Origin of the sequence: Pseudomonas sp. IPO3749, from assembly GCF_013386605.1 — a bacterium.
GTDB classification, from domain to species: Bacteria; Pseudomonadota; Gammaproteobacteria; order Pseudomonadales; family Pseudomonadaceae; genus Aquipseudomonas; species Aquipseudomonas azotoformans_A.
The window spans coordinates 1-57,671 of record NZ_JACARN010000040.1; the positions used below are offsets into that span (position 1 = coordinate 1).

The following is a 57,671-nucleotide window of genomic DNA, read 5'->3' on the forward strand; positions in this document are numbered from 1 at the left end:
CCCTAATGCAGCCACCGCATTTTTTTTCAGATAAAACGCGTCGTCTGGTTTTGGGGCGGCTTCGCCACCCAGCGCGGGCAAGCCCGCTCACTACAAATCAGGCACCCGGCACAAAGTGCTTCTGCGCCGTGCCGCGTGCGATCAGGCGGGAAATGTAGTCGAGCTTCTGCGCATCCTGGTCGATAAACCGGAAGGTCAGCTGCAGCCAATCGCTGTCGGGCTTGGGCTCAAAAGCAACGATGGCGTGCAGGTAGCCGTTGAGACGGGCCACTTCGGCGTTGTCGCCCTGCTCCAGGTCGAGCACGGCGCTTTCCAGCACCTGAGGCAGGACTTCGCCACGGCGTACCACCAGCAGCGCTTCCTTGATGCTCAACGCCTTGATCACGCATTGCTGGTTGCCGCTGGACAGGCGCAGCTGGCCCTGGCCACGACCGCCGGCCGGCGCCGCTGAAGGGGCCTGCACCGGTGGGCTGTTGAGCAAGCCCTTGCTCGGCGCTGGCGCAGCTGCAGCAACCGGCGCTGCACGCGCCGCTTCGGGCTTGCCGCCGGTCAGCGCGCTCAGGGAATCGTTACCAAACGCCGAGTTCATTTTGGTCGGTGCACTGGCAACCAACGCGTCGAGCCGACCGATCTTGTGCAGGGCTTGCTTGACCTTGTTCAGTAACTGTTCATTGGTGAACGGCTTGCTGACGTAGCCAGAAACTCCGGCCTGGATGGCCTGGACCACGTTTTCCTTGTCGCCACGGCTGGTCACCATCACGAACGGCATGGTCTTGAGATGAGGTTGTTCGCGGCACCAGGTCAGTAGTTCAAGGCCGGACATCTCCGGCATTTCCCAGTCGCACAGCACCAAGTCGTAGGTCTCGCGCATCAGGATGGCCTGGGCCTTTTTGCCGTTCACCGCGTCTTCAAGCTTGATCCCAGGGAAGTAGTTGCGCAGGCACTTCTTCACCAGGTCGCGGATAAACGAGGCGTCATCCACCACCAATACACTGACTTTACTCATCGACCCTTCATCCTAATTAAAACTTCGGCACGCAAGACGCCTGACTGATGGCATTTTGCCAAAACTCGGTAGTCACGTTGGGAATTTATCTCGCTCAACGTGCAAAAAATTCAGTGGCCACAAACAAAAACGCCCGACCAAAGGCCGGGCGTTAATTTCTCGGGCAACCTTACTTATCGTCAGTTTGGCCCGGAACATTAGGGATAAGATCAGCCGAACCTTCAACTTCGGCCTTCATGCGCTTAAGGCCCATGTGCCGTACGTCGGTGCCGCGTACCAGGTAAATCACCAGTTCCGAGATGTTGCGCGCGTGGTCGCCGATTCGCTCCAGGGAGCGTAGCACCCAGATAATGCTCAAGACCCGCGAGATAGAGCGTGGGTCTTCCATCATGTAGGTCGCGAGTTCACGCAGCGCGGTCTTGTATTCGCGGTCGATGATCTTGTCGTACTGGGCCACCGACAGTGCCAGCTCAGCATCGAAGCGAGCAAAGGCGTCGAGGGCATCGCGCACCATGTTGCGCACCTGGTCGCCGATGTGGCGCACTTCCACGTAACCGCGCGGCGCTTCGCCTTCTTCGCACAGCTGGATGGCACGGCGGGCGATCTTGGTGGCTTCGTCGCCGATGCGCTCCAGGTCGATCACCGACTTGGAGATGCTGATGATCAAACGCAGGTCGGACGCCGCCGGCTGGCGACGGGCCAGAATGCGCAGGCATTCTTCGTCGATGTTGCGTTCCATCTGGTTGATCTGGTCATCGATCTCACGCACTTGCTGGGCCAGGCCCGAGTCGGCCTCGATCAGCGCGGTGACGGCGTCGTTGACTTGCTTCTCCACTAGCCCGCCCATCGCCAGGAGGTGGCTGCGCACTTCCTCAAGCTCGGCGTTGAACTGCGCGGATATGTGGTGGGTAAGGCCTTCTTTGCTAATCATGTTGGCGTCCTTGGAGCGTCCGGTAAGGTGCGGAGAACCGCAGCGTCAGTGCGAGGAAAATCCCGGCATCCTAGCCGTAGCGACCGGTGATGTAGTCTTCGGTCTGCTTCTTCGCCGGATTGGTGAACAGGGTATCGGTATCGCCGAATTCCACCAGTTTGCCCATGTACATGAACGCGGTGTAGTCGGAAACCCGCGCCGCCTGTTGCATGTTGTGGGTCACGATGACGATGGTGAACTTGGATTTGAGCTCGTAGATCAGCTCTTCGACTTTCAGCGTGGAGATCGGGTCGAGTGCCGAGCAAGGTTCGTCGAGCAGCAGTACTTCAGGCTCGACCGCGATGGTGCGGGCAATGACCAGACGCTGCTGCTGACCGCCAGACAGGCCGAGGGCCGATTCGTGTAGACGGTCCTTCACTTCGTCCCACAGCGCCGCGCCTTTCAGGGCCCACTCGACTGCTTCGTCGAGGATGCGCTTCTTGTTGATACCCTGGATGCGCAGGCCGTAGACCACGTTTTCGTAGATGGTCTTGGGGAACGGGTTGGGCTTCTGGAACACCATGCCCACGCGACGACGCAGCTCGGCCACGTCTTCGCCCTTACGGTAGATGTTGGTGCCGTAGAGGTTGATGGCACCGTCTACGCGGCAGCCGTCCACCAGGTCATTCATGCGGTTGAAGGTGCGCAGCAGCGTGGACTTGCCGCAGCCCGACGGACCGATAAAGGCGGTCACGCGCTGCTTGGGGATGTTCATGCTGACGTCGAACAGCGCCTGTTTTTCACCGTAGTACAGGCTCAGGCCCGGCACTTCGATGGCCACGGTTTCCTGGGCCAGGCTCAGGCTCTGCTTGTCGCGACCCAGGGCAGACATGTTGATGCCGTGGGTGTGGGTGTCTTGTTGCATGGGATGCTCCCTGTGCTACCAATTCGTTGTGTTGAACCGCAGGCATCGGGCCTGCGGCAAGCAATATTCAGATCAGCTATCCAACGCTTTGTATTTTTCGCGCAGGTGGTTACGGATCCACACCGCCGACAAGTTGAGCGTGGCGATCACCAGCACCAGCAGCAACGCGGTGGCGTACACCAGCGGTCGTGCGGCTTCGACGTTGGGGCTCTGGAAGCCGACGTCATAGATATGGAAGCCCAGGTGCATGATCTTCTGGTCCAGGTGCAGATACGGGTAGTTGCCATCCAGCGGCAGCGACGGCGCCAGTTTCACCACGCCCACCAACATCAGCGGCGCCACTTCGCCTGCGGCGCGGGCCACGGCGAGGATCATGCCGGTCATCATCGCCGGGCTGGCCATCGGCAGCACGATCTTCCACAGCGTTTCCGCCTTGGTCGCGCCCAGTGCCAGAGAGCCTTCGCGTACGGTGCGAGGAATCCGCGCCAGGCCTTCTTCGGTGGCCACGATCACCACCGGCACCGCCAGCAGCGCCAGGGTCAGCGAGGCCCACAGCAGGCCCGGCGTGCCGAAGGTCGGTGCCGGCAGGGCTTCGGCGAAGAACAGGCGGTCAACCGAGCCACCCAATACATACACGAAGAAGCCCAGGCCGAACACGCCGTAGACGATGGCCGGTACTCCGGCCAGGTTGTTCACGGCGATACGGATAACGCGGGTCAGGGTGTTTTGCTTGGCGTATTCACGCAGGTACACCGCCGCCAGCACGCCGAACGGGGTGACGATCATCGCCATGATCAGGGTCATCATCACGGTGCCGAAGATGGCCGGGAAAATGCCGCCTTCGGTGTTGGCTTCCCGTGGGTCATCGCTGAGGAATTCCCAGACCTTGCTGAAGTAGAAGCCGATCTTGGTGATCGTGCCCATGGCGTTTGGCTGGTAGGCGTGCACCACTTTGCCGATGCCGATTTCGATTTCCTTGCCGTTGCCGTCGCGGGCGGTCAGCGCGTCGCGGTTGAACTGGGCGTGCAGGTCGGCCAGGCGGGCTTCGATGTCCTGGTAGCGGGCATTCAGTTCTGCGCGGTCAGCATCCATGTCGGCCTGGGCGGCAGCGTCGAGCTTGCCTTCCAGTTCCAGTTTGCGGCCGTGCAGGCGGATACGTTCGAGACCGGCGTTGATCGCGCCGATGTCGGATTTTTCCAGAGTCTTGAGCTGGGCGGCCAGCTTGTTGACGCGCTCGACACGGGCTTGCAGCTCTGGCCATGCGGCCTCGCCTTCGGCGATGACCTTGCCGTCTTGCTTGACGTTGACGAGGGTGCCGTAGAAATTGCCCCACTCACGACGCTCGATGGTCATCAGGTTCGCCGGCGTGGTCTGGTCCTTGAGCCACTCGCCGACGATCCAGGTGAAGTCGTTGCCGTTCAGGTCACGGTTGCCAACCTTGATCAGCTCGCGGGTCATGAACTCCGGCCCTTGGTCCGGCACCGGCAGGCCAGCGCTTTTCAGGCGCTCACGCGGTACTTCTTCTTTCTGCACCACTTCGCCGATGACGATATGGTTGGCCTGGCCCGGCACGTTGTAGTTGGCCTGGATCAGGTCGGCCGGCCAGAAGTGGCCCAGGCCACGCACGGCGATCACAGCCAGCAAACCAATGGTCATGATGACCGCGATAGACACCGCGCCACCGCTGATCCAGACGCCGGGGGCGCCGCTCTTGAACCATCCATTCAGGGAGTTCTGTTTCACAGACTTCTACCTTTCTTAAAGCGACGAGTATTTCTTGCGCAGACGCTGACGGATCAGCTCCGCGAGGGTGTTCATGATGAAGGTGAACAGCAGCAGCACCAGCGCCGAGAGGAACAGCACGCGGTAATGACTGCCGCCCACTTCCGACTCAGGCATTTCCACCGCGACGTTGGCCGCCAAGGTGCGCAAGCCTTCGAACAGGTTCATCTCCATCACCGGGGTGTTACCGGTGGCCATCAACACGATCATGGTCTCGCCGACAGCGCGGCCCATGCCGATCATCAGCGCCGAGAAGATGCCCGGGCTGGCGGTCAGGATGACCACGCGTGTCATGGTCTGCCACGGTGTGGCACCCAAGGCCAGCGAGCCCAGGGTCAGGCCGCGCGGCACGCTGAACACGGCGTCTTCGGCGATGGAGTAGATGTTCGGGATCACCGCGAAACCCATGGCGAGGCCGACAACCAGGGCGTTGCGCTGGTCGTAGGTGATGCCCAGGTCGTGGGAGATCCACATGCGCATGTCGCCGCCGAAGAACCAGGTTTCCAGGTACGGGCTCATGTACAGCGAGAGCCAGCCCACGAACAGGATCACCGGGATCAGGATCGCGCTTTCCCAGCCATCGGGAACGCGCAGGCGGATCGATTCAGGCAAGCGGCTGAAGATGAAACCGGCGACCAGGATGCCAATCGGCAACAGCATCAACAGGCTGAAGATGCCCGGTAGATGCCCTTCCACATACGGCGCCAGGAACAGGCCGGCGAAGAAGCCGAGGATCACCGTCGGCATGGCTTCCATCAGTTCGATCACCGGCTTGACCTTGCGGCGCAGGCTCGGGGCCATGAAGTACGCGGTGTAGATCGCGGCGGCAACGGCCAGAGGCGCTGCCAGCAGCATGGCGTAGAACGCAGCCTTCAGGGTGCCGAAGGTCAGCGGGGCCAGGCTCATCTTGGGTTCGAAATCGGTGTTGGCGGCGGTCGATTGCCAGACGTATTTAGGCTCGTCGTAGTTCTCGTACCAAACCTTGCTCCACAGTGCGCTCCACGACACTTCCGGGTGCGGGTTGTCGAGCATCAACGGCTGCAGTTTGCCGCCGGCTTCCACGATCACGCGGTTGGCCCGTGGCGACATGCCATACACGCCTTGGCCATCGACTACAGGGTCGACCAACAGGGTGCGGTGCGCGGTGCTGTGGAACACACCGAACTTGCCGGAAGCGTCGAGGGCGGTGAAGCCTTTGCGACGTTCTTCGGCGGAGATCTCAACGATAGGCGTAGTGCCCATCTGGAAGGTGCGGATCTGCTTGAAGCGCTGCTCGCCATCCGGGTCGCGGGCCATGAACCACTGGGCCAGGCCGCCTTTGGAGTTGCCGATGATCAGCGAGATACCGCCCACCAGCTGCGTGCTGGCGGTGATTTCGGCGGTACCGTCTTCGAGCAATTTGTAGCGCCCGTTGAGGCTCTTGTCGCGCAGGCTGAATACGTCGGCCAGGGCGCGGCCGTTGATCACGTACAACCATTGCTGGCGCGGGTCGATGAAGATCGCCTTCACCGGCTCGGTCATCTGCGGCAGTTCGATGCGCTTCTGCTCGCTGGTGACTTCGCCGGTCATCATGTTTTCTTCGCGGCTCAGGGACAGCACGTTCAAGTGCGAACCGGCGGAACCTGCAACCACCAAGGTGGAATCGGTGGCGTTAAGGGCGACATGCTCCAGTGGGCGACCGGCGTCATCCAGCACGATCGGCGTTTCACCGTAGGGGTATTCGATCGCAGGGGTAATGGTTTTCTTGCCGTCCGGGTAGGACACTTTATAAGTGTGGCGGAACACCATGGACTGGCCATTGGACAGACCGAGGATCACCAACGGGCTACCGGGCTGGTCTTCACCGATAGAGGCAACGCGGGTGCCGGCAGGCAGTGGCAGGTCGACGCGCTTGAGTTCAGCGCCGGTTTCCACATTAAAGAACAGTGCCTGGCCCTTGTCGGAAACCCGCATGGCGACTTGGTTCTGTTCTTCGAGGGAGATCATCAGCGGCTTGCCCGCGTCCTGGATCCAGGCCGGGGTCAGGGCGTCTTCCTTGGTCAATGAGGCACCTTGGAACAGCGGCGCGACGACATAGGCCAGGAAGAAGAAAATCAGGGTGATGGCGCCGAGGACGGCGAGGCCGCCGACCAGCACATACCAACGGGTCAGGCGATCCTTGAGCGCGCGAATGCGGCGCTTGCGTTGCAGCTCAGGCGTATTGAAATCAATGCGTTTGGGGGGAGAAGTCGTCGTCATGGTGGAATTGGCCAGATCATTCATGCGCACACCCTAGCGATCCTGTATGACAGAAAGATGACAGTGCAGTGACGCAACAAATCCGCCGCGAAGCAAGGCTGGCAGCGGACTAGAAAATTCGGATGCGGGGCCGGTACTCCGGCCCCGCAGAGGCAATCAGTTGCCTTCTTTCAGACCCAGGTCAGCCAGGGCCTTGGCGGCGACTTTGGCTGGCAGTGGGATGTAGCCGTCTTTCACCACAACTTCCTGGCCCTGTTTGGACAGAACCAGCTTCACGAACTCAGCTTCCAGCGGGGCCAGAGGCTTGTTCGGGGCTTTGTTGACGTACACGTAGAGGAAGCGCGACAGCGGGTATTTGCCGTTCAGGGCGTTTTCTTCACTGTCTTCGATGAAGTCAGTGCTGCCTTTCTTGGCCAAGGCCACGGTTTTCACACTGGCGGTCTTGTAGCCGATGCCCGAGTAACCGATGCCGTTCAGCGAGGAGCTGATCGACTGCACGACCGAAGCCGAGCCAGGTTGTTCGTTCACGTTTGGCTTGTAGTCGCCTTTGCACAGGGCTTCTTCTTTGAAGTAGCCGTAGGTGCCGGATACCGAGTTACGACCGAACAGCTGAACCGGCTTGTTGGCCAGGTCGCCGGTCACACCCAGGTCACCCCAGGTTTTCACGTCGGCTTTGCCACCGCACAGGCGAGTCGAGGAGAAGATCGCGTCGACTTGTTCCATGGTCAGGTGCTGGATCGGGTTGTCCTTGTGCACGAACACGGCCAGGGCATCCACGGCAACCGGGATAGCGGTTGGCTTGTAGCCGTACTTCTGCTCGAAGGCCGCCAGCTCGGTGTCCTTCATCTTGCGGCTCATCGGGCCCAGGTTGGAGGTGCCTTCAGTCAGCGCAGGTGGCGCGGTAGCAGAACCGGCAGCTTGAATCTGGATGTTGACGTTCGGGTATTCCTTTTTGTAACCCTCGGCCCACAGGGTCATCAGGTTAGCCAGGGTATCGGAACCGACGCTGGACAAGTTGCCCGACACACCAGTGGTCTTCACGTACGCCGGGATTGCCGGATCAACACCAGCGGCCACCGCGTTGGCGGTCGCAACGCCAGCAGCGACAAAAGTCATTGCCGCCATCAAACGTTTCAGTTTCATGCCTTGCTCCTAGCAGATAGGGATAGTTGGATCGGGGCCAAGTATCGGGAGGCCGTGTGAACACTCTATGTCTGGAATGTGACAGTTAGATGAAAGGCCACTATTGGCAAGGAGAAGGGGCGCAGCGAGGAGTTACCATCGCTCCCACGCAGCGCGCGGGAGCGATCATGTCAAAGAATCAGCGCGAACGCTTCCACAGATACCCACCCACCACCATCCCCATCAAGCACAGGGCGGCAACGTAGTAGGCCGGGCCCATCGGGCTTTCCTTCATCAGCAGCGACACCGCCAGCGGCGTCAGCCCGCCGAACACGGCGTACGCCACGTTGTAGGAAAACGACAGGCCACTGAAACGCACAACAGGCGGGAAGGCTTTGACCATCACATACGGCACCACGCCGATGGTGCCCACGAACAGGCCAGTCAGGGCGTACAGCGGGAACAGCCAGTCCGGGTGAGCCATGAGGCTGTGATACAGCGTCCAGGACGTCGCCAGCAGCAGCGCGCAACCGGTGACCAGCACGCGGCCGGCGCCGAAGCGGTCAGCCAAGGCGCCCGAGGCGATGCAACCCAGGCTCAGGGTGACGATGGCCAGGCTGTTGGCCTGCAGCGCCACGGTCGGACTGAAGTGGTAGACGGTCTGCAGCACGGTCGGAGTCATCAGGATGACCACCACCACGCCAGCCGACAGCAGCCAGGTCAGCAGCATCGACAACACGATGGCGCCACGGTGATCACGCAGCACCGCGCGCAATGGCAGCTCGGCGGCCAGGGTCTTGCGCTGCTGCATTTCGGCAAAGATCGGTGTTTCATGCAGCCAGCGGCGCAGGTACACCGACAGCAGGCCGAACACGCCGCCAAGCAGGAACGGAATGCGCCAGGCGAAATCCGAGACCTGCTCCGGGCTATAAAGGGTGTTGATCGCGGTGGCCACCAGCGAACCCAGCAGAATGCCGGCAGTCAGGCCGCTGGTCAGGGTGCCGCAGGCGTAGCCGATATGGCGCGGCGGTACGTGTTCGGAGACGAACACCCAGGCGCCTGGCACTTCACCACCAATCGCAGCGCCCTGGATGATGCGCATCAGCAGCAACAGCACCGGTGCCCACAGACCGATCTGCGCGTAGGTTGGCAGCAAGCCCATGATCAGGGTCGGCACGGCCATCATGAAGATGCTCAGGGTGAACATTTTCTTGCGGCCCAGCAGGTCGCCGAAGTGCGCCATGATAATGCCGCCCAGGGGGCGCGCCAGGTAGCCGGCGGCGAAGATGCCGAAGGTCTGCATCATGCGCAGCCATTCAGGCATGTCCACGGGGAAGAAGAGTTTCCCGACCACGGTGGCGAAAAACACGAAAATGATGAAATCATAAAACTCCAGCGCCCCGCCCAAGGCAGACAGCGACAGGGTTTTGTAGTCGTTGCGGGTCAGCGGGCGCGAAGGTTGCGCACTGCTTGCGGGCACGGAGGACATGGTAAGGCTTCTCTTATAGTAGTCGGGACGGCAAGCCCGGGACTTGCGGCAGGCTTGGCAAGATAGCAAATCGCTAGAAAAAGCACAGCGTTGAGCGAACAACAGTTCAAAGGCGCTAAATATTCCCCATTAATTGCGCCCAGAAGCACAGTTGCCGGAAAAAGCCGCGATACAGCCGCTAAATGCCGACCAAATGAACGCCCAGAGGTCGTCGTGGCGCCAGGGTCTCGATATACTCGGCCCCTGCAAGCGCCAGAACCGCAGTCTTGAGGGGCTGCTGTGCCAAAACGCCGTTGGGTGCCATCCAGCCGATTTGGCAGAGTTTCCCTTTAGTACGCCTTACGAGAAATGCATCACGCGGTGTATGTTGGTGCTGAAACGTTTTTTTCGAAGACGGCTATCCACTTGAAATACCCATGAAGCGTTACGGGTCAGAGGCCCTCGGCATGATCGAACTCGAACAAGAAGATCCTATCCCGCAAGGCGATCTCGCCCTGCAAATCACCGCGCTCCCGCGTGAAACCAACGGTTTTGGCGACATCTTTGGCGGCTGGCTGGTCGCACAGATGGACCTGGCCGGCACCGCCATGGCCAGCAAGGTCGCAGGTGGGCGTGTGGCAACCGTGGCCATTGATCGCATGGCGTTCCTGGTGCCGGTTGCGGTGGGCGCGCAGCTGTCCTTTTATACCCAGGCCCTGGAAATCGGCCGCAGCTCGATCCAGATGATGGTCGAAGTGTGGAGCGACGATCCGCTGTCCAGCGAATGGCGCAAGGTGACCGAGGCGGTATTTGTATTCGTCGCCATCGACGGCAGCGGTCGCACGCGCTCGGTTCCTTCGCGCGCACGTTAAACCTCGCCGGGATTTGACGGTCAATTGCCCCATTGCCTGCCACCAAGAGTGCTTTGTTATGCCAACGCCCCACGTTGAAACCGTGAAAATCGACGAGCTGGACTGCTGGCGCATCCGCCACAACGGTGCCGAACTGATGGTGGCCCAGCAGGGCGCGCATATCTTCAGTTATCAACGTGATGGCGATCAGCCGCTGATCTGGCCGAATCCTGAAGCGGTGTTCAAGCAAGGCAAAGGCATTCGTACCGGCGTGCCGGTGTGCTGGCCGTGGTTTGGTGTGTTTGAGCGCAACCCGCAGAGCGTCAAGGCGATGCGCCAGAACGAGCAGCCAGCCGGTGCCCATGGTTTTGTGCGTACTGCGTTGTGGGAATTGGCCGGGGCCGAGCTTGAAGGTGACGCGCTACGCGTGGATCTGGTACTGCCGGTGCCGGCAGGCGGCTTTCCTGGCTGGCCCCATCAGGTTGACCTGACGCTGAGCCTGCTGCTGGATGAGCAACTGCACATTCGCCTGACCAGCCACAACCGTGGCAACGATACCGTGACCCTCAGCCAGGCACTGCACACGTATTTCGCTGTAAGCGATGTGCGCAACGTGCAGGTCGAAGGGCTGGACGGGTGTGCCTATATCGATACCGCAGACAATTGGGCCGAGAAGACACAGTCCGGCCTGCTGCACTTCACGGCCGAGACCGATCGAATTTACCTCGACACGCCGTCACAGCTGAACATCGTCGACAAAGACTGGCAGCGCCGTATTCAGCTCACTGCCGAGGGGTCGAAGTCGACGGTGATCTGGAACCCCTGGACCGAACGCGCCAAGGCGTTTGACGACATGGCCGATGATGGCTGGCCAGGCATGCTGTGCATCGAGACGGCGAATGTGCTGGATGATGTGGTGGCGCTGGCACCTGGTGAAAGCCACACCTTGGGTGTGAGCATCACCGGGGTCAGTCTGTAGGTAGACTCACTGCAAAGAGTCGGATTTAGAAGTCCGACTCTTTTACCACCCGCACCTTCCCCGCCTCCAGCGCATACGCTGCATCGGCCAGGTCGTTATTGACCTTCTCCACCTTCAACGTGCCCGTGACCCACAGCGGCGTGTAGATATCGTCCAGCTTCAAACCCTTGGGGTAGCGCACCAGCACCAGCTGATTGGGCGGTGGCGGCGGCACGTGGATGCACGCGCCTGGGTACGGTACGAGGAAGAACAAGGTGCTGCGACCCTTGGCGTCGGTTTCCAACGGCACCGGGTAGCCACCGATACGGATGTCCTTGCCATTCATGGCCGCCACGGTCTTGGTCGAATACATCACCGCCGGCAACCCCTTGCTCTGCTTCAAGCCACCTTTATCGGTAAAGGTGCCCTGGGCTTCGGGGGAGTTGTGGTCGATCTCGGGCATGGCTTCGAGGGCTTTCTGGTCGGAAAGCGGCATCAGGTCGAGCCAGTCGGTTTCCGGCAGTTCACCGGCGTGCGCCAGGCCAGGGCCCAGCAAGAGAAGAGTCAACAGAAGACGGCGCATGAAGAAGCTCGGCAAGTACAGGTGCCGAGCATTCTAGCCCCCTGCGCCTGCGCAGCGCAGAGGACTTTGTCGGCGGATTATTTCTTTTTGATCAGGCCGTAGATCACCAGCAGGATGATCGCGCCAACCAGGGCACCGATGAAGCCTGCACCTTGGCCTGCCTGGTAGATACCCAGCGCCTGACCACCGTAGGTCGCGGCCAGGGAGCCGGCGATACCCAGCAGGATGGTCATGATCCAACCCATGCTGTCGTCGCCTGGTTTCAGGAAACGCGCCAGCAGGCCGACGATCAAGCCGATAAAGATGGTTCCGATGATACCCATGGCATTTCCCTCTGATTGAAGTGAGCTATGCCAAAGCCTAGTCAGGCTTTGGCATCCTGCAATCAGAGAGACGACGGTGACCAATGGTTCCCGTCGGACTTGCCTTATTGCTCGGCGATCAGCGCTTCAACCTTGAGGATCTGCGCTTCCAATGTCGCGCTGTCCTTGCAGCGCAGGTTGGCGTGGCCGACCTTGCGCCCAGCCTTGAAGGCCTTGCCGTAGTGGTGCAGGTGGCAGTCGTCGATGGCGATGACTTTTTCCACCGCCGGCACCGTGCCGATGAAGTTGAGCATGGCACTCTCGCCGACCTTGGCGGTGGAGCCCAATGGCAAGCCCGCGACCGCCCGCAGGTGGTTTTCGAACTGGCTGCACTCGGCGCCTTCGGTGGTCCAGTGCCCGGAGTTGTGTACGCGCGGAGCAATTTCGTTGGCCTTGAGGCCACCGTCGACTTCAAAGAACTCGAATGCCATCACGCCGACGTAATCCAGCTGCTTGAGCACACGGCTGGAATAATCTTCCGCCAGGGCCTGCAACGGGTGGTCGGTGCTGGCCACGGACAGCTTGAGGATGCCGCTGTCATGGGTGTTGTGCACTAACGGGTAGAAGCGGGTTTCGCCATCACGGGCACGCACGGCGATCAGCGAGACTTCGCCGGTGAACGGCACAAAGCCTTCCAGCAGGCAGGCGACGCTGCCCAGCTCGGCGAAGGTACCGACCACATCAGCGGCAGTGCGCAGGACTTTCTGGCCCTTGCCGTCGTAACCCAGGGTGCGGGTTTTCAGCACGGCCGGCAGGCCGATGCTGGCGACAGCGGCGTCCAGGTCCGCCTGGGACTGGATGTCGGCGAAGGCCGGGGTGGGAATGCCCAGGTCCTTGAACATGCTTTTCTCGAACCAGCGGTCACGGGCGATGCGCAAGGCCTCGGCGCTCGGGTACACCGGCACGAACTGCGACAGGAAGGCCACGGTTTCAGCCGGGACGCTTTCGAATTCGAAGGTCACCAGGTCGACTTCGTCGGCCAGTTGGCGCAGGTGGTCCGGGTCGCTGTAGTCAGCGCGCAGGTGTTCACCCAACGCGGCCGCGCAGGCGTCCGGCGCCGGGTCCAGGAAAGCGAAGTTCATCCCCAGCGGGGTTCCCGCCAGGGCCAGCATGCGACCCAGTTGGCCGCCACCGATTACACCGATTTTCATCGTCAACAACCTCAGGCGATGCGTGGGTCTGGATTGTCCAGCACGCTGTCTGTCTGCTCAGCACGGAATTTTTTCAGCACCGCGTGGAACTGCGGGTGCTTGGCGCCCAGGATGCTGGCGGACAGCAGGGCGGCGTTGATTGCGCCGGCCTTGCCGATCGCCAGGGTCGCCACCGGAATGCCAGCCGGCATCTGCACGATGGACAACAGCGAATCCACGCCCGAGAGCATTGCCGACTGCACCGGCACGCCGAGCACCGGCAGGTGGGTCTTGGCCGCACACATGCCTGGCAGGTGCGCTGCACCGCCGGCACCGGCGATGATCACCTCGATGCCACGGGATTCTGCTTCATCGGCATACTGGAACAGCAAATCCGGGGTGCGGTGGGCAGAGACCACTTTCACTTCATACGGAATGCCGAGTTTTTCCAGCATATCGGCGGTGTGGCTAAGGGTGGACCAATCGGACTTGGAGCCCATGATCACGCCAACCAATGCACTCATCGTCGTGCCTCTTCTCTCTGGGCGCCCGCAGGCGCGTCAAAAAACAACAAGCCACGCGGGAAATCCGGCGTGGCTTGTTGTACGAATTAAGGCCGGTTGGACCGGCCGAAGGCCGCGCAGTATACCGTAATAATCGAGATAAACAGCCCCTTGGATGACCATCTGTCTAGCGGGGCAAACCGGCGGTTTTATTGACTCTGAGGTCAGCGATCCCCCGCCGGATTCTGCGCTGCTCCACCTTCCAGTTTTCGCCACAGCAACCGCACATTCGCCTTACGGACCAAGGCGCAGCGATACAGGCGGATTTCCAGCGGCACATGCCATTGCGGCCCGCCGCACACCACCAGCTCACCTCGGGCCAACTCCGCCCGCACGCTCAGTTGCGGCACCCAGGCGATACCCAGCCCTTCCAGCGCCATGCTCTTGAGGCTGTCGGCCATGGCGGTTTCGTACACGGTGGTAAAACGCAGCGCGCGTTGGCGCAGCAGCAAATGTACCGAGCGCCCCAGGAATGCACCCGCGCTGTAGGCCAGCAGCGGCACACTGCCCTCGCCTTCCAGGTCGAACAGCGGCTTGCCATCGGCATCGGCGGCGCACACCGGGAGCATTTCGGTGTTGCCCAAGTGCAGGGAGGGGAAGATTTCCGCGTCCATCTGCATCGCCGCGTCCGGGTCGTAGAATGCCAGCATCAAGTCGCAACCGCCCTCGCGCAGGGCATGCACCGCGTCGCCGACGTTGGTGGCGACCAGCCGCGTGGCGATGTTCAGGCCTTCGTTGCGCAACTGTGCGATCCAGCGCGGGAAGAAGCCCAGCGCCAGGGAATGCGCCGCAGCCACTTGCATGACCTCGCCCTGCCCGCCTTCCAGGTGATGCAAATGGCGCAGCACTTCACCGAGCTGTTCGACCACCGTGCGCGCAGTCACCAGGAACAACTGCCCCGCCGCCGTCAACTCCACCGGCGTGCGCGAGCGGTTGACCAGGGTCAGGCCCAACGCCGCTTCCAGGCTGCGGATCCGTCGGCTGAACGCCGGCTGGGTCACAAAACGTCGCTCCGCCGCCTGGGAAAAACTACGGGTGGCCGCCAGCGCGCTGAAGTCTTCCAGCCATTTGCTCTCAAGGTTCATCACTTCCTCCCACGGGTACGCACCATTTTGGCACACACGCCCGTCATCATAGCCGGGTCACACCTTCATTATGCCGTTTGTGCATAGGCCAGTGTTTAACAGCATTGGCCCAAAAACTTCCACAAGCCTAGCATTCGCAGCGTTCCGGCCAGTTCCGGGTCCCTATCGAGATGATTTCCGTCATGTCCTCTGCTGCATCATTCCGTACCGAAAAAGACCTGCTTGGCGTACTCGAAGTACCGGCTCAAGCGTATTACGGCATCCAGACCCTGCGAGCGGTGAACAACTTCCGTCTCTCGGGCGTTCCGATTTCGCATTACCCGAAATTGGTGGTCGGTCTGGCAATGGTCAAGCAAGCGGCGGCTGACGCCAACCGCGAGCTGGGTCAGCTCAGCGAAGCCAAGCACGCTGCCATCAGCGAAGCCTGTGCCCGTCTGATCCGCGGCGATTTCCACGAAGAGTTCGTGGTGGACATGATTCAAGGCGGCGCTGGCACTTCAACCAACATGAATGCCAACGAAGTCATCGCCAACATCGCGTTGGAGGCCATGGGCCACAACAAGGGCGAGTACCAGTACCTGCACCCGAACAACGACGTGAACATGGCGCAGTCGACCAACGACGCCTACCCGACCGCGATCCGCCTGGGTCTGCTGCTGGGCCATGACGCGCTGCTGGCCAGCCTCGACAGCCTGATCCAGGCCTTCGCCGCCAAAGGCGTCGAGTTCGGCCACGTGCTGAAAATGGGCCGCACCCAATTGCAAGACGCCGTGCCGATGACCCTCGGCCAGGAATTCCGCGCCTTCGCCACCACCCTGAGCGAAGACCTGGCCCGCCTGAAAACCCTGGCGCCAGAGCTGTTGACCGAAGTGAACCTGGGCGGCACCGCCATCGGCACCGGCATCAACGCCGATCCGCGCTACCAGGCCCTGGCCGTGCAACGCCTGGCCACTATCAGCGGTCAGCCGCTGGTGCCAGCAGCCGACCTGATCGAAGCCACCTCCGACATGGGCGCTTTCGTGCTGTTCTCCGGCATGCTCAAGCGTACCGCCGTGAAGCTGTCGAAGATCTGCAATGACCTGCGCCTGCTGTCCAGCGGCCCACGTACCGGGATCAACGAGATCAACCTGCCAGCGCGTCAGCCAGGCAGCTCGATCATGCCTGGCAAGGTCAACCCGGTAATCCCGGAAGCCGTGAACCAGGTGGCATTCCAGGTGATCGGCAACGACCTGGCCCTGACCATGGCAGCCGAAGGCGGCCAACTGCAGCTGAACGTGATGGAGCCGCTGATCGCCTTCAAGATCTTCGACTCGATCCGCTTGTTGCAACGCGCCATGGACATGCTGCGCGAGCACTGCATCGTAGGCATCACCGCCAACGAAGCGCGCTGCCGCGAACTGGTCGAGCACTCCATCGGCCTGGTCACCGCGTTGAACCCGTACATCGGCTATGAAAACGCCACCCGCATCGCGCGTATCGCCCTTGAAAGCGGCCGTGGCGTGCTGGAACTGGTGCGCGAAGAAGGCTTGCTCGACGACGCCATGCTCGACGACATCCTGCGCCCCGAAAACATGATCGCTCCACGCTTGGTCCCGCTGAAGGCCTAAGCGTTTGCTGCACCGCTCACCAGGTTGAGGGACTAGACACCTCTCACCTTTTGAGGGCCTGAAGGCTCGTTCTTCAGGCCCTTTTTTTTGCCTCAAGGTTGTGAAATGACGCCCATAAAAAATCCAATATCGCCCTGCATGCCCGCCTCCGTGCTGAAACCTTTAATCGCCTCGGGCAGACGGATCATGTTCGCCTAGGTATAGTGCCGCCCCTCTTCGCGTCAGAGATCGTCGGTAACGAGGTCCTGGACAGCGCGAAACCGCATGAATAACAACCCGCAAAAGGATTGGGGTCGAACTGCCGCGCACTGCCTGGTGCCATGCGGCGTGGTCGGACCGTCCTGCGTTTGCCATTAGAAAAATCAGCGAGGAACACTCCATGCTCGAAGTCATCAACGACTTCCTCTCAGGGAAAGTACTGATCGTGCTCATTGTCGGGCTCGGCGGTTATTTCACGATTCGCTCGCGTTTCGTTCAACTGCGTCACTTTTTCCACATGTTCTCGGTGTTCAAAGACAGCCTGAAGAGCAGCTCCGACCAACTCAGCTCGTTCCAGGCGCTGATGCTCAGCCTGGCCGGCCGCGTGGGTGCCGGTAACATCGCCGGCGTCGGTATTGCCGTGACCCTGGGTGGCCCCGGTGCCGTGTTCTGGATGTGGGTCACCGCGTTGGTGGGCATGTCGTCGAGCTTCATCGAATGTTCCCTCGGCCAGCTGTACAAACGCACTGACGCCGAAGGCACCTACCGCGGTGGCCCGGCCTACTACATCCAGCACGGCCTGCAGAAGCGCTGGCTGGGTATGGTCATGGCGTTCCTGCTGCTGGTGACCTTCGGCTTCGCCTTCAACGGCCTGCAAGCCCACGCCGTGACCCACTCGCTGAACAACGCGTTTGGCCTGGACACCACTTACACCGGCCTTGCACTGGCTGTATTGCTGGGCCTGGTGTTCATCGGCGGGATCAAGCGTATTGCCTCGATTGCCGACCTGCTGGTGCCGGTCAAGACCCTGGTCTACATCGCCGTGACCCTGTACGTGATCGTGCTGCAATTCGACCACGTGCCCGCCATGCTCGCGACCATCGTCAAGAGCGCGTTCGGCCTCGACCAAGCCTTCGGTGGCCTGGTGGGCAGTGCGATCATCATGGGCGTGAAGCGCGGCGTGTTCGCCAACGAAGCAGGTTTAGGCAGTGCGCCTAACGTGGCGGCGGTGGCTTCTGTAGAGCACCCGATTGCCCAGGGCGTGGTCCAGGCGTTCAGCGTGTTCCTCGACACCTTCGTGATCTGCACCTGCACCGCGCTGCTGATCCTGCTCTCCGGCTTCTACACCCCAGGCTTTGAAGGCGACGGCATTGCCCTGACCCAGAACTCCCTGGCGGCCGTGGTCGGCGACTGGGGCCGCATGTTCATCTCCGTGGCCCTGGCGTTGTTCGTGTTCACCTCGATCATGTACAACTACTACCTCGGCGAGAGCAACCTGCGCTTCCTGGTGGGCAACAACCGCAAGGTGCTGATGGGCTACCGCGCGCTGGTACTGGTGTTGATTTTCTGGGGTTCCATCGAGAACCTGAGCACCGTGTTCGCCTTCGCCGACATCACCATGACCATGCTCGCGTTCGTCAACCTGTTCGCCCTGGCGTTCCTGTTCAAGATCGCCATGCGCATCCTGAATGACTACGACAACCAGCGCGCGGCGGGCATTAAGACGCCGGTGTTCGACTCCAGCCAGTTCCCTGACCTGGACCTGGATCGCAACGCCTGGCCAGCCAATCCGGTAAAACCGGAAACGGCGCCATCGGCAGAGCTGAACGCTCAAACGCAACGCTGAAACGCTAAGCAGTGACACGCCGCCCGGCCTTGGGCATGCTCTGGGCCCGGCGGCGTTTTTCGTTCAGGAGAATCTCAATGTCAGCATCCAACAACGTCATGGTGCTCTACACCGGCGGCACCATCGGCATGCAGGCCAGCGCCAATGGCCTGGCCCCTGCGTCCGGCTTTGAAGCCCGCATGCGTGACCAGCTTGCCGGTCAGCCCTTGCCCACCTGGCGCTTCCAGGAAATGGCTCCGCTGATCGACAGCGCCAACATGACCCCTGCGTACTGGCAACGCCTGCACGCGGCGGTGATCGACGCCGTGGACCACGGCTGCGATGGCGTGCTGATCCTGCACGGCACCGACACCCTGGCCTACAGCGCGGCGGCCATGAGCTTCCAACTGTTGGGCCTGCCGGCGCCGGTGGTGTTCACCGGCTCCATGTTGCCGGCCGGCGTGCCGGACAGCGATGCGTGGGAAAACGTCAGTGGCGCGTTGCAGGCGTTGGGTGCAGGTCTGGCACCGGGCGTGCACCTGCACTTCCACGGCGCAATGATGGCACCCACCCGCTGCGCGAAGATCCGCAGCTTCGGCCGCAACCCGTTCGCCGCGCTTAACCGCCAGGGCGGCGCTGACCCTGTCGATGCCATTCCACTCGCCCTGGATTACCGCCAGCCCAAAGCCCTGGCCAACGTCGGCGTACTGCCATTGGTGCCGGGCATCGGCGCGGCCCAACTGGACGCGGTGATCGGCAGCGGCATCCAGGCCCTGATCCTCGAATGCTTCGGCAGCGGCACCGGGCCAAGCGACAACCCGCAATTCCTCGCCAGCCTGCAACAGGCGCACGAAAAAGGGATTGTGGTCGTAGCCATCACCCAATGCCATGAAGGCGGCGTGGAACTGGATGTCTACGAAGCTGGCAGCCGCCTGCGCGGCGTCGGCGTGTTGTCCGGTGGCGGCATGACCCGCGAAGCGGCGTTCGGCAAGCTCAACGCACTGCTCGGTGCCGGGCTCGACAACAAGGAAGTGCGCCGCCTGGTGGAGCTCGACCTGTGCGGCGAACTGCACTGAACACCCACCTTACATAAGCACCACCGCGCCTGAACTAAGGGTTCCTAGCATGGCAACACCCCAGGTTTCCCCTGAGGTCGTTGCCATTCTTTTGCCTGCCAGGACGCGCCATGACCCTTCCTCCGTCAACCTATTCCCATCAAAACCTCACCGATACGCTCATCACGCAAATGTCCACCGGGCCTGCGTTCCGCGAAGTCGCCGCCACGCTGCTGCGTGAACGGTTACAAGAGCTATACCCGGCCCTGGACATCGACCCGAACGTGACCATGGTGGGCACTCCGATCTGGGACATTGACGATGGCCACGTCGTGCCCGTCGGCCGCCATTACCAGGCACTCACCGACATCCTCGCCGTCCAGGCCGTGCTGGCGGTGCCGGTGCTGTATATCGAAGGTGAACACTTTCTGACCCAACTGCCGATCGTTGAGCCCGCCGTACACTTGCCGGTGCGCATCCTCGACATCGCCCGCCTGCTCAATGCGCTGGCACCGGTGATGTTGCGCGGTTATCAACAGGCTCAAATGGAGTACTGGAACGCTTCGGAGGCTGACAGCGGCCCGCGCTGGCACGCGCTGGCCAGGACGCTGCGCGATTTCTGGAACCTCGACCAGGCGCCCGGCTTGACCGACGACGATTGCCAGCTGGCACGCCAGCTATATCGCACGCCGGACTTCGCCCTGCGCAGCGTCAATGACCCCCAGGCCGTCAGGGCCTACGTGATTGATATCGACCAGGTCGACGACAAGGGCAAGACCACCCACCTGGATGAGCACCTGATCAGTGTCTTGACCGGTCAACAAAAGGGTCACGAGGTGGTTCTCACCCACACCCTGCTCGGCGGATTCAAGAAATACACCAGCCTGGAACAACTGGGTGAGGATCTGCCGCAGTTGCTGGGCACCGAACTGGGGCCCATAAAAGTGCAGTGGCGCCTGGTGGAGCCCAATGGCGATTTTTTCGACTACCTGGCCTGCGCCTTTATCAGCCTCCAGATCATGGCCATCGGCAGCATCAAATTTTCCAGTTTGCGCGAGCCGGGCGCCTCCCAGCGAAGCCTTATACAACCGCCGGCGCCGCAAGCAACACCCAGTGGCCCGGACTTGCAGCAGTACGTGCAAGCCCTGCCCGACTGGCTGACCGCCGCCTCGGCCTCAGACCAGGACGCCTTCTCGCGCCACCTCAAAGACCTCGCGACCCTGCACAGCTTGAATCGTGGCCGGACTTATCTAGAGGGCATAAGCCCGATCCAGCAATACGCTCTCGACCAGCTAAACGCCGAGATGCTCAGGGACCACCCCACGGCCTCCACAGGGTGGTTGGGCAACCTCGAGATTGTGGTGCGCAGCCCCGTGATCTGGGGCTTATTCCCGGTACCCGGGCAGTTCGACACGTCTATATTCAGTCTGACCGAGCTGGCCCTGCAGAACCTGATCGCCCTGCCTCTGGGCGTCAAGACGCTGCGCCAGCGCAAGCAGGAACAGTTGCCTGACTGGCTGACCCTTGACTACCTGGAAGACTTGATCAGCCGTGTGGACATCGGCAACACCTACCCGACCCTGGTCAAGGAAACACTGCTGGACGATCCCCTGGAGGCCGCGCGCCGCCAGTTGCTCTACACCCAGCACTTGCGCATCCAACTGCCGATGCTGGCACTGCAATGCAAAATCCGCGACGAGGGTGGAATCAATGAACAGGGCTATCGGTATATCACCGCGTTGATGCAGGCTGCCCCCGCCGACCGCCAGGTGGAGGGCCAGATGATTGTCATCCGCCCGCTGGCCTTTGTGCCGAGCCTGCGGCTGGATACGACCCCGGACGTGGTCGCCAATATGTTCGTGATCGGCCCTCAGGACATGGACGCCGGCCCGTGCTTGCTCTACCGGCCGTTGCTCGATAAACCGCTGTCGCAATTTCCGTCGCCGAACAATCTGTTCTACGCCCTGCAACAGTCTGCAAACCTGCGCGACTCGGTACTGGCCTGGCTGCCCGATGCCAACCGCGATGACTACGCCCAGTTCGTGTTCCCCGGTGATCTGCCTTCGCCCTGGGCGGTACTCAAATTCATGGTGGACAGACCCAATGCCCTGGCAATGAGCGGGCCGGTGAAGTTGAGCCAGAACACAGTAGACGGCGATCTGTTCGCCACGTTGTATAACGCCAATGCCAACGCCCTGGTGACACTGGCTGACCGGCAATCGGTGTCCAATGCCGAGGCACGCTGGGCCACCTTCAAACGCGTCGGCTGGGCAGCCTTCAACGCCGTCCTGCCGTTTCTCGGGCGCACCGTGGGCACGGCGGCCTGGATCTGGCAGATCATGGATCAACTGCAAAACGTGGTCGACGCCCAGTCCCACCCCGAACAGGAGTCGCCCTGGGCCGCCCTCGCGGACCTGCTGCTGAATATCGGCATGGCCATCACCTTGCATTGTGTCACCCACCGTTCGCCAGGCCAGGCACAAAGAGGCAAGGCTTTACCGCCACCGCGCCCCCAACCGCCCACCCAACTGAAACCGGAGATCGTCAGTAAACTCGCGACGATCAGCTCCGACACGCTGGGCTCTCACGAGCGCCCCTTGCATATCAGCGGCGCGGTCAACCGCACGCCAGTGCGCCTGGCCACCGTGCTGGACAGTTTCAAAGTGACCAAACCCAGCGAGCTCGGTGAGATCAACGGCAGGGCAGGACCCCATCAGCATCTGTATCGCGGCGGCGAGCACTGGTACGCCCCCATGGGCGAGCGCTGGTTTCAGGTGCTGGTGGATGAAAACGACACCGTGTTGATCGTCGACCCCACTCGCCCCGAGCGCACCGGCCCACCCTTGATCCACAGCCGCAAGGGCGAATGGTTTGTGGATACGCGCCTGCGTCTACGAGGGGGCGGTCCCAAGATCATGAACGGTAAAACACGCGCGCTTGCGAAAAAGAGGGCTGATGAGCTGCGCAAGGAACTTGATCAATTTGAGAGCGGCAAAGCCACCGCGCAAAAGGCGCTGCAACTCGCTCGCCGTGAATACGACGACGCCCCTCCTGAATCGATCGAAACCTTGCGACGAACCTACATCCAGACCCTGGAGGACCAGCGCAAAGACTACGAGTCGGCACTGCAAAAGCTCAAAGAATTGAACGTTCACAACCCCAGCACGGACTACGCGCCAAAAGCCCTCAGCTACATCAAGGCCCAGACCAAACTGACTCAAGAGGCAATGCGCGACATCCTCACCCGCTTCCCCCCCAACAGGCAAACCGTACTGGAACAACTGGAACGCCAGACCGAGTCGCCGCAAGAGCGTGATATCAAGGCGTTTCGTGAGACACACGAGTTGACCAACAACTTGCTCACTCAAACTCAATACATGAATGGCCGCTTCGAGGAACTCAAACGCCTGGGTAAAACCGGTTCACTGCACCTGGCTGACCAGCAGGCAAAGATGCCCGTCTACTCCATCGACACCCTCAAGGCGTTTCGCGTGACACTCAGCCGCAACCTGTGCCTGCTTGAAGATACCCTCAGCACGGCGCCGGGTGCCTGGACGCAGATTGACGAGATCGTCAACACTGCCGACATCGCGATCCGGTGCCTGTACGACACGCTGGAAGAGATCAGCCAACGGCGCCTGGATGAACGCATTGATAGCCTGAGCAGCCTGATCGAGCAGTTTCAGATACTGGATGAACGCTTGCAGGATTTTCCCGTGGAATTCCCCGAACAAGCCATCACCGAGCCGTTGCTTGAGTTACGCAAGGAACTCACCGAATTCCAGCGGCACGCCGCCAGCAACCTCGGTCATCTGAGCCAAGAAAGAACGAATCTCAGAAGCCGCCCCACCCCACCGTCATCCCCGCTGCGTCCCCAAAAGCAATTTATCTACACGCGTTTCAGCGGCCTGTTGATCGGCAAGCCGCGCCTATCCGATGTCGGCCTGGAGACCGGCCTGGTGGATATTCTCTCGCCGCTGACCAATCAAGTCCTCGCGACCTACCATGAGAAAACTGACGGCGTCTGGGTCCGGCGCGAAAAAACCCCGCCCCCCTCGACCGAGTCCATTGCGTTGGACGTACAAACCAGTATCAATCAGGGCCAGGCCTTGCTCGATGAGTTGCCGTTGTTTCTCGCAAAGGCCCGTTCCCATGCCCTGTTCTCCGAACGCGCGCCGTTCGGCATCGAGTACTTGTATCACCAGCATGCTCAGCAACTGGAACACGCCAGCAGCACGATCGAACACGCCCTGACACAACACAACATCACCGAAAGCGATGGGCTGTCCGTCTCCGCCAGTACTGTGACCAAAGACCTCGATACGGCCCTCAAAGACCTCTACCAACAGAGCAATCAGTTGGTACAGCGCAGGCTCAAGCTGCATCCGCCGACCGTGTCCGGCGTCCAATGGCTTGAGCGGCATAAGGTCATCAGCATTAAAAAAGAAACCGTGAAACGTCGCAGGATCTCAAGGGACCCGAACGACTTCCTGGATGAGTACAGCATCACTGACCGCACCAACGGGACCGTATTGTGGTACGCACACTTCCATTACAGCGCCGACTGGACATCGGACAATGCTTATCAATCTGCTCGCCTGATAACCCCGGCAGAACGGTCGGCGGGAAACACAGCCAATCTACCCGCAGAGTTGACCCGCGCGGAAACCGTCGCGTTCTACCGCAGTGAGATCAGCGTGATGCAGGCCGAAAAACTGTTTTTCAATACATCGAAAACCAAGTCCGGCGATTGATCGACGCCACGGGGCGGCATGCAATTTGCTGCCCCTCTGCCACACCCTGGCGCCGGTTCCCCCATGCTGCATTCACACCTGACCACCCTTAACGCCGTATCCCTGGTCCTGGCCACCTTCAAGGACCAGGGCCTGGCGAGCGATGTATTGCTGGACGGAAGCGGCATTGGCGTAGCCGATCTGCGCCATGCTGACACGCGTATCACCACCTGCCAGGAAATGCGCGTGTGCGCCAATGCCGTGGCCCTGCGTCAAGACATCGGCCTGGAACTGGGCCAGCGCATGCATGTGTCCAGCTACGGTCTGCTCGGTTATGCGCTGCTCACCAGTGCCACCTTAGGTGACGCTTTGCGCCTGGCGCTGCGCTATCCGGCGCTGTTGGGAACACTTTTCGAGCTGAGCCTGGTGGAAGCTGGCGATCAGGTCTGGCTGACCGCCGGCGACTATCGGGAAGACCCGGCGCTGGCGGCGTTCAATGTGGAGTTTTGCCTGGTGTCGCTGAAGGTGATCTGCGATGACTTGCTCGGCTGCGCATTACCCCTGCGTGAGGCACGCTTCGACTACTCGGCGCCGGTTTATCACGCCCGTTACGCCGAGCGCTTCGACTGTCCGTTGCGTTTCGACGCCCCGGCCAATGGCTTTGCCTTCGATCAGGAGTGGCTTGCACGCCCCCTGCCCCTGGCCGACGCCATCACCCATCGGGCCATGGCCGAACGCTGCCGCAAACAAAATTCCGAGTTCACCGGACGTCAGGCCTGGCTCAATCGCGTACGCCAATTGCTGGCCGACCAACTGCACGCCGCACCGGGCCTTGATGGCTTGGCGGCGCAGATGAACTGTTCGGCGCGTACATTGCGTCGACACTTACAGGCTTTGGGTTGCAGCTATCAGCAACTGCTCGACGAGTTGCGCTTTGAGCAAGCCAAGCTGTGGCTGGCGCAAAACCAGATGCCGATCCATCAGATCGCCGAACAACTGGGCTTCAGCGAAACCGCCAGTTTTCGCCACGCGTTCGTGCGCTGGAGTGGGGTGGCGCCCAGCCTTATGCGCCATTAACGGGCGATTTCCGGTCAAAGCCATTGGCCACATTTATCCCCTTCTGGCCGCTCCTGCCGTTCTCATGACTGCTGCGTGAAGCAACACTGCAAGGCACAACAACGAGCCTGCGGGGAGTACCCATGCTGACGATCTACTCCGACGATCACCACCTGCACCACGGACGCTGCGAACTGATGGACGGGCAGTTGATGCCCTGCTTCGAAATGCCGTCCCGCGCCGACCATGTGCTGCAACGGGTCAAGGACCGCGACCTCGGCCCGGTGCAGGCGCCGCAGGACTTCGGCCTGGCGCCGCTGCAACGCATCCATAGCCGCGACTACCTCGACTTCTTCAAAGGTGCATGGGATCGCTGGACGGAATACGGCCAGGACGGCGACCTGTTGCCCTACACCTGGCCCGCCCGCACCCTGCGCCGCGTCTTGCCCACCAGCCTTCACGGCCAACTCGGTTACTACAGCTTCGACGGCGGCGCGCCGATCACCGCCGGCACCTGGCAAGCGGCATACAGCGCGGCGCAAGTGGCACTGACCGCACAGCAGGCGATCCAACAAGGCGCCCGCAGTGCCTTCGCGTTATGCCGCCCGCCGGGACATCACGCCGCCAGCGACTTGATGGGCGGCTATTGCTACCTCAACAACGCAGCCATCGCAGCTCAGGCGTTTCTCGACCAGGGCCACAAAAAGGTCGCAATCATCGACGTGGACTACCACCACGGCAACGGTACCCAATCGATCTTCTATGAACGCAGCGACGTGCTGTTCACGTCGATCCACGGTCACCCGGAGGCGGAGTTCCCGTTCTTCCTCGGCTATGCCGACGAGTTGGGCGAAGGCGCCGGGGCAGGGTTCAACTTCAACTATCCTTTGCCCGCAGGATCCGGTTGGGAGCAGTGGAGTGCAGCCCTCGAAGAAGCCTGCCAAGAGACCGAACGCTACGGCGCCGACATCATTGTGGTGTCCCTGGGCGTGGACACCTTCAAGGACGATCCCATTTCACAGTTCAAGCTCGACAGCCCGGATTACCTGGCCATGGGCCAACGCCTCGCCCGCCTGGGCAAACCGACGCTGTTCGTGATGGAAGGCGGCTACGCCGTCGAAGAAATCGGCATCAACGCCGTCAATGTGCTCGAAGGTTTCGAACAACAAGGAGCGACCCGATGAAGCTGCTCACTACCCTCGCCCTCTGCGCCACCGTCTTGAGCGGTGCCGTCCAGGCTGAAGAAAAAACCCTCAAGGTCTACAACTGGTTCGACTACATCACGCCCAAGGCGCTGGAAGATTTCAAGGCGCAGAACCCGAAGATCAAGCTGGTGTACGACATCTTCGACACCAACGAAGCGCTGGAAGCCAAGCTGCTCACCGGCAACTCCGGCTACGACGTGGTGGTGCCGTCCAACGTGTTCCTCGCCAAGCAGATCGAAGCCGGCGTGTTCCAGCCCCTGGACCGCAGCCAGTTGCCCAACTGGAACCACCTCGATCCCAAGCTGATGAAGCTGATCGAGGCCAACGACCCCGGCAACAAATTCGCCGTGCCCTACATGTACGGCACTATCCTGATCGGCTTCAACCCGGACAAGGTCAAGGCGGTGCTGGGACCAAACGCGCCGGTGGACAGCTGGGACCTGATCTTCAAGGAAGAAAACATCAGCAAGCTCAAGCAATGCGGCGTGGCCTTGCTCGATTCGCCATCGGAAATCCTGCCGCTGGCCTTGCAGCACCTGGGCCTGGATCCCAACAGCAGCAACCCCAAGGACTACGTCAAGGCTGAAGCGCTGTTGATGAAGATCCGGCCCTATATCACCTACTTCCATTCATCCAAATACATGGCCGATATCGCCAACGGCGACATCTGCGTGGCCGTGGGGTATTCCGGCAGCTTTTCCCAGGCAGCCAACCGCGCCAAGGAAGCCAAGAACGGCGTGACCGTCGACATGCGCCTGCCCAAGGAAGGCGCGCCGATCTGGTTCGACATGCTCGCCATCCCCAAGGGCGCGCAAAACCCGCAAGACGCCTACACCTTTATCAACTACCTGCTGCAACCCCAGGTGATTGCGCCGATCAGCGATTTTGTCGGCTACCCGAACCCTAACAAGGATGCGACCGAGCAAGTCGACCCGTCGATTCGCAACAACCCGAACCTGTACCCGACCGAGGCGGCGATGGCCACGCTGTACACCTTGAAGCCGCTGGGGCGTGATGCAGAGCGGGCCAGGACGCGCGCTTGGACCAAGATCAAATCGGGCACCTGATCAGCATTGCCAGGCCTGGCGCAGCCGCGCCAGCGCCGCAGCAATACCGGCTTCGGGCACGGCGGCAAAGCCCAGTACCAGGCCGGCGCGCTGATCCATCGGCGTGGTGGATTGCGTCAACCAGTAGCCGCTCAAGCCGTTGATCTCGACGTCGGCCGCATGGGCCTGGGCCAGTAGTTGTTGCTCGCGGGCCAGGCTGTCCACACGAACAGTCACATGCAGCCCGGCTGCGACATTGGGCAGCTCGCCAACCCCCTCCAGCCCGCTTGGCCAGCCGGCCAACAACGTATTGCGCCGACTCAGGGCAGCACGGCGCATGCGTCGGATGTGGCGTTGGAAGTGCCCGGCAGCCATGAACTCAGCCATCACCGCCTGGGTGCTGACCTCGGAGTGGCGCATGTCCACCGCGCGACGCCGGGCGAAGGCGTCTACCAGGCCCGGTGGCAATACCAGGTAACCCAGGCGCAATGCCGGAAACGCCACCTTGCCGAAAGTGCCCACATACAGCACTCGACCACTGCGATCCAAGGCTGCCAGCGGCGACAGCGGCGCACCGGTGTAGCGGTACTCGCCGTCGTAATCGTCCTCGATGATCCAGCCCTCCGTGCGTTCGGCCCAGGCCAGCAATTCCAGGCGCCGCGCCAGGCTCATCACCACGCCCATCGGGTACTGGTGCGAAGGCGTGACGTACGCCACGCGACAATCCTGCAAGCGGTTGAGTACCTGGCAATCAATGCCTTCGCCGTCCACCGGCACACCGTGCAATTGCCCGCCAGCCAGGGCGAACGCATGCCCTGCGGCGCGATAGCCGGGGTTTTCCACCGCCACCCCATCGCCGGGCTCCACCAGCAGCTGTGCACAAAGGCTGATCGCTTGCTGTGCGCCACTGGTGATCACTATTTGTTCAGCGGTGCATTGCATGCCCCGTGAGCTACGCAGGTAAGCGGCAATTAATCCGCGTAGGCGGCTGTCACCCGCCGGGTCGCCGTAGCACAGTTGCTCCAGGTCCGGCTTACGCCAGAAAGCCCCGTTCAGCTTGGCCCAGACTTCAAAGGGAAACAGATCGAACGCGGGTACGCCAACCCGGAAGGCCCTCGGAGGCCCCGAGGGCGGCATTGACAAGTGGTTGGTTTTTATCCGTGCCAAACCTGCACTGTGGATAACTTCGTCGTCCAAATCTTCAGGTAAATTTGCTAGCTTTGTGGATAAGGCTGGGGATAAGCCTGTTGAAAACCCTGTGGATACTTTTGTGGATAGTTTTTTGGTACTGGGTAATTGAGCGACATAAGTGCCGTCCCCTACCCGGCTCTCGATAAACCCTTCCGCGTACAGCTGATCGTAGGCACGCACCACACTGTTACGCGAGATCGACAGGGCCGACGCCAGATCGCGGCTGGCGGGCAGGCGCGTCCCACTGACCAATCGCCCATCCAGCACACGCTGGCGTAACGCTTCATACAGCTGGCGCGTCAGCCCCTGACGGCGATCCAGCTCGATACCGGCGGGATTGAACGACAACGGCGGCGTGATGGGCGACATATTGGACCTATGAAATTGGCGCTAGATGGCTCTTACAACAGACCATTAGCCTGCCTAGGATGCAGGCATTCGCCAAGGAATATTTCCATGTACACACCCCGCGCCTTTGCCCTTGAAGATTTGCCCGAATTACAGCAACTGATCCAGCACACCCGCCTGGCGCAGCTGGTGACGGTGGGTGAGCAAGGCCTGCTGGCCAGCCACTTGCCGCTGCTGCTCAATCCCGATGAAGGCGCCCACGGCACGCTCTACGGGCACCTGGCCAAGGCCAATCCACAGTGGAAGGACCTGCAAAACGGCGGCGAAGCCCTGGTGATCTTTGCCGGTGCCGAGGCTTACATCAGCCCGGCGTTTTACCCGGCCAAGGCCGAACACGGCAAAGTCGTGCCCACCTGGAACTACATCGCCGTGCATGCCTACGGCAAGGCAGAGGTGTTCAGCGATGCCGAGCGCCTGCTGGGCGTGGTCACCGCACTGACCGACCGCCATGAAGGCGGGCGTGACCAGCCTTGGAAAGTCAGCGACGCGCCGGCCGACTACATTGACGGCATGCTCAAGGCGATTGTCGGGTTTGCCCTGCCGATCGAGCGCCTGATCGGCAAACGCAAACTCAGCCAGAACCGCAGCCCGGCCGACATCGCCGGTGTCCGCGAAGGATTGGCTGCCAGCCAGGACGTACGCGACCAGACCCTCGCCCGCTTTATTCCCCAAGGAGTCCCAGAATGAGCCCGATCGATATCCGCCAGGTCACCGCCGCCGACCACGCCGCCTGGTTGCCGCTGTGGCAGGCGTACCTGAAGTTCTACAACACCGAGCTGCCGGACGCGGTCAGCCAAAGCACCTGGCAGCGCCTGATCAACGCCCATGAGCCGACCCATTCGGCGCTGGCGTGGCAGGATGGCAAGGCGGTGGGCATGGTCAACTTCATCTACCACCGCTCCAACTGGAGCATCGAAAATTCCTGCTACCTGCAGGATCTGCTGGTAGACCCGAGCCAACGCGGCACTGGCGTGGGCCGCAAGCTGATCGAGTTCGTCTACGCCACTGCCAAGGCCGACGGTTGCTGCAAGGTCCACTGGCTGACCCACGAGACCAACGCCACTGCGATCCAGCTGTACGAACGCATCGCCGAACGCCCGGGCTTCATCCAATTTCGCAAAGGTCTTTAAGGAGCACAGCATGTCCACTTCCCTCGCCGACTGGAAAGGCGTCCCGGCGCCGACCGTGCAACTGCTTGAAGGGCGCTTTATCCGCCTGGAAAAACTCGACCCGACGCGCCATGCTGATGACCTGTTCCAGGCTCTCCAGGGCCCCGGCGCCGACCCCAAGCTGTGGGACTACTTGCCTTACGGCCCCTTCCCCGAGCGCCGCGCATTCAATGACTGGCTGAACAACCACGCAACCCACAGTGACCCGTACTTTTTCAGCGTGATCGACCGCGCGACCGGCCAGGCCCAAGGCATCCTCAGCCTGATGTCTATCGTTCCCGCCCAGGGCCGTATCGAAATCGGCCACGTCACCTTCGGCGCACCGATGCAACGCTCACCGAAAAGCACCGAGGCAGTGTACTTGCTGGCCAAACATGCGTTCGACCAGGGTTATCGTCGCCTGGAGTGGAAGTGCAACAACGGCAACGCTCGCTCCAAGTACGCGGCCGAGCGCCTGGGGTTCAGTTTCGAGGGTGTGTTCCGCCAGCACATGGTGGTGAAGGGCAAGAACCGGGACACGGCGTGGTATTCGATCATCGACTCGGAATGGCCACCAATTGGGGCGGGATTTGAAGCCTGGTTGTTGCCAGACAACCTGAACGGTGATCGCCAGTTGAAGACGCTGCTGGAGTGTCGCACCGCGCCTATCTAACTACCACCGGCCCTACACAGGCTTTGCCTTAGGTTCTCCATGCAACGGCGCCTCGCACCGTCCTGACCATGGAGAAACGCATGAATGCCAAAACCTCTGCAGCGCCCTCGCTGCCAAGCCCAAAGCCGCTGTTGGAAAAAGCCCTGCTCACCCGCCTGACCGAGGATGGGCCGACCAGCAATGAAGTGGCCTCCCTCCTGCTGCGCAGCGAACTGAGCATCCTCTACCCCGACCTGAACCCAGACCTCGACCGAACCGTAGTGGGCACCCCCATCTGGACATTCGTCGACAACGAACTGACCTGTGTCGATATCCATTACACGCCCCTGACCCACGTCCTGGTGCGGCTGGCCCTGGAAAACACCAAGGCCAACTATTTACAGGGCGAGCACTTCCTCACTCAACAGCCCTCAGCGTCCGAGCCGATTCAATTGCCGGTGGACATCGAGCAGATCGCCACACTGCTCAATGAGTTGGCGTCGGTGTTTTTTGTCGCCTTCAAAGAGCAGCAATTGGCGTTCTGGAACGCCACAGGGGCTGGCCTGCCACGCTGGCAAGAACTGGCTGACGGGCTCGCCGCCGCGCTGAATATCCAGGAGGTCGAGGGCTGGAATGCCGATCACTGCGACATCGCGCGGGGGATCTCGATGTACCCCGACAAGCAGCAACGATTTAGACACCGGCCCGACCTGACGAACATCCAGGTGTGTTTGCTCGACATTGACAGCCCCAACGATAAAAACCTGAAACATCTCATGCTGGCGGGCACAGCCATCGTGCAAGGCACCTTCAAACACACCGACATCCTGATGATGTACACCCTCGAATACGGTTATGAAACCTTCCCCTCTTTTCAAGACTTGGCGACCGCTGCGCAGTCCAGGCTCAGCGCTGCAATGAGCGCCCTGCCCTTGACCATGCGCCTGGTCGAACCTGAGGGTCATTTTTTCGATCACATGGCCTGGGCCCTCATCGCCACCCAGCTCACCGCGATCGACACCGATAGTTTCAACAACCTGGTGAGCACTGCGCCTCAACCGCAGCCACCCTCCAATACCACAGAGCCTTTGGAGCTCGACCCGGATGCAAAACGCCTGAACATGCTAGACGGTGCAATCCCCCACTGGCTGCTCAATGCCTCACCGCACGATTTGAGCGACTACAGCCAGCACATGCTGGACCTGAGCACGCTGTACAACGACGTGCCCGCCGACCTGTTCCAGCTGCAACCCATCAAAGCCTTCGCTCAGGAGAAAATGCGCAACGCCATCCTTGCCGATAACCACCCTGGCGTCGACACACTGCCACTCGATGAGATACAGATCATCCGCACGGAAAGTCTCGCGGTGGGGCCTTTCACCCTGGCTAATCCACTGGAAAGCTACCCGCAGACCCTGGGCGAGTATGCCCTCAGCAACACGCCGCCGTACCTCGCAACCGTGAGCTTCAAAAGCGGGCGAACTGTGCCTGACTGGCTCACGGACAACTACTTGACGAAAATTTCAGAACAGGTCGACATCGGCCAGGTGTATCCAAAACTCATTCAAGACAAACTGATTGACGATCCACTCGAAGCCCCACGGCAACAACGGTTTTACATCCAGCAATTGCGATCGCTGCTGCCACTGCTGGCGCTGGAATGCAAACTCACCCACACCGGCAATGTCGACGAGCAGGGCTGTCGCTTCATCAATGAGCTGGTCACCCCAACGCCCAACACGCCAGACCCTATCGTTATCTGCCCCTTGTCGATACGCCCCAGCCTTCGCATCAGCCAGACTTTCGATGAGGTCCTCAACATCTACATTATCGGCCCCCGCTCGCTACAACACGGCCCGTGCCTGTTGTATCGCCCGTTGCTCGAAAACCCATTGATACAGTTCCCTTCCCTGCAAAACCTCAAGTATGAGTTGCACCAGCCCGGCGAGATCAGAGACTCCATTCTGGCGTGGCTGCCGAACCGGAGTTTGAGCTTCAACTACGCCCATTACGTGTTCCCAACCGGTCTGACCTCAGCCTTCCTGATTTCACAACTGGCGAATACACCGTTGAAGCTATTTGAATGGGGTGGCACCCCTGTGTTTTCCAAAACTGAGCTGACCGGGGATATTTTTGCCGCGTTGTTTGCGGCCAACGCGAAGGCCATGGCGCAGCTGGCGGATCGTGAGTCGCTGTCCAACGCAGAGCGGCGCTGGGCATTGCTGGAAGACAGCGCGTGGGCCATCTTCAATGCCGCTTCAAGCTTCCTGAATGGCTACGTCGCCACGGCGGTGTGGGTCTGGCAAATCTTCAATCAACTCCAGCAAGTGCTCGATACGCCGGCGCAAAGCAATGATTTGATCAAATGGCAGCGCTTGGGCGACGTGCTGATGGCATTGGCCATCGTGATCACCCACAAGGCCGGGCCACTGCGCAGGGGCAAAGCCCAATCTGCAGGCCTTCGTGGTTCCAGCCCCCCTTTGCCTGCGCCGCCGCAGCTACGTGCCCTTGCTTCAGACAGCCGCGCGCTGCCCCACCGCCAGTTCTCGATATTGGCGGTCGAAGGCACCGTGCCGCGCCGCACGCCGACGCAGTGGGGTAGCTACCTGGACGCGTTCAAGGTCGAGGCCCCCGACCTGCGCGACTATGCCCAGCCCCAACAACGCCCGCCGCTCTACGACGTGGGGCAAAACACCTATGCCCAAGTGGATCAGCGCTGGTTCCAGGTGGTGGGTGATGAAGATGCCAATATTCACATTCTCGACCCGCACAACCCTGCGCTTACCGGTCCCTGCCTGGCCAAGACGTCGATGGGAACCTGGCGCATCAACACCGACCTGCGCCTGCTGCGCAGCAACGAGAGCTTGAAAAGCAAGTTGAAGGCCTCGCGGATGCTCAGGGCGCAAAAACTCCTGCCACTGGAGCAACAACGGGAAGCGCTGGAGCAACATGAAAAAGTCCTGAAAGGCGAGATGCATACGCTGCTCAAGTCCCCTACCACGCAGACCCTGTTGGACCAGAGTTTGTCCAAGGCCCAGGAGCTGATCGACAATCGCGAGGCGTCGTTGAAGCTGCTCGATCAGTGGAGGAGTGCAGGCGGCACCCTCGGGTATGAAGACAAGCTGCTCCGGCTGTACAAAAGCTTCAACACCTACCTGATGACCTGGACCGCATTCAAACATGTCGCCTATAACACCGCCGTTGAGCGCATCCTCAAAAACCGCGAATCCGAAGACGTGACCACTCGCCAGCAACTCCCGGCAGACATCCACCTGGCGGTGGAAATGGGCCGGCAAATAGACACCAAACTCAACGCTCTGGCGGGCGCCAAACACGCACTGTCCGGCATGGGCTCGGCCGGTGCCATGGACGCCCGGCAAATCGGAATTTCGGAGCGATTTCACACCCGCTGGGAACTGAAAACCAACGAAATCGCCAGCGCCGCCGAACTGTGTATAAGTGAGCAAGCCGCTCAAGACATGGCCCAGGCGCGCAATGCCGTCTACGCGGTAGTGGAGCGCGCTACAGCGGCCAGTAGAAACATGACGCAACTGTTAAAGGACGACCCCCAAGAGGCTCAGTTGGAAACCCTGAGTGACATGGTCGAGGCATTCCAGAGTGTGCGCAATCGAATAGAGGAACTACCCGACGAGTTTCCAGAACGCGTCAACCTCCATGCCCTTGCGGACCTGAAAAGCGTCGTCAACGAATTTCTTCTATTGGCCCAGAGCAATATCGGCACCCGGCTTCAGCAGGCCGCCCCTTCAGCGCGCGCACCTGCCAAGCCCTCGACGTCCAGGCCGCACATAAAAGCCAGGGTCATCAAAAAGCGTCCGCGGGATCAGCCCAAAGAACCGCAGGATGTGCCCAAACAGGCGCCTTTGACGCTGATCCCGCCGTTGAAGAAACAGGCACCAAAACCCACGAACGACTATATCGACATCACCAGCCAAGGGCTCCAACTGACCGGGGAGCTGGACGGTTTTATCAGCGAGACGAAAAGGAGCGCTCTGAAGCCGTTTCGGATACCGGCAGACATGCAGGACATCTTCGATCAGCAAGCATTGAAGATGGAGCAGACGCTCCAGACATTCGAACCGCTGCACGCGCTGGCCAAGCAGGCAGGCAACGCCCTCCCGGTCGCCAGCCTGAGTGGAGACCTGCGTGACGGCGCAGCCCGATTGCGCCGAGAGGGCATCCACATCAGAGCCACGCTGCTCAAGCTGCGCAAACCCCAACAAGGCTACTTTCTATGGCTGCTGGAGAACGATCAGGTCCGGGTCACGCGCAGTCAAGCGGGCAGAATCAAGACCACACAGTTCAACGACTACTTCCAGGAGTACTTCATTCTTGATTCAGCCAACAGCGACCAGCCGTTATGGCTGGCGCACTTTCACTACCCCACCCTCAAGACACCGGCCAATATGTTCGCGGCGGCCCATCTTAAAGTCGACGAAACCTACCTGAGGCAACTGTCAGCCGATAAACAGTCAACGCTCAATACCCGAACCGCGCTGGATAATCTTCTACGCAAGCTCAGCGATCCAGTCGCGCTTGCTGCTTTTTTGCGGTTTGAAGAGCGGCGCCGATGAGAGTCAGTCAATTTCGGCGCACCTTAACCACCCCCATCTGCAAGCCGAAAGGACGCAACACCGCGTTTAAGGCTGACGTATAAACGCAATAAAATGCATATCCGTATTTTAAGCTGAGCTTTATTTCTTCCTCCAACAACGACCACTCCCGCAAATCACGGGCCAATGACCTGACAGTTATCCCCCCGCCAGCTCGATAAATTCCCGGCCTCATCCATAAGAGGTCGGGAAGTCATGCCCATAGCACCCCGCAGAATCGCGCTCTATATCAGCCTTGCCGTTGCCACCAGCCTTCCACTCGCCCAAGCCAGAGGCGACATCGAGTACATGCCGTATTGGTATCAACCCTACGACGCGCTTGATGATGAGTGGTCCTATTTACCCGAGACTGAAGGCGTTCCCATCGATGGCCATTTCACTCGGCAAGCCACCTCCTACAACGGCTTGCAGGTGGCGAATGTGCTGGAGCCCGCACTGACTCGCCTGCTGGAGTCAGGGAAGCTGAGTTCCGAGCAGATTAAGGCCCTGGAAAAACTCAACGCCGAACTCGCGCAGAAACCCGGCGCATTCGGCGCGGCGCTTGAGCAACTGGCCGGCAGCCAGAACGCCAACCTGGCGGCGGCCACCCAAAGCACCACCCAGCAATTGAGCAACCGAGTGCTGTCGACCCTGCGTGAATTGCCCACCAACACTGACAGCCACTTCTGGGTGAAAAACCTCGGCAGCGAAGGTGGCCTCAATAGCCAACGCGGCACTGCCGGCCTGAATACTGCCAACCAGGGCATTCTGATGGGTGCAGATTGGTCGGTCGACCACGCCTGGCGCGTCGGCGTGCTGGGGGCAAAATCCACTAGTCGCTTCGACACGCAGCGCTTCAGCGCAGACCTGGACAGCTGGCACCTGGGCGGTTATGCGGTGCGCCAGGACGGGCCATTGGCGCTGCGCCTGGGGGCGATCTACAGCAGCCATGCCGGAAAGAACCTGCGCGGAATCGAGATCCTGGATTACAAGGACACGCTCAAGGGCCGCTACAACGCCAACAGTCAGAATGTCTTCGGCGAAGCGGGCTATCAACTGGGCAATGACGGCTTCAGTGTCGAACCGTTTGCCGGCCTCGGCTACCAGCGCTACAGCCGTGACAGCTTCAAGGAGCAAGGCGGCCCCGCCGCGCTGAACGTCGAGGCGCAAACCCAGCAGAACCTCAGCAGCACCCTTGGCCTGCGCCTGGCCACGGTGTTTCGCTTCGATAACCAGATGAGCCTTACGCCCCACTTGAGTACGAGCTGGAAACACCTCTATGGCGACGTCGACAGCCAGGTGCGCCAGTCCTTTCGCCAGCGTGGCATTGACGGCTTCACTGTTCAGGGCGCGTCCCTCGACCGCAATAGCCTGGGCCTGCAGGCCGGACTCGATCTGGCACTGTCGACAAACCACACCGTCGGCCTGGCCTACAGCGCAGAAAACGGCACCCACAGCAGCAACCAGGGCCTGATAGGCCAATGGCGGATGCAGTTCTGATCAAATCACAGGCGAAAAAAAAGGGGAGCACCTGCCCCCCCGAGGATTAAACGGTCACCTCGAAGGCTGGATCAGCCTTCGATTTCAATCAGGATCTCGCCAGGGTTGACCCGGTCGCCTTTAGCCACATGAACGGCGGTCACCTTGCCGGCAATGGCTGCCTGCACTTCGGTTTCCATCTTCATGGCTTCGGTGATCAGCACGGCTTGGCCGGCCTTGACCACGTCGCCTTCCTTGACCAGCACGTCGACGATGTTGCCCGGCATGGCAGTGCTGACATGACCCGGCGCAGTGGCGTGCTTGCGGTTGCTGCTGCCACCGCTGACAAACTCGTTGAGCGGTTCGAACACCACTTCTTCCGGCATGCCGTCGATGGACAGGTAGAAGTGACGCTTGCCTTCAGCCTTCACGCCGACACCGGTGATGTCCACGCGATAGCTTTCGCCGTGCACGTCGATGACGAACTCGGTCGGCACGCCTTCACCACCGGCACGGGCCACGCCGCCGGCTTCTGGGATGGGCAGCAACACTTCCGGCGCCAGGGTGCCGGCATCGCGTTCTTCGAGGAACTTGCGCCCGATGTCCGGGAACATGGCGTAGGTCAGCACGTCTTCTTCGGACTTGGCCAACGCACCGATTTCGCCGCGCAGCTTAGTCATTTCCGGCTTGAGCAAATCAGCCGGGCGCACGTCGATCACCTCTTCGCTGCCGATGGCCTGGCGACGCAACTTCTCGTTCACGGTGCCAGGCGCCTTGCCGTAGCCGCCTTGCAGGTAGAGCTTCACTTCGTTGGTGATGGTCTTGTAGCGCTCGCCGGCCAGCACGTTGAAGAACGCCTGGGTGCCGACAATCTGCGAGGTCGGCGTCACCAGCGGTGGGAAGCCGAGGTCTTCACGCACGCGCGGGATTTCGGCCAGCACTTCGCTCATACGGTTGAGGGCGCCCTGCTCTTTCAACTGGTTGGCCAGGTTGGAAATCATCCCGCCCGGCACCTGATTGACTTGCACACGGGTATCGACAGCGGTGAATTCGCTTTCGAACTGGTGGTATTTCTTACGCACGGCGTAGAAGTACAGGCCGATTTCCTGCAGCAGTTCCAGGCTCAGGCCGGTGTCGAACTCGCTGCCTTTAAGGGCAGCGACCATCGACTCGGTCCCTGGGTGGCTGGTGCCCCAGGCGAAGCTGGAAATGGCGGTGTCGATGTGGTCGGCACCGTTTTCGATGGCCTTGAGTTGGCACATCGCGGCTAAACCAGCGGTGTCATGGGAGTGGATGAAGATCGGCAGCGTCTGCTCGGCTTTCAGCGCCTTGACCAGTTCGCCGGTGGCGTACGGCGTCAGCAGACCGGCCATGTCCTTGATTGCGATCGAGTCGCAACCCATGGCTTCCAGTTGCTTGGCCTGGGCCACGAAGGCTTCGACGGTGTGTACCGGGCTGGTGGTGTAGGCGATGGTGCCTTGGGCATGTTTACCGGCAGCTTTTACCGCTTCGATAGCCACGCGCAGGTTACGCACGTCATTCATGGCATCGAAGATACGGAACACGTCGATACCGTTGACGGCAGCCTTGGCCACGAATGCCCTGACCACGTCGTCGCTGTAGTGGCGGTAGCCCAGCAGGTTCTGACCACGCAGCAGCATTTGCAGGCGCGTGTTGGGCAACGCGGCGCGCAGTTTGCGCAGGCGCTCCCACGGGTCTTCTTTCAGGAAGCGTACGCAGGCGTCGAAGGTCGCGCCGCCCCAGACTTCCAGGGACCAGTAGCCGACTTTGTCGAGCTTGTCGCAGATCGGCAGCATGTCGTCGGTGCGCATGCGAGTCGCCAGCAGCGATTGGTGGGCGTCGCGCAGGATGGTGTCGGTGACAAAGATTTTCTTGGACATTGTTGTATTCCTCACAGGCCTGCGTGGGCGGCGATGGCGGCGGCGATGGCCAGGGCCAGCTCTTCGGGTTTGCGCTTGATCGAGTAGTTGGTCAGCTCAGGGTGGGCTTCAACGAAGCTGGTGTTGAACTGGCCGCTGCGGAATTCCGGGTTGCGCAGGATTTCCTGGTAATAGGCGGCGGTGGTCTTCACGCCTTGCAGGCGCATGTCGTCCAGGGCGCGCAGGCCGCGGTCCATGGCTTCTTCCCAGGTCAACGCCCACACCACCAGTTTCAGGCACATGGAGTCGTAGAACGGCGGGATGGTGTAGCCGGTGTAGATCGCCGTGTCGGTGCGCACGCCGGGGCCGCCGGGTGCGTAGTAACGGGTGATCTTGCCGAAGCTTGGGAGGAAGTTGTTCTTCGGGTCTTCGGCGTTGATGCGGAACTGCAACGCGAAACCACGGTGCTGGATGTCTTCCTGTTTCACCGACAGCGGCAGGCCCGAGGCGATGCGGATCTGCTCACGGACGATGTCGATCCCGGTGATTTCTTCGGTGATGGTGTGTTCCACCTGCACCCGGGTGTTCATCTCCATGAAGTACACCTCGCCCTCGGCGAGCAGGAACTCCACGGTGCCGGCGTTCTCGTAGCCCACCGCCTTGGCGGCGCGCACTGACAGGTCGCCGATGTAGGCGCGCTGTTCCGGCGTCAGTTGCGGGCTTGGAGCGATTTCGATGAGCTTCTGGTTACGACGCTGGATCGAGCAATCGCGCTCGAACAGGTGCACCACGTTGCCAAAGCTGTCACCGAGGATCTGTGCCTCGATGTGCTTGGGATTGACGATGCACTTTTCCAGGAACACTTCCGCCGAACCGAAGGCCTTGGTGGCTTCGGAGATAACGCGGGGGAAGGCTTGTTCAAGTTCTTCGCGGCTGTTGCAGCGACGGATACCACGGCCGCCGCCACCCGAAGTGGCCTTGAGCATCACCGGATAACCGATGCGGTCGCCTTCGGTGAGGGCCTCATGGATATCCGCGACGTTGCCTTCGGTGCCCGGCGTGACCGGCACACCGGCCTTGATCATGCTGCGGCGCGCTTCGGTCTTGTCGCCCATACGGCGGATCACTTCAGCGGACGGGCCGATGAATTTGATCCCACGTTCGGCGCAGATATCCGCCAGTTCGGCGTTTTCCGACAGGAAGCCGTAGCCGGGGTGCAACGCATCACAACCCGTTTCCACCGCCAGGTTCACCAGCTTGCGCGGGTTCAGGTAGCCGGCCAGGGGCTCGGCACCAATGCTGTGGGCTTCGTCGGCACGCTTGACGTGCAACGCGTGGCGGTCGGCATCGGAGTAGACCGCGACCGAGCGAATGCCCATCTCGGCGCAGGCACGCACGATGCGTACGGCAATTTCACCACGGTTGGCGATCAGGATCTTTTTTATCACTTGGAAATTCCCTTGAGCCGATTGCTGCGTTCTTCGACCCGCTGGATCCGGGTCGGCGCGTGACCAAATGTTTCATGACAGTCGCGAGACACACACTAAGCCCGCCGAGGGATTAACAAAAATCAATAATTATTGGGTCGCGCATAAGTAAAGACTTATAGTTGAAGTCATCAGGTTTCGCGGGAACGTGCAAAAAATGCGTAAGTCATTGATGCGTATGACATTGCGTCAATTGCAGATCTTCAATGAAGTGTGCGATTTGCGCTCCTACAGCCGTGCCGCCGAGGAAATGTCCCTCACACAACCGGCCGTTAGCCTACAAATTCGCCAGCTGGAAGAGCTGATCGGGCAGCCACTGTTCGATTATGTCGGCAAAAAGCTCTACATGACTGAGGCCGCCGAGGCCCTACAGCGCGCCAGTCGCGATATCTTCGGGCGCCTGGAAAACCTCGATATGCAGTTGTCGGACATGCAGGGTTCGCTGCAAGGCCAGTTGAAGCTGGCGATTGAATCCAGCGCTAAATACTTCGTGCCACACCTGTTTGCCGCCTTCAAGCGCCAACATCCCGAGGTGCAGTTACACCTCACGGTGGTGAACCGCGCCCAGGTGATTCGCCGGCTTTCCGACAACCGCGATGATTTGGTGATCATGTCCATGGTGCCCCAAGACATGGGCCTGGAATTCCTGCCATTCCTCAACAATCCGATCGTCGCGGTGGCACCGCCCGATCACCCGCTGAGCCTGCAAGGGCCGCTGCGGCTGCAGGACCTGGAACCCTACACGCTGCTGCTGCGCGAACCGGGTTCCGGTACGCGACTGGCGTGCGAAGAGTATTTCAAGGAAAAACGCGTGCACTTCACCCAGACGGTGGAAGTGGCATCGGCCGAGGCGCAGCGCGAGTGTGTCTGCGCGGGGTTGGGCGTGGCGCTGCTGACGCGTCACGCGGTCAACATGGAACTGGCCACCGGCGGGCTCAAGGAGCTGCCGGTGGAAGAACTGCCGCTGTACCGCAGTTGGTGCCTGGTGCAGGCCAAAGCCAAGCGCCTGTCACCGGTGGCCCATGCGTTCCTGGGCTTTATCCGCAGCGAGCGGGTGCAGATCAGCGCGTTGGCTGAGCGTTTCGCTGGGCAGCCGCGGGTGCCTGCCAGTGGAGTTCCGGGTAGTCACTGATGCTCTGGAGCAATTGGCGCTCCTCGCAACGGTCTTCGATTGCGCGACGGAACGCCATGCGGCGTTGGTCTTCCTGCTGACGACGGGTTTTGACGGAGCTGTTGCTGTCTTCGTAGGGCCGGGCCATTTGGAGTCTCCCAATGCGAGTACGGGGAGTTCAGGATGGCCCTGGGCGATGACGGTTTGGCGGCGCGGGGATTACAAACTGATGAAACTTTGATCAATCATCCAATGCTTTGACGGACTTGGGCGACAACCGCAGGCTGCGCAAGCTGCGCTTCACGCTCTTGAGGTGGTTGACCAGGCTCGGCCCGCGCGCCATGGCCACGCCCATCGCCAGCACGTCGATCACCACCAGGTGGGCGATGCGCGAAGTCAGCGGCGTGTAGATCTCGGTGTCTTCATGCACGTCAATCGCCAGGTTGACCGTGGACAGCTCCGCCAATGGCGTCTGGCTCGGGCACAAGGTGATCAGCGAAGCGCCGCTTTCACGCACCAGGTTGGCGGTGATCAGCAAGTCCTTGGAGCGGCCCGACTGGGAAATGCAGATTGCCACATCCGTAGGCTTCAAGGTCACCGCCGACATGGCCTGCATGTGCGGGTCGCTGTAGGCCGCGGCGGTGAGCAGCAAACGGAAGAATTTGTGCTGGGCGTCGGCCGCCACCGCGCCCGAAGCACCAAAACCATAGAACTCGACACGCTGGGCCTGGGACATGGCGGTCACGGCCTTTTGCAACTCCACCGGGTCGAGCTTCTCGCGCACTTCCATCAGGGTATGCAGGGTGGTGTCGAAGATCTTCAGGCTGTAGTCGGCGACGGAGTCGTCTTCATGGATCGCGAATTGACCGAAGCTGGCACCAGCGGCCAGGCTTTGCGCCAGCTTGAGTTTCAAGTCCTGGAACCCGGAGCAACCGATGGCGCGGCAGAAGCGCACGATGGTCGGCTCGCTGATGCCCACGCTGTGCGCCAGGTCGGCCATGGAACTGTGCATCACAGCCGCAGGGTCAAGCAGCACGTGATCGGCAACCTTGAGTTCCGATTTGCGTAACAGGTGGCGCGACTGGGCGATATGTTGCAACAGGTTCAAAGGGCAGGACTCTTGTTATGGGCAGGGCCAGGGATGTAGCAAGCTTGTAGTTATACTACAAGAATTGTCGTTTTGCCCGTCCGACGCATCACTAAATCGCCCTGCTCCCCTTTGAATCTAAGGGCGGCCAAGTTGTAGCCACAGGGGCGCCCCAGGCATCACTAGGGAAAATCTGCATTTTTCCGTAACAAATCTGCCAGCCCTTCGGCCTGCATCGGCCGACTGATCAAGTAGCCCTGTACCTCATCACAACGCTCACCGCGCAGGAAGTCCAACTGCTGCTGATCTTCCACACCTTCGGCCACCACCTTGAGCGCAAGGCCGTGGGCCATAGCGATAATGGCGCGGGTGATGGCGGCGTCTTCACGCCCCTGGCCCAACCCACGGATGAAGGTCTGGTCGATCTTCACGTAGTCCACGGGGATGCGCTTGAGGTAGCTCAGGGACGAATAACCCGTGCCGAAATCGTCGATCGCCAGCTTCACGCCCAGGTCCCGCAGTTGCTGGAAAGTGGCGATGATGTGTTCGACGCTGTCGAGCAATTGGCTTTCGGTCAGCTCCAGCTCCAGGTATTGCGGGTCCAGCCCGGTTTCTTCGAGTACCTGGCGCACCAGGCTGACCAACTTGCCCTGGCGCAGTTGATGCACCGAAAGGTTCACCGATACGCGGATCGGCGCCAGCCCCTGGCGCTGCCATTCACACGCCTGCCAGCAGGCCTCGCGCAGCACGAATTCGCCGAGCGGCACGATCAGGCCGGTCTCTTCGGCCAGGCCGATAAAGTCCCCCGGCGGCACCATGCCCCACTGTGGATGGTCCCAGCGGATCAGCGCTTCGGCGGCATTCAGCTTGCCGGTGGCCAGGCACAGTTTCGGTTGGTAGAACACCGTGAGCTGGCGCTCTTCGATAGCCTTGCGCAGATGATTTTCCAGCTGCAATCGCTCCAGCGTGCTGGCTTGCAGACTGTCGGTGTAGAACTGGAAATTATTGCCGCCCAGGTGCTTGGCATGTTGCATGGCCATGTTGGATTGGCTGACCAATGCGGAAATTTCCCGCGCGTTGTCCGGCAACAAGCTGACGCCCATGGAGGCACTCACCACCAGCTCATGCCCTTCCACCGTCACCGGCACCCGCAATTTCGCCAGCAACCGCGTGGCGACCCGCGCCAGGCTCGACAGGTTGCCGTAGGCGTCGAACAACACGGCAAATTCGTCGCCGGACAGACGCGCGATGGTGTCCGCCTCAGGTAACGCGTTGATCAGGCGGCGCGCCATTTTTTGCAGCAACTGGTCGGCGACTTCATGGCCAAGGCTGTCATTGAGCAGCTTGAAACGGTCGAGATTGATGTGCAGCAACGCCAGGCTGCGACCGCCCTGGCGTACTCGCTGATGGGCCTCGCGCAGCCGTTCGCGGAACAGCGAGCGGTTGGCCAGGCCGGTCAGCTCGTCGTAATGGGTGAGGTAACGCATGCGCTCTTCCGACTCACGCCGTGCCGAAAGATCGGCGAAGAAGCCCACGATATGGCTGACTTTTCCCCGGATATCGCGCACTACATTCAATTGCAGCCACTGCGGGTACAGCTCGCCGTTCTTGCGCGTCTCCACCAGCTCACCCTGCCAGGTGCCGTGGCTGAGCAATGCTTGGCGGATCACCGGGAAGTGCCGGCGAGCATCACGACTGCTGGGCAGTTCGACCACATTGCGGCCGATCATGTCGTCGGTTTCAAAGCCGGTGACACGGCTGAACGCCTGGTTGACGGCAATCAGCTTGTAGTCCGGGTCAAGGATCACGATGCCTTCGCTGGCGGCCTCGAATACCGTCGAGGCCAAACGCTGCTGTTCTTCCAGGGCCTTGCCGGCAGTGATATCGCGGCGTGTACCGAGCATGCGCGTCACCCGCCCACTGGGCGCGCGCTCTACGGCGCGGCCACGGTCTTCGATCCACACCCAGTGCCCATCGCCGTGGCGCACGCGGTATTCCACCAGGTAGTCCTCGCTACGGCCCTTGAGGTGTTCCACCAAGGCACGCTTGAGCAGTGGCAGGTCTTCGGGATGCAGGCGTGGCTTGAGGTGGCTGAGCATCGCCGTGACGTATTCCGGCTCCAGGCCGAACAGTTCCTTGAGCTGGGTGTGATGGACTTCGTCGGTTTGCAGGTTCCAGTCCCACAGGCCCAGTTCACTGGCTTGCAACGCCATGGCCAGGCGCGCTTCGCTTTTATTCAGGGCCAGGCTGGCGGCGTCCAGCTCCTGGCTGCGTTGCGCCACGCGGTCTTGCAGACCAATCTGGGCTTCGCGCAGCTCTTGCTCGACCTGACGACGTTGTTCAACTTCGCGCACCAGCTCCTGATTGAGTTGCTCGCTGCGCTGCTGCGCCTGCTGCAGATGCTCGATCAACGCCTGGTTCTGAAAACGGCGCAGCAGCCCGCGCTGGATCAGGCGATTGACCTGCCACGCCACCAGGCTCAAGGACGCCAACAGGATCAGGCCGAGTACACCCCAACCGCGCTGCTGCGGGTCGCCGGTCCAGAACAGGTAGAGGATGGCCGGCACCAGGCACGGCAAGGCAAACGACAAAAACGCTGGCAGGCTCACGGCATAGGCCACGCTGGCCGACAGCGTCGCTGCGCCGATCAGGCCGAACACCCAGGCTTGTTGCATGAAGCTGTCGACCGGCACCAGCGCGATGGCGGCCGTGGCCAGGGTCAAGCCGCTGACGGCCGAGCCGAGCATGAACATCCGCCGCCACACCGGCTGGGCCTGGCGACTGGGCATGGCCGAATCGAACGCCGCCACCTGGATCACGCGCATCGCCACCAGGGCCAGCAGCCAGACCAGCCAGATGCTGTCCAGCAGGTATTGCTTGGGGTTCCACAACAGCCAGGCGCAGACCAGGCCATTGACCAGCATCAACAGGGTCGGCAGCAGCGAGCCTTGATACAGCAGGCGCGTGCGCTCAACCGCCATCTCCGTGGCGTAGTGTTTGCGAAGAACCTGCGCGGGCGCCGCCGAGGGGCCGAGCAGGTCGGTGCTGAGGGTCATAGGCAGTGTTCTTATAATGGTGAGCCCGAAACGTCGACGGAGCATACACAAGCAAGCGCCTGGGCCAAACTGCTCTGCGTCATAAAAACCGCACGGTCATGCAGCGCAAACTTCCGGGCCAGACGTCTTGAGCGAGACGCTGCGCGGGCTGTGGCCATTGACCGACCGGTCATCACCCTGGCGGTTTTGTGTCGACCACCCGGCATTGGTATTTGCCCCACTCCCCCGGGCACCCTAGAATGCGCCGATGCGCGATGATCTCTCCCTTTTGCTGAACTCCCTCAACGATGCCCAACGCCAGGCCGTAGCAGCCCCCGTTGGCCGTCAGTTGGTCCTGGCCGGTGCTGGCTCCGGTAAAACCCGAGTGCTGGTGCACCGTATCGCCTGGTTGATCCAGGTCGAAAACGCGTCCCCGCATTCCATCCTGTCGGTGACCTTCACCAACAAGGCCGCTGCCGAGATGCGCCACCGCATCGAGCAGTTGATGGGCATCAGCCCGGCCGGCATGTGGGTCGGCACCTTCCACGGCCTGGCGCACCGCCTGTTGCGGGCGCACTGGCAGGAGGCGGGTTTGGCCCAGACCTTCCAGATCCTCGACAGCGATGACCAGCAACGCTTGGTCAAGCGGGTGATACGCGAGCTGGGCCTCGACGAACAACGTTGGCCGGCGCGCCAGGCGCAATGGTTCATCAACGGCCAGAAAGACGAAGGCCTGCGCCCGCAACATATCCAGGCCAGCGGCGATCTGTTCCTGGCGACCATGCGCAGCATCTATGAGGCCTACGAGGCCGCCTGCGCACGCGCCGGGGTCATCGACTTCTCCGAGCTGCTGCTGCGCGCCCTCGACCTGTGGCGCGACAATCCAGGTCTGTTGGCCCATTACCAGAAGCGCTTCCGCCACATCCTGGTGGACGAGTTCCAGGACACCAACGCCGTGCAGTACGCCTGGTTGCGCCTGCTGGCCAAGGGCGGCGACAGCCTGATGGTAGTGGGCGACGACGACCAGTCGATCTACGGCTGGCGTGGCGCGAAAATCGAGAACATCTACCAGTATTCCGAAGATTTCCCGGACGCGGTGACCATCCGCCTGGAACAGAACTACCGCTCCACCGCCGGGATCCTCAAGGCCGCCAACGCCTTGATCGCCAACAACACCGGGCGCCTGGGCAAAGAGCTGTGGACCGACGGCGGCGAAGGCGAGGCGATCAACCTGTACGCCGCGTTCAACGAGCACGATGAAGCACGCTACGTGGTGGAAACCATCGAAAGCGCGCTGAAAACCGGCCTGGCGCGCAGCGACATCGCGATCCTGTACCGCTCCAACGCCCAATCGCGGGTCCTGGAAGAAGCCTTGTTGCGCGAACGCATCCCGTACCGCATCTATGGTGGCCAGCGCTTCTTCGAGCGTGCCGAAATCAAGAACGCCATGGCCTACCTGCGTTTGCTGGAAGGTCGCGGCAACGATGCGGCACTGGAGCGGGTGATCAACATCCCGGCGCGTGGTATCGGCGAGAAAACCGTCGAGGCGATTCGCGACCACGCGCGTCATGCCGATGTGTCGATGTGGGAAGCCATGCGCTTGCTCATCGTCAATAAAGGCCTGACTGGCCGCGCAGCCGGTGCTTTGGGCGTGTTTGTCGAGCTGATCGAGAACCTGGCGGCCAAGTGCGCGGAAATGCCATTGCACCTGATGACCCAGACGGTGATCGAACAGTCCGGGCTGATCGCCTACCATGAGGCGGAAAAAGGCGAGAAAGGCCAGGCCCGGGTAGAAAACCTTGAGGAACTGGTGAGCGCCGCCCGTGCGTTCGAAAACACCGAGGAAGACGAAGAGCTGACCCCGCTGGCCGCGTTCCTCGGCCATGCGTCGCTGGAAGCCGGTGACACCCAGGCGGATGAGCATGAAGACAGCATCCAGCTGATGACCTTGCACAGCGCCAAGGGTCTGGAATTCCCCTACGTGTTCCTGGTGGGCATGGAAGAAGGCCTGTTCCCGCACAAGATGAGCCTGGAAGAACCCGGCCGCCTTGAGGAAGAACGCCGCCTGGCGTACGTGGGCATCACGCGCGCCATGCAGAACCTGGTGATGACCTACGCCGAGACCCGACGCCTGTACGGCAGCGAGACCTACAACAAGGTGTCGCGCTTCGTACGTGAAGTACCGAAGGGCCTGATCCAGGAAGTGCGCTTGTCCAACAGCGTCAGTCGCCCGTTCGGCGGCGGGCAGCAGCAGAACTCCAGCAGTATGTTCGCGGGCTCCGAGATTCCGGAAACTCAGTTCAGCCTTGGCCAGCAGGTCAGGCATTCGGTGTTCGGCGAAGGCGTGATCCTCAACTTCGAAGGCGCTGGTGCACAGGCCCGGGTGCAGGTGAACTTCGCCGAAGGCAGCAAGTGGCTGATGATGGGCTACGCGAAGCTTGAAGCTATTTGACGCCCCCTCCCTGTAGGAGCCCTGCTTCTGTGGCGAGGGAGCTTGCTCCCGCTGGCGTGCGTAGCGCGCCCTTTTTTGGGGCTGCTACGCAGCCCAACGGGAGCAAGCTCCCTCGCCACAGGAAACAATGCGTTACATGAAGGTTGATGGCCCGCCATTGTTTTTCACCCGCTCGGGCCAATATCAGTAATAAGTCCTACAGACCATTCTGAATCGGTCCTACGCAAAAGCCCGAAACATTATGTCGCTAGCCACTGCCTCTACACCTGTGCAACATGGCGCGCGTGCAATCCACAAATGGGAATTCCCTTTATGAAACGTTTTCTTAGCATCGCCATGGCGTTGTGCATCGGCCTGACGATGAGCATCGACGCCAACGCCAAACGCTTCGGTGGCGGCAAAAGTTCCGGTGCAGCACCGACTCACCAGACCAGCCAAATGGCTCCATCCGCCGGTGGCATGGGCGGTGCAGCCGCGACCGCAGGCGCAGCCGGTGCTGCTGGCGCCGCTGCCAAGGCCGGCGGTGCTTCGCGCTGGTTGGGCCCTCTGGCCGGTATCGCTGCCGGTGGCCTGCTCGCTTCCATGTTCATGGGCGGCGGCTTCCAAGGCATGCAGATCTTCGACATGCTGATCCTGGCGGTCATCGCCTTTGTGATCTTCCGCTTTATCGCCGCCCGTCGCCGCAAGCAGCAGGAGCACCTGGCTCCAGCCGGCGCGCCGATGCAGCGTGAAGTGTTCGAGCAAAAACCTGCCATGGGTTCGATCTTCGGCGGTTCGGCAGCCCCTGCTGCAGCCCGCCCGGTGATCAACGCGCCGGCCTGGTTCAACGAAGAGCGTTTCATCGAAGCGGCTCGCAGCCACTTCCAGTCCCTGCAGCAGCACTGGGACGCCAACGAAATGGACAAGATCGCCGAGTTCGTGACCCCGCAACTGCTGGAGTTCCTCAAGCGCGAACGCGCCGAGATTGGCGATGCATTCCAGTCGACTTACATCGACGACCTGCGCGTGCAGTTGGACGGTGTTGATGATCGCGCCGACAAGACCATCGCCACCCTGACCTTCAGCGGTGTGTCGAAGACCTCGCGTTTCGACCAGGGCGAAGTGTTCAGCGAAAGCTGGAACATGGAACGTCCACAAGGCGACAACCAGCCTTGGCTGGTCGCCGGTATCCGCCAGAACGGCTGATCCCTGCACGCTTGAGCAAGCAGTTACAAAAAACCCCGGACTTGTCCGGGGTTTTCTATTTCACGGTTGCACTTATAGCGAGCTACTGTATAAAACGCCCCTATAAACCGCGCCATCTAGCAAGAGGATCCCGGCCGTGGAAGAAATCATCGAACAATTGCGTGAAGCCAACGAACCGGTCCCGGTTCCTTTGGAGCTGCCTGACGAAGACCAACTGGTGGAAATCGAGGAACAACTGTTCATCGATATCCCGTTTGTCTTCCGTGAATTTTTGCTGACCGTCAGCGACGTGGTGTATGGCAGCCTGGAGCCGGTGACCGTCACCGACCCTCAGTCCCATACCTACTTGCCCGACGTGGCTGCCAATGCCTGGGATGCCGGTGTTGATCGCAGCATGATCCCGATCTGCCAGGACGGTGACGACTACTACTGCGTTGAGGAAGACGGCACTGTGGTGCTGTGGTCTGGCGAAGAAGAACTCGTTACCGAAGAAACCTGGGAATCGGTGTGGCACTGGGCGCGGGACGTCTGGCTGGAAAGCTGAGCCCACACCCAGGCGCTTAGTGCTCGGGCGTATCCTTGTGGTTATCCAGCGTCTCCAGCAAGGCGACCTGCATCCGCGTATGCACGCGGATGAACCACCGCCAGAGCACGGCCGCCACCGCCGCCGTGACCACAGCGATCAGCACCAGCAACTTGTTGGTCGGCAGAATACTGGCCGACAAGGCTGCCAATAGCAGGAAGATCACCAGCAGCGACAGGATCGGGATCAGCTCCGCAATCACCCGCCGTACGCGCTGGGTATGCCGCCCGGCCATTTCGGGCTTCACGCTCATCTCCGCCAACAGCATCGACAGCGCCTTGAGCTTGCGATACGCCGCAATCAGGAAGGGCAGCGACAGCAACAACGCCCCGCCCCAGATCAATGCCTTCTGCCAGCTCGGATCGCTGATCCAGCCTTCCAGATACCCACCAATACGCGCCGCGAAAAAGCTGCCGGCGAAGAAGATCGCCACCACTAGCGCCAGGTTCACCCCGACTTGCAGGATGATCTTGCGGATCATCGACGCCAGCATTGCGCCTTCACCTTGAGGCTGGATACTGCGCAGCCATTCGCCGTACATGCCGAACACCCGGCTCATTCGCTTGGGCATGACCGCTGCAATCTTCAAGGACAATGGGTCGGCACCGCGAATCAGATAGGGCGTGAGCAGTGTGGTAATGGCTGAAACCGCCACGGCGACGGGGTAGAGGAAATCACTGGTCACCTGCAACGTCATCCCCAACGCCGCGATGATGAAGGAAAATTCGCCAATCTGTGACAGCCCCATGCCCACGCGCAGTGAGGTACGGCCGTCATTGCCGGCGATAAACGCCCCCAAGCCACAGGACAGCATCTTGCCCAACACCACCGCCACGGTGATCACCGCAATCGGCCACGCGTATTGCAGCAGGATCTGCGGGTCGATCATCAAGCCGATAGCCACGAAGAAGATGGCGCTGAACATGTCGCGAACCGGCTCGATCAGGCGCTCGATCTTAATCAACTGACGGGATTCGGCCATGATCGCGCCGATCAGGAACGCGCCCAGCACCATGCTGTACTCCAGCTTGACCACCAGCAGGCAGAAACCGAAACACAGGCCCAGTACGGTGATCAGCAGCATCTCGTTGCTTTCGAACTTGGCCACATAGGCCAGCAAACGTGGCACCAGCAAAATGCCGATGACCAGCGCGACGATCATGAACAACGACAGCTTGCCGACCGTGGAAAACACCTCGCCGGAGCTGACCGTGCCACTGACGGCAATGCTCGACAGCAAGGCGATGATGCCGATGCCGAGGATGTCCTCGACAATCAGCACGCCGAAAATCAGCTGGGCGAAGCGCTGGTTCTTCATCTTCAGGTCATTGAGCGCCTTGACGATGATGGTGGTGGAGGAAATCGCCAGGATCGCGCCGAGGAACAGCGAGTCCATGGTGTTCCAGTCGAACCAGCGGCCGATCTCGTAGCCGATCCAGATCATCAGGATGATTTCCAGGAAGGCCGCGATGAACGCTGTGGCGCCGACCTTGAACAGCTTGCGCAGGCTGAACTCCAGGCCCAGGCAGAACATCAGGAAGATCACCCCCAGCTCGGCGAGGGTCTTGATGGTGTCTTCGTCGTGGATCAGGCCGAACGGCGGGGTGTGCGGGCCGATAATGAACCCGGCGACGATGTAGCCCAGCACCACCGGCTGCTTGAGGCGGTGAAACAGGATGGTGACAACCCCTGCCACCAGCATGATCACGGCCAAGTCCTGGATAAAGCTGATGGCGTGCATGGCGAGGGGCTCCTTGAGGGTACTGGCGCTTTTCCCACTTCCGCCCGCGCCTTTGAAATGTCGCAAAGGGCGAAAGGAAAAGTCTGCCTGGATCGTAAGAAATGCCCTGAGATGGGCTTTTGAAGGTTAACACCGCGACTTCCGGCAGAAAGCCGGTGCAATATATGGAAACAGATCGGTACACGCGTGACGGCAAGCCGACCACCGGCGTCCCGTTAAGGAAGGCGCAGCAAAGATTCCAGCACCCGCAGAGGTGCCCCCCAACCAATGCCTACAACCCGTGAGTGTGCTATGGAACCCGGAAACGCCCAGCTGTCGATGACGGTATTGATGACCCCCGATATGGCCAACTTCTCAGGCAATGTCCACGGCGGCACCCTGCTCAAGTACCTCGACGAAGTGGCCTACGCCTGCGCAAGCCGTTATGCCGGCCGTTATGTCGTGACGCTGTCGGTGGACCAGGTGATTTTCCGCGAGCCGATTCATGTCGGCGAGCTGGTGACCTTCCTCGCGTCGGTCAACTACACCGGCAACACCTCGATGGAGGTGGGCATCAAGGTGGTGACCGAGAACATCCGCGAACGCTCGGTGCGCCACACCAACAGCTGCTTCTTCACCATGGTGGCCGTGGACGACCAGCGCAAACCGGCCGCCGTGCCGCCGCTGCAGCCGCAAAACAGCGAAGACAAGCGCCGGTTCGTGCAGGCACAGCAGCGCCGGCAGATCCGTCAGGAGCTGGAAAAGCGCTATCAGGAAATCAAAGCCGACGCGTAATCACAGGCCGATCGGCGTCGCCTCGAACCGCACGCGGGGATGGGCGATACGGTCCTGAGCACGCACCAGCTCCAGTTCATAACTGGCGCAGGCCTGGGTTTCCAGCAGCACTTCATGCACGGCTGCGGCAGTGAACTCGAACGCTGCCAACAGGCTGTCGCCCAACAGCACCCGCGCCAGGAACAGCCCCGAGGTCAGGTCGCCCACGCCCACGGGCTGACGTGGAAACGCCAGCAGTGGCCGGCGCAGGTGCCAGCTGCCCTCGGCGGTCACCAGCAGCATCTCGAAACCGTCCGGCAGCTTGCCGGGGTAATCCAGGTGCTTGACCAACACCGCCTTCGGCCCGCGTGCCAGCAACGCCTTGGCCATGGCCAGGCAGTCGAATAGCGATTGCGGCTTGCGCCCGGCAAAGCTGTCCAGTTCCAGCTGGTTGGGACACAGGAAGTCAGCCATGGCCGCGGCTTCGTCCAGCAGGAAATCGCTGACTTCCTGGGGCACGATGCAGCCCTTTTCCGGATGGCCCATCACCGGGTCGCACAAATACAGGGCCTTGGGGTTGATGGCCTTGATGCGCGCCACACCGCTGAGAATCGCCCGCCCCTGGTCCGCACTGCCCAGGTAGCCGGACAGCACGGCGTCGCAGTTGCCCAGCTCGCCGATCGCGGCGATGCCTTCCACCAGCGCCGGAATTTGCTGCGGCGCCAACACTTCGCCCGCCCATTGGCCATACTGGGTGTGGTTGGAGAACTGCACCGTGTTCAACGGCCAGACGTTCACCCCGACGCGCTGCATGGGGAATACGGCGGCGCTGTTTCCGGCGTGGCCAAAGACCACATGAGACTGGATCGCAAGCAGATGAGGTGTGCGTTTCATGCGCGGGATTTCCGTAAAGCCATTGAAATTCTGGCCGCGCAGTATGCGACTAAACGCAGCCTGTACGACAGACCGGCGACACAGTTAAGCTGCTCTCACTTTGTTGGAGTCTTTCGCATGCTGACCCTGGGAAACATCTTCGTGTTGATGCTGCTGGCGACCGGTGCCGCCTGGGTGTGGCACAACCACGGCCTGCGCGAGCGGGCGCTGGAGCGGGTCAAGCAGCATTGCGCCAAGCTCGACATCGAACTGCTGGACGGCGCGGTGGCGCTCAAGCGTATCGGGTTTGTGAAGGATGCCAACGGTCGGCGGCGCTTGGCGCGTATCTACAACTTTGAATTTACCGTGACCGGCGAAACCCGCCATCCGGGAACCATCACCCAATTCGGCACCCACAGTGCGCAGATCGAACTGGCGCCCTACCCGTTCGAGATCAAGACGCCGCTGCCCAGCGCCGAAGTGATCGAGCTGAGCCAGTGGCGCCAGGACCACGCCAAGAACCGTCAGTAGCGACAGGCCTTTAGTGCGGCCTGCAAGGCGGCCACGTCCTGTGGCTCGCTGAAAATCAATTCGATACGTGAATCGCGGCGCCATTCGCTGGCCTGCCAAGCCAGCGCGCTGTTATCCACCGCGTTGGTCGAAACCCACCCTTCGGCGCTGTGGATAACCAGTTTGGCGCGGCGCCATTCAAGGCTCGTCAGCCACTGGTCGACGCGGCGCGTATCGAACTGCTGGCTCGGGTGCCAGCGCCATCCGATGCTCCAACCACCTTCTTGGGTCTGACTCAGACAGATCGGTTGAGCCGGATCGCTCCACAACGCCGGCATTTGCGCGAGGCCTTCGGGCAGTTCGATGTTATCCACAGCGGCTGAAGCGTGCGCGTTCAGGCCAGGTAATTGTTGCAAGGGCAATTGCGCCTGGCGGGTCCAGTAGAGCGGGCATTCGGGCAACTGCCGTTCGATTGCTCGGCGCTGCCCGGCGTCCAACCCTTCATCTTTGTTCAACACCAGCAACCCGGCACTCGTCAGAGCCTCTTGCTGCGCTGGCGGCAATGGTTTTCCTGCTGCCAGTGCCTGGGCATCCAGCACCAGCACACAGGGCTGGACGGCCAGCACGCCCTGCCATGGTGCCTGCCGCAACTGCTTGAGCAACTGCGCCGGATGGCCCAGGCCCGACGGTTCGATGAACAGCCGGTCGGGCTTGGCCTTACGCAACAGACGACCCAGTCCTACCTGGAACGGTGCACCATTCACACAACACAGACAGCCCCCGGCGACTTCGCCCAGGGCAATGCCGTCGTCATCCTGGGTGAGCAAGGCGGCGTCCAGGCCGATCTGCCCGAACTCGTTGATCAGCACGGCCCAGCGCTCGTTGGCCGGGCGCTGGGCGAGCAGGTGCTGGATAAGGCTGGTCTTGCCGGCGCCCAAGGGCCCGGCAATCACGTGGGTGGGAATGTTCTGCAGCATGAGGGGCATCGTTCGGACCGTGTAGAGCGTTTGATCCTACGCGGTTATGCGAGCCAATCCAGTGTCAGGATCAATCGGCGCTCATCTGTCTTGAGTGCCGGGGAACGGTGGATCAAACCGTGATTCTCATTACCATGCCATTTGGTGCCCTTGAGCAGGGCGACTTCGCCGCAGTGAATCTGTTCGACACGCTCGGTGGCCTCGGCCTCCGGCTGGCTCAGCCTGTGCCGGTCCATCACGCCTTCGCGCAACCACTGGCTGCCGACCCCCGCATAGGTGGTGATCAGCCGCACTGGCACATGGTCGACGTGAAAACGTGGGCACATCGCCTTATCCAGCAACCGCAAACGCACGCCAATACGCTTGGCGCCCAGCAGGCAGGCGAATGCGCTGACCAGCCACGACACATCCGCGATAAAGCCTTCGTAGCCTTCCAGATCACGGCAGCTGGACGCCAATCCCTGCAAGTTCGGCTCGGCGTCTTCGTTGTTGAGCTCGATCACCATGGCATCGGCCAACGGCTCGTTGAGCGCCACCAGCAAGGCGCCGAACTCGGCGATGTGCAACGGCAACTGCCGCTCCCACACGGCCAGGTTGACGCCATCTTCCAGGATGTCGGACAGCGCCAGCGGGGTTTCGCCACGAGTCTGGCGAATCACGGGACGCAGGGGAATCACCGGGGCCAGCATCAGGCGTCTGCCTCCTCATACCAAGGGCCAAAGGGATCGGCCAGCAGGCGCCAACCGTCGACGCCCTGGGCCATTTCTTCATCGTTGAGCAGGCACGCGTCCAGCTCGGCACGCAGCAGGGTGAAGTCAATGTTCTGCCCGATAAACACCAGTTCCTGGCGGCAATCACCGGTGCTCAGTTGCCAGTTGCCCATGATCGCCGCGATGCTTTCTTCGTCCTGAGGCCACTGGCTTTTTGGCACAAAGCGCCACCAGCGCCCGGCAAAACCATGGCGCATCAAACCGCCGGCCTGGGACCAACTGCCCGCATCCTGGTGTTTGCTGGCCAGCCAGAAAAAACCTTTGGAGCGCAGCAGTTTGCCGTTGACCCACGGGCGGTCGATGAAGTCGAAGAAACGCTGGGGATGGAAGGGACGGCGCGCACGGTAAGCGGTGGAAGCAATACCGTATTCCTCGGTTTCCGGCACGTGTTCACCGCGCAGTTCCTGCAGCCAGCCTGGGGCTTGGGCGGCGCGTTCAAAGTCGAAACGGCCGGTATTGAGGATCTTGTTCAGCGGCACTTCGCCCATGACCATCGGGATGATTTCCGCCTGGGCATTGAGGCGCTCAAGGATCGCCATCAACTCTTCGCGTTCGCGGCTGCTGATCAGGTCGATCTTGCTGATGAGGATCACGTCGGCAAATTCGATCTGCTCGATCAGCAGGTCGGTGATGGAGCGCTCGTCTTCTTCACCGAGGGTTTCACCCCGCGACGCCAGGCTTTCGGCCGCCTGGTAGTCGAGCAGGAAGTTCATGCCGTCGACCACGGTGACCATGGTGTCCAGGCGCGCGATGTCGGCCAGGCTTTGCTCGTTTTCGTCGCGGAAGGTGAAGGTTTCGGCCACAGGCAAGGGTTCGGAGATGCCGGTGGACTCGATCAGCAGGTAATCGAAACGACCTTCCTTGGCCAGTTTTCCCACTTCCAGCAGCAGGTCTTCGCGCAAAGTGCAGCAGATGCAGCCGTTGCTCATCTCCACCAGTTTTTCTTCGGCGCGGTTGAGCGTGACGTCGCGCTGGACTTCACTGCCGTCGATGTTGATTTCGCTCATGTCGTTGACGATCACCGCCACCCGCAGGTTTTCGCGGTTGCGCAGGACGTAGTTGAGCAGCGTGCTTTTACCGGCGCCGAGAAAGCCGGACAACACAGTAACGGGGAGACGATTGGGCATCAGGTATTCCTCATCAGGGTTGGCCGGTCAAATCGCCCGTTTATGGCGTTCGCGCAGCTCTTCACGTTCTTTGGCTTCGATACACAGGGTGGCGGTAGGACGCAGCAACAAGCGCTGTAGGCCGATGGGCTCGCCGGTTTCGCGGCACCAGCCGTATTCGCCGCGCGCCAGCAAGTCGAGGGCATCGTCGATCTTGTCCAACAGCTTCTTTTCCCGCTCCAGCAGGCGCAGTTGCCATTGGCGCTGTTCTTCGGCGCTGCCGACATCGGCAGGGTCGCTGTTGGTTTCCTGCTCGCGCAGTACCAGGAACTCGGCGTCGATGCGGGCTTGCAGCTCATTGCGCTGGGCCAGCAGCAACTCACGGAAGAACCCTTGCTGGGCTTCATTCATGTAGTCGGCGCAAGGCTGGGCAAGGAGGTCTTGTTCGGTCATGGGGAGCGGTTCACGGATCAGGCTGTGCTTTAATGTTATAGTATAACAATGCAAATAAGCCAATCCCCTCTTGCTCGCCACGACGAAGGGCGCAATGCTTGAACACTCCCCAGCCTTGAGAAACCCGATGAGATACCTGGTGTGCGCCCTGTTATTGGTTGCCGTGGGACCTGCGTGCGCCCAGGCGCCAAGCCTGCTGGCCAACTGCACGCGCAGCGCCAATCTGCTCGCTTGCGTTGACCCCTCAGGCAACGCCTACAGCGTGGCGACGGTCGGCAGCACCACGTATTTGCGCGGGTACGAGGTGATCGGCAAACGCTATTGGGCACAAACCAACAGCCGCTACGGGCAGCTGACGTTCTTTACCGGGTTGGCGTCGGACGGTGAGGCGTGGGTCGGCTACACGCGGCGCGTGGGCTGGACCACCCTCAACCGGTTTTCCAGTTCGGGTGGCGCCAGCGCCAAATTCACCTGTAGCCGTATAACCGGCTGTTAAACCTGACCGTTCTTCTGTTCCTGCACCCACGCCATGTAACTGTTCATGGGTGGGTTCTTCTGGAAGTATTTTTTCAGGCCTTCGAACAGACCGTCGGCAACCGCCTGTTGATGCCGCGCAGTGACCAGCCGCGCACTGTCCCGTGCGTTGGAAATAAACCCGGTTTCCACCAGGATCGACGGCACGTCCGGTGAC

General features: G+C 61.0%; 46 protein-coding genes (1 of these 46 running past the window's edge). 21 read left to right on the forward strand and 25 right to left on the reverse strand.

All coding sequences use genetic code 11. The annotated features are described in order from the left end of the window. Positions 1 to 97: 97 nt before the first annotated feature. The 7 genes from HX812_RS16340 to HX812_RS16370 all read right to left on the reverse strand — a co-directional run bounded on the left by HX812_RS16340 (position 98) and on the right by HX812_RS16370 (position 9,472). Positions 98 to 1,006 (reverse strand): response regulator, encoded by a 909-nt coding sequence (locus HX812_RS16340; protein ID WP_038845525.1) that lies wholly within the window; start codon positions 1,004 to 1,006, stop codon positions 98 to 100. Positions 1,007 to 1,175: 169 nt separating this feature from the next. After that, entirely contained in the window at positions 1,176 to 1,937 is a 762-nt protein-coding gene (phoU, locus tag HX812_RS16345) for a phosphate signaling complex protein PhoU (protein ID WP_016978634.1), read from the reverse strand. Between the two features lie 70 nt (positions 1,938 to 2,007). Beyond that, positions 2,008 to 2,841 carry a phosphate ABC transporter ATP-binding protein PstB gene (pstB, locus tag HX812_RS16350; protein ID WP_010207582.1) on the reverse strand — a complete coding sequence of 278 codons (834 nt, stop codon included), beginning with the start codon at positions 2,839 to 2,841 and terminating at the stop codon, positions 2,008 to 2,010. A 72-nt stretch (positions 2,842 to 2,913) separates the two neighbouring features. Further along, on the reverse strand, positions 2,914 to 4,584 hold the full coding sequence (gene pstA / locus HX812_RS16355; RefSeq protein ID WP_038845522.1) for a phosphate ABC transporter permease PstA: 1,671 nt from the start codon (positions 4,582 to 4,584) through the stop codon (positions 2,914 to 2,916). A gap of 15 nt (positions 4,585 to 4,599) precedes the next feature. Next, positions 4,600 to 6,633, reverse strand: coding sequence for an ABC transporter permease subunit (locus HX812_RS16360; RefSeq protein ID WP_177128202.1), 2,034 nt, complete (start codon positions 6,631 to 6,633; stop codon positions 4,600 to 4,602). A gap of 384 nt (positions 6,634 to 7,017) precedes the next feature. Next, on the reverse strand, positions 7,018 to 8,004 hold the full coding sequence (locus HX812_RS16365) for a phosphate ABC transporter substrate-binding protein PstS (protein ID WP_016978637.1): 987 nt from the start codon (positions 8,002 to 8,004) through the stop codon (positions 7,018 to 7,020). Between the two features lie 178 nt (positions 8,005 to 8,182). Further along, positions 8,183 to 9,472 (reverse strand): MFS transporter, encoded by a 1,290-nt coding sequence (locus HX812_RS16370; RefSeq protein ID WP_010207587.1) that lies wholly within the window; start codon positions 9,470 to 9,472, stop codon positions 8,183 to 8,185. Between the two features lie 446 nt (positions 9,473 to 9,918). Here HX812_RS16370 and HX812_RS16375 point away from each other — a divergent pair, with 446 nt between their 5' ends. Together HX812_RS16375 and HX812_RS16380 are read left to right on the forward strand one after the other, a co-directional pair. Next, on the forward strand, positions 9,919 to 10,323 hold the full coding sequence (locus HX812_RS16375) for an acyl-CoA thioesterase (RefSeq protein WP_003176975.1): 405 nt from the start codon (positions 9,919 to 9,921) through the stop codon (positions 10,321 to 10,323). A gap of 58 nt (positions 10,324 to 10,381) precedes the next feature. Beyond that, entirely contained in the window at positions 10,382 to 11,281 is a 900-nt protein-coding gene (locus HX812_RS16380) for a D-hexose-6-phosphate mutarotase (RefSeq protein WP_038845517.1), read from the forward strand. A 25-nt stretch (positions 11,282 to 11,306) separates the two neighbouring features. Here the strand turns inward: HX812_RS16380 and HX812_RS16385 are convergent, their stop codons facing one another. From HX812_RS16385 to HX812_RS16405, 5 genes are all read right to left on the reverse strand, one after another. Next, positions 11,307 to 11,843 carry a DUF3299 domain-containing protein gene (locus HX812_RS16385; protein ID WP_050572413.1) on the reverse strand — a complete coding sequence of 179 codons (537 nt, stop codon included), beginning with the start codon at positions 11,841 to 11,843 and terminating at the stop codon, positions 11,307 to 11,309. Between the two features lie 77 nt (positions 11,844 to 11,920). Then, positions 11,921 to 12,166 (reverse strand): GlsB/YeaQ/YmgE family stress response membrane protein, encoded by a 246-nt coding sequence (locus HX812_RS16390; protein ID WP_016978642.1) that lies wholly within the window; start codon positions 12,164 to 12,166, stop codon positions 11,921 to 11,923. Positions 12,167 to 12,270: 104 nt separating this feature from the next. Then, on the reverse strand, positions 12,271 to 13,356 hold the full coding sequence (locus tag HX812_RS16395; RefSeq protein WP_038845512.1) for a 5-(carboxyamino)imidazole ribonucleotide synthase: 1,086 nt from the start codon (positions 13,354 to 13,356) through the stop codon (positions 12,271 to 12,273). 11 nt (positions 13,357 to 13,367) lie between these two features. Next, on the reverse strand, positions 13,368 to 13,859 hold the full coding sequence (gene purE, locus HX812_RS16400; RefSeq protein ID WP_003176980.1) for a 5-(carboxyamino)imidazole ribonucleotide mutase: 492 nt from the start codon (positions 13,857 to 13,859) through the stop codon (positions 13,368 to 13,370). 203 nt (positions 13,860 to 14,062) lie between these two features. Then, the gene (locus HX812_RS16405) at positions 14,063 to 14,983 is read right to left on the reverse strand and encodes a LysR substrate-binding domain-containing protein (protein ID WP_038845510.1); all 921 of its coding nucleotides are present in this window, start codon (positions 14,981 to 14,983) and stop codon (positions 14,063 to 14,065) included. Positions 14,984 to 15,165: 182 nt separating this feature from the next. Here HX812_RS16405 and aspA point away from each other — a divergent pair, with 182 nt between their 5' ends. From aspA to HX812_RS16440, 7 genes are all read left to right on the forward strand, one after another. After that, complete coding sequence (gene aspA / locus HX812_RS16410; protein ID WP_028618519.1) at positions 15,166 to 16,590, forward strand: aspartate ammonia-lyase; 1,425 nt, start codon at positions 15,166 to 15,168, stop codon at positions 16,588 to 16,590. Between the two features lie 379 nt (positions 16,591 to 16,969). Further along, positions 16,970 to 18,415 carry a sodium:alanine symporter family protein gene (locus tag HX812_RS16415; protein ID WP_038845508.1) on the forward strand — a complete coding sequence of 482 codons (1,446 nt, stop codon included), beginning with the start codon at positions 16,970 to 16,972 and terminating at the stop codon, positions 18,413 to 18,415. A gap of 77 nt (positions 18,416 to 18,492) precedes the next feature. Then, a complete protein-coding gene (locus HX812_RS16420; protein WP_038845506.1) occupies positions 18,493 to 19,470 on the forward strand; it encodes an asparaginase in 978 nt (325 codons plus the stop codon). 110 nt (positions 19,471 to 19,580) lie between these two features. Beyond that, positions 19,581 to 24,203, forward strand: coding sequence for a dermonecrotic toxin domain-containing protein (locus HX812_RS16425; protein WP_038845503.1), 4,623 nt, complete (start codon positions 19,581 to 19,583; stop codon positions 24,201 to 24,203). A 63-nt stretch (positions 24,204 to 24,266) separates the two neighbouring features. After that, positions 24,267 to 25,259: an AraC family transcriptional regulator gene (locus tag HX812_RS16430; RefSeq protein WP_038845501.1), complete on the forward strand. Its 993-nt coding sequence runs from the start codon at positions 24,267 to 24,269 to the stop codon at positions 25,257 to 25,259. A 122-nt stretch (positions 25,260 to 25,381) separates the two neighbouring features. Then, on the forward strand, positions 25,382 to 26,422 hold the full coding sequence (locus HX812_RS16435; protein ID WP_038845499.1) for a histone deacetylase family protein: 1,041 nt from the start codon (positions 25,382 to 25,384) through the stop codon (positions 26,420 to 26,422). Further along, a complete protein-coding gene (locus HX812_RS16440) occupies positions 26,419 to 27,510 on the forward strand; it encodes a polyamine ABC transporter substrate-binding protein (protein WP_038845496.1) in 1,092 nt (363 codons plus the stop codon). The genes HX812_RS16435 and HX812_RS16440 overlap by 4 nt, the downstream gene beginning before the upstream one ends. Here HX812_RS16440 and HX812_RS16445 read toward each other — a convergent pair whose 3' ends face one another. Beyond that, positions 27,511 to 29,049 (reverse strand): PLP-dependent aminotransferase family protein, encoded by a 1,539-nt coding sequence (locus HX812_RS16445; RefSeq protein ID WP_038845494.1) that lies wholly within the window; start codon positions 29,047 to 29,049, stop codon positions 27,511 to 27,513. Positions 29,050 to 29,136: 87 nt separating this feature from the next. Here HX812_RS16445 and HX812_RS16450 point away from each other — a divergent pair, with 87 nt between their 5' ends. The 5 genes from HX812_RS16450 to HX812_RS16470 all read left to right on the forward strand — a co-directional run bounded on the left by HX812_RS16450 (position 29,137) and on the right by HX812_RS16470 (position 36,998). Continuing rightward, complete coding sequence (locus tag HX812_RS16450; protein ID WP_038845492.1) at positions 29,137 to 29,775, forward strand: FMN-binding negative transcriptional regulator; 639 nt, start codon at positions 29,137 to 29,139, stop codon at positions 29,773 to 29,775. Next, complete coding sequence (locus tag HX812_RS16455; protein WP_038845490.1) at positions 29,772 to 30,218, forward strand: GNAT family N-acetyltransferase; 447 nt, start codon at positions 29,772 to 29,774, stop codon at positions 30,216 to 30,218. Before HX812_RS16450 ends, HX812_RS16455 begins: the two co-directional genes overlap by 4 nt. Positions 30,219 to 30,228: 10 nt before the next feature. Beyond that, positions 30,229 to 30,909, forward strand: a complete 681-nt coding sequence (locus HX812_RS16460) for a GNAT family N-acetyltransferase (RefSeq protein ID WP_038845488.1) — start codon at positions 30,229 to 30,231, stop codon at positions 30,907 to 30,909. Between the two features lie 80 nt (positions 30,910 to 30,989). Beyond that, the gene (locus HX812_RS16465; RefSeq protein WP_038845486.1) at positions 30,990 to 35,480 is read left to right on the forward strand and encodes a dermonecrotic toxin domain-containing protein; all 4,491 of its coding nucleotides are present in this window, start codon (positions 30,990 to 30,992) and stop codon (positions 35,478 to 35,480) included. A 234-nt stretch (positions 35,481 to 35,714) separates the two neighbouring features. After that, positions 35,715 to 36,998, forward strand: a complete 1,284-nt coding sequence (locus HX812_RS16470) for an autotransporter domain-containing protein (RefSeq protein ID WP_038845484.1) — start codon at positions 35,715 to 35,717, stop codon at positions 36,996 to 36,998. A 71-nt stretch (positions 36,999 to 37,069) separates the two neighbouring features. Here the strand turns inward: HX812_RS16470 and oadA are convergent, their stop codons facing one another. Both oadA and HX812_RS16480 read right to left on the reverse strand, forming a co-directional pair. Further along, on the reverse strand, positions 37,070 to 38,878 hold the full coding sequence (oadA, locus tag HX812_RS16475; RefSeq protein ID WP_038845482.1) for a sodium-extruding oxaloacetate decarboxylase subunit alpha: 1,809 nt from the start codon (positions 38,876 to 38,878) through the stop codon (positions 37,070 to 37,072). A gap of 11 nt (positions 38,879 to 38,889) precedes the next feature. Further along, positions 38,890 to 40,305, reverse strand: coding sequence for an acetyl-CoA carboxylase biotin carboxylase subunit (locus tag HX812_RS16480; RefSeq protein WP_016978663.1), 1,416 nt, complete (start codon positions 40,303 to 40,305; stop codon positions 38,890 to 38,892). 196 nt (positions 40,306 to 40,501) lie between these two features. Between HX812_RS16480 and HX812_RS16485 the strand changes: the two genes are divergently transcribed. Beyond that, positions 40,502 to 41,476 (forward strand): LysR family transcriptional regulator, encoded by a 975-nt coding sequence (locus tag HX812_RS16485; protein WP_033897252.1) that lies wholly within the window; start codon positions 40,502 to 40,504, stop codon positions 41,474 to 41,476. Here the strand turns inward: HX812_RS16485 and HX812_RS32115 are convergent. From HX812_RS32115 to HX812_RS16495, 3 genes are all read right to left on the reverse strand, one after another. Next, the gene (locus HX812_RS32115; protein ID WP_016978665.1) at positions 41,406 to 41,603 is read right to left on the reverse strand and encodes a PA3496 family putative envelope integrity protein; all 198 of its coding nucleotides are present in this window, start codon (positions 41,601 to 41,603) and stop codon (positions 41,406 to 41,408) included. The two genes, HX812_RS16485 and HX812_RS32115, sit on opposite strands and share 71 nt — an antisense overlap. A gap of 93 nt (positions 41,604 to 41,696) precedes the next feature. After that, positions 41,697 to 42,563 carry a transcriptional regulator HexR gene (hexR, locus tag HX812_RS16490; protein WP_003177007.1) on the reverse strand — a complete coding sequence of 289 codons (867 nt, stop codon included), beginning with the start codon at positions 42,561 to 42,563 and terminating at the stop codon, positions 41,697 to 41,699. 161 nt (positions 42,564 to 42,724) lie between these two features. Further along, the gene (locus HX812_RS16495) at positions 42,725 to 45,598 is read right to left on the reverse strand and encodes an EAL domain-containing protein (RefSeq protein WP_038845480.1); all 2,874 of its coding nucleotides are present in this window, start codon (positions 45,596 to 45,598) and stop codon (positions 42,725 to 42,727) included. Positions 45,599 to 45,845: 247 nt separating this feature from the next. On the opposite strand from HX812_RS16495, the gene uvrD reads away from it, so the two are divergent. The 3 genes from uvrD to HX812_RS16510 all read left to right on the forward strand — a co-directional run bounded on the left by uvrD (position 45,846) and on the right by HX812_RS16510 (position 49,758). Continuing rightward, positions 45,846 to 48,029, forward strand: coding sequence for a DNA helicase II (uvrD, locus tag HX812_RS16500; protein WP_038845478.1), 2,184 nt, complete (start codon positions 45,846 to 45,848; stop codon positions 48,027 to 48,029). Positions 48,030 to 48,341: 312 nt separating this feature from the next. Then, on the forward strand, positions 48,342 to 49,214 hold the full coding sequence (locus HX812_RS16505) for a Tim44 domain-containing protein (protein ID WP_038845476.1): 873 nt from the start codon (positions 48,342 to 48,344) through the stop codon (positions 49,212 to 49,214). A 136-nt stretch (positions 49,215 to 49,350) separates the two neighbouring features. Further along, positions 49,351 to 49,758, forward strand: a complete 408-nt coding sequence (locus HX812_RS16510; RefSeq protein WP_017739032.1) for an SMI1/KNR4 family protein — start codon at positions 49,351 to 49,353, stop codon at positions 49,756 to 49,758. Positions 49,759 to 49,774: 16 nt separating this feature from the next. On the opposite strand, the gene HX812_RS16515 is transcribed toward HX812_RS16510, so the two are convergent. Next, positions 49,775 to 51,538 (reverse strand): cation:proton antiporter, encoded by a 1,764-nt coding sequence (locus HX812_RS16515; RefSeq protein ID WP_038845475.1) that lies wholly within the window; start codon positions 51,536 to 51,538, stop codon positions 49,775 to 49,777. Between the two features lie 291 nt (positions 51,539 to 51,829). Between HX812_RS16515 and HX812_RS16520 the strand changes: the two genes are divergently transcribed. Then, positions 51,830 to 52,312: an acyl-CoA thioesterase gene (locus HX812_RS16520; protein WP_016978672.1), complete on the forward strand. Its 483-nt coding sequence runs from the start codon at positions 51,830 to 51,832 to the stop codon at positions 52,310 to 52,312. Here the strand turns inward: HX812_RS16520 and pdxY are convergent, their stop codons facing one another. Then, complete coding sequence (gene pdxY / locus HX812_RS16525) at positions 52,313 to 53,185, reverse strand: pyridoxal kinase PdxY (protein WP_038845473.1); 873 nt, start codon at positions 53,183 to 53,185, stop codon at positions 52,313 to 52,315. Positions 53,186 to 53,302: 117 nt separating this feature from the next. Between pdxY and HX812_RS16530 the strand changes: the two genes are divergently transcribed. Beyond that, positions 53,303 to 53,695 (forward strand): DUF3301 domain-containing protein, encoded by a 393-nt coding sequence (locus tag HX812_RS16530; RefSeq protein WP_038845459.1) that lies wholly within the window; start codon positions 53,303 to 53,305, stop codon positions 53,693 to 53,695. On the opposite strand, the gene HX812_RS16535 is transcribed toward HX812_RS16530, so the two are convergent. The 4 genes from HX812_RS16535 to dksA are packed head-to-tail and all read right to left on the reverse strand — an operon-like array spanning position 53,689 to position 56,980. Beyond that, a complete protein-coding gene (locus HX812_RS16535; RefSeq protein ID WP_038845456.1) occupies positions 53,689 to 54,651 on the reverse strand; it encodes a GTP-binding protein in 963 nt (320 codons plus the stop codon). The genes HX812_RS16530 and HX812_RS16535 overlap by 7 nt on opposite strands. Before the next feature lie 44 nt (positions 54,652 to 54,695). After that, positions 54,696 to 55,340 (reverse strand): DUF1826 domain-containing protein, encoded by a 645-nt coding sequence (locus HX812_RS16540; RefSeq protein ID WP_038845454.1) that lies wholly within the window; start codon positions 55,338 to 55,340, stop codon positions 54,696 to 54,698. After that, on the reverse strand, positions 55,340 to 56,548 hold the full coding sequence (gene zigA / locus HX812_RS16545; protein WP_038845453.1) for a zinc metallochaperone GTPase ZigA: 1,209 nt from the start codon (positions 56,546 to 56,548) through the stop codon (positions 55,340 to 55,342). Before zigA ends, HX812_RS16540 begins: the two co-directional genes overlap by 1 nt. 27 nt (positions 56,549 to 56,575) lie before the next feature. Beyond that, positions 56,576 to 56,980 (reverse strand): RNA polymerase-binding protein DksA, encoded by a 405-nt coding sequence (gene dksA, locus HX812_RS16550; RefSeq protein ID WP_033897241.1) that lies wholly within the window; start codon positions 56,978 to 56,980, stop codon positions 56,576 to 56,578. Between the two features lie 127 nt (positions 56,981 to 57,107). Here dksA and HX812_RS16555 point away from each other — a divergent pair, with 127 nt between their 5' ends. Continuing rightward, positions 57,108 to 57,476, forward strand: coding sequence for a hypothetical protein (locus HX812_RS16555; RefSeq protein WP_016978679.1), 369 nt, complete (start codon positions 57,108 to 57,110; stop codon positions 57,474 to 57,476). Here the strand turns inward: HX812_RS16555 and HX812_RS16560 are convergent. Then, positions 57,473 to 57,671 carry the final stretch of an N-acetylmuramoyl-L-alanine amidase gene (locus HX812_RS16560; RefSeq protein ID WP_033897240.1) on the reverse strand. It continues 1,004 nt past the right edge of the window, so the window shows 199 of its 1,203 coding nt (coding positions 1,005–1,203); the start codon falls outside the window, past its right edge; the stop codon is at positions 57,473 to 57,475. The genes HX812_RS16555 and HX812_RS16560 overlap by 4 nt on opposite strands.

Coding starts and splice junctions, on each gene's coding strand:
- HX812_RS16415 (WP_038845508.1), top strand. CDS start 16,970: ATGCTCGAAGTCATCAACGACTTCCTCTCAGGGAAAGTACTGATCGTG.
- HX812_RS16365 (WP_016978637.1), bottom strand. CDS start 8,004: ATGAAACTGAAACGTTTGATGGCGGCAATGACTTTTGTCGCTGCTGGC.
- HX812_RS16465 (WP_038845486.1), top strand. CDS start 30,990: ATGAATGCCAAAACCTCTGCAGCGCCCTCGCTGCCAAGCCCAAAGCCG.
- HX812_RS16505 (WP_038845476.1), top strand. CDS start 48,342: ATGAAACGTTTTCTTAGCATCGCCATGGCGTTGTGCATCGGCCTGACG.
- HX812_RS16395 (WP_038845512.1), bottom strand. CDS start 13,356: ATGAAAATCGGTGTAATCGGTGGCGGCCAACTGGGTCGCATGCTGGCC.
- HX812_RS16385 (WP_050572413.1), bottom strand. CDS start 11,843: ATGCGCCGTCTTCTGTTGACTCTTCTCTTGCTGGGCCCTGGCCTGGCG.
- purE (WP_003176980.1), bottom strand. CDS start 13,859: ATGAGTGCATTGGTTGGCGTGATCATGGGCTCCAAGTCCGATTGGTCC.
- HX812_RS32115 (WP_016978665.1), bottom strand. CDS start 41,603: ATGGCCCGGCCCTACGAAGACAGCAACAGCTCCGTCAAAACCCGTCGT.
- HX812_RS16340 (WP_038845525.1), bottom strand. CDS start 1,006: ATGAGTAAAGTCAGTGTATTGGTGGTGGATGACGCCTCGTTTATCCGC.
- HX812_RS16390 (WP_016978642.1), bottom strand. CDS start 12,166: ATGGGTATCATCGGAACCATCTTTATCGGCTTGATCGTCGGCCTGCTG.
- zigA (WP_038845453.1), bottom strand. CDS start 56,548: ATGCCCAATCGTCTCCCCGTTACTGTGTTGTCCGGCTTTCTCGGCGCC.
- HX812_RS16450 (WP_038845492.1), top strand. CDS start 29,137: ATGTACACACCCCGCGCCTTTGCCCTTGAAGATTTGCCCGAATTACAG.
- HX812_RS16555 (WP_016978679.1), top strand. CDS start 57,108: ATGAGATACCTGGTGTGCGCCCTGTTATTGGTTGCCGTGGGACCTGCG.
- HX812_RS16520 (WP_016978672.1), top strand. CDS start 51,830: ATGGAACCCGGAAACGCCCAGCTGTCGATGACGGTATTGATGACCCCC.
- HX812_RS16485 (WP_033897252.1), top strand. CDS start 40,502: ATGCGTAAGTCATTGATGCGTATGACATTGCGTCAATTGCAGATCTTC.
- HX812_RS16535 (WP_038845456.1), bottom strand. CDS start 54,651: ATGCTGCAGAACATTCCCACCCACGTGATTGCCGGGCCCTTGGGCGCC.
- HX812_RS16370 (WP_010207587.1), bottom strand. CDS start 9,472: ATGTCCTCCGTGCCCGCAAGCAGTGCGCAACCTTCGCGCCCGCTGACC.
- HX812_RS16495 (WP_038845480.1), bottom strand. CDS start 45,598: ATGACCCTCAGCACCGACCTGCTCGGCCCCTCGGCGGCGCCCGCGCAG.
- uvrD (WP_038845478.1), top strand. CDS start 45,846: ATGCGCGATGATCTCTCCCTTTTGCTGAACTCCCTCAACGATGCCCAA.
- HX812_RS16470 (WP_038845484.1), top strand. CDS start 35,715: ATGCCCATAGCACCCCGCAGAATCGCGCTCTATATCAGCCTTGCCGTT.
- HX812_RS16515 (WP_038845475.1), bottom strand. CDS start 51,538: ATGCACGCCATCAGCTTTATCCAGGACTTGGCCGTGATCATGCTGGTG.
- HX812_RS16435 (WP_038845499.1), top strand. CDS start 25,382: ATGCTGACGATCTACTCCGACGATCACCACCTGCACCACGGACGCTGC.
- HX812_RS16445 (WP_038845494.1), bottom strand. CDS start 29,049: ATGTCGCCCATCACGCCGCCGTTGTCGTTCAATCCCGCCGGTATCGAG.
- HX812_RS16430 (WP_038845501.1), top strand. CDS start 24,267: ATGCTGCATTCACACCTGACCACCCTTAACGCCGTATCCCTGGTCCTG.
- HX812_RS16425 (WP_038845503.1), top strand. CDS start 19,581: ATGACCCTTCCTCCGTCAACCTATTCCCATCAAAACCTCACCGATACG.
- HX812_RS16540 (WP_038845454.1), bottom strand. CDS start 55,340: ATGCTGGCCCCGGTGATTCCCCTGCGTCCCGTGATTCGCCAGACTCGT.
- HX812_RS16405 (WP_038845510.1), bottom strand. CDS start 14,983: ATGAACCTTGAGAGCAAATGGCTGGAAGACTTCAGCGCGCTGGCGGCC.
- HX812_RS16530 (WP_038845459.1), top strand. CDS start 53,303: ATGCTGACCCTGGGAAACATCTTCGTGTTGATGCTGCTGGCGACCGGT.
- HX812_RS16455 (WP_038845490.1), top strand. CDS start 29,772: ATGAGCCCGATCGATATCCGCCAGGTCACCGCCGCCGACCACGCCGCC.
- HX812_RS16460 (WP_038845488.1), top strand. CDS start 30,229: ATGTCCACTTCCCTCGCCGACTGGAAAGGCGTCCCGGCGCCGACCGTG.
- HX812_RS16420 (WP_038845506.1), top strand. CDS start 18,493: ATGTCAGCATCCAACAACGTCATGGTGCTCTACACCGGCGGCACCATC.
- oadA (WP_038845482.1), bottom strand. CDS start 38,878: ATGTCCAAGAAAATCTTTGTCACCGACACCATCCTGCGCGACGCCCAC.
- dksA (WP_033897241.1), bottom strand. CDS start 56,980: ATGACCGAACAAGACCTCCTTGCCCAGCCTTGCGCCGACTACATGAAT.
- HX812_RS16375 (WP_003176975.1), top strand. CDS start 9,919: ATGATCGAACTCGAACAAGAAGATCCTATCCCGCAAGGCGATCTCGCC.
- HX812_RS16440 (WP_038845496.1), top strand. CDS start 26,419: ATGAAGCTGCTCACTACCCTCGCCCTCTGCGCCACCGTCTTGAGCGGT.
- HX812_RS16380 (WP_038845517.1), top strand. CDS start 10,382: ATGCCAACGCCCCACGTTGAAACCGTGAAAATCGACGAGCTGGACTGC.
- phoU (WP_016978634.1), bottom strand. CDS start 1,937: ATGATTAGCAAAGAAGGCCTTACCCACCACATATCCGCGCAGTTCAAC.
- aspA (WP_028618519.1), top strand. CDS start 15,166: ATGTCCTCTGCTGCATCATTCCGTACCGAAAAAGACCTGCTTGGCGTA.
- pstB (WP_010207582.1), bottom strand. CDS start 2,841: ATGCAACAAGACACCCACACCCACGGCATCAACATGTCTGCCCTGGGT.
- pdxY (WP_038845473.1), bottom strand. CDS start 53,185: ATGAAACGCACACCTCATCTGCTTGCGATCCAGTCTCATGTGGTCTTT.